The sequence below is a fragment of the Microbispora sp. GKU 823 genome, assembly GCF_002027145.1.
Taxonomy (GTDB): Bacteria; Actinomycetota; Actinomycetes; order Streptosporangiales; family Streptosporangiaceae; genus Microbispora; species Microbispora siamensis.
Genome location: NZ_MWJN01000020.1, coordinates 57,672 through 105,436 on the forward strand (window position 1 = coordinate 57,672; position 47,765 = coordinate 105,436).

A 47,765-nucleotide genomic window follows, 5' to 3' on the forward strand; every position below is an offset into this window, starting at 1 on the left:
GCTTATCAGCACCATCGCGCCATCGGTGTGCCGCCGCAGCGACGCCGCCACGAGTTCACGCATCTGCTGGGCCAGCAGGACGTCCAGTCCGCTGGTCGGCTCGTCCAGCACCAGAAGCCGCGGCACGCCCGCGAGGGCGGCGGCGAGGGCCACCCGCTGCGCCTGCCCGCCGGAGACCTGATGGGGACGGCGCCGCAGGAACGCCCGGTCGGTCGGCAGCCGCACCGATGCCAGGAGTTCGCGAACCTGCCTGGTGACGTCCGTTGTCCCCGGGGAGCGGACCCGGACCGCCTCCGCCACCTGGGTGCCGATCCGTAGGGCGGGATTGAGCGAGGCTGCCGGGTCCTGCCCCATGTACGACACCACTCTGCCGCGCAACCGGCGCAGCGCCCGCGAGTCGAACGGATCGAGCCCCGCCACCCGCACCGTGCCGGATCGGCGCTCCAGACCCGGCCGGATGCGCCCGAGCAGGCTCAGCGCAAGGCTGCTCTTTCCAGAACCGGACCGCCCCACCACGCCCAAGACCCGTCCGGGAGCCAGGGCGAGCGTCACTTCCCGGAGCACGGGCCGGCCGCCTCCGGCCGGACCGAGTGTCAGTCCCGCCACGTGCACGAGGTCTCCGCTGTTCCCGCTCACGGACGGCCGCATGTTCCCCCTCACGGGCATCCGCCCGATGCGATACCGGCGAACCAGTCGGTGAGCAGGCCGACGCAGACCGACAGCAGCACAAGGAGCAGTGTCGGCGCGAGGAGCGGCGTTACGGACAGGGAGGCGCCGGAGAGGTTCTCGCTGACCATGCGCCCCCAGTTCGCGGCAGGGGCCCCGCGGCCGAGTCCGAGGAAGCCGGCCGTCGCCGTGAGGTGGAGGGCAGCGACCAGGCGCAACGCCGCGTCCGCGAGGGCCGGCCCGGCGATGTTGGGCAGGATGTCGTGGAGCAGCACGGCCCACCTGCCGTCTCCGCGGGCCAGCGTGGTTTCGGCGTAACCGGTGGTCACGATCCGGCGGGTCGCCGCGCCCAGCACCCGAACCGAGAACGGGGCGGTGGCGAGCGCGACGGCGGCCACCACGGTCACGTCGCTGCCCGGGAAGCCGGCGGCGAGCACGAGGATGAGGAGCAACGCGGGAAGCACCGCCAGCACGTCCACGAGCCGCGCCACGGCTTCGCCGGTGCGGCGTGATACGAGCCCGGCCAGCACGCCCGCGGTCATCCCTATGGCTGTCGCCACAACGGTCGCGCCGATCGCGGTGAGGATGAGCGCCCGGCCTCCCCACAGCACGCGGCTAAGCACGTCACGCCCGAGGAAGTCGGTGCCCAGGGGGTGGCCGCCGTCCGGGCCCTGAAAGGGCAGGCCCAGCCGTTCGGCCGGGTCGTACGGCGCGATCAAGGGTCCGAGCAGGGCGATCGCGACCATCATGATCGTCCCCGCCGCGGCGGTTAGCAGCAGGCGACGACGTGTCCGCGCCCGTGGGCCGCCGGCCCGGACCTGCGCCTCCAGAGTGGCCGTCACCGCCGCTCTCCCCGCATCGGATCGAGCAGCCGGAAGCAGACGTCCCCAAGCAGCAGGATCAGCAACATCATCGCGGCCGACGCCATGGCGATGCCCTGCACCATGGGGAGGTCCCGAGCGGCGACGGCCTGTTGGAGCTCCCTGCCGATTCCGGGATAGTCGAAGACCCTCTCCACGACCACGGCGCCGCCCACCAGCGCGCCGACGGTGAGCGTGAGTGCCTGTACGGCGGGGCCGGCCGCGTTGGGCAGGACATGGCGCAGCGCCAGGCGGAGGCCTCGCACCCCGTTGAGCCGGGCCGCCTCCACGTAGGGGGACGCGACGACGTCCGCCACCGACGCGCGAATCAGGCGAGTGGCGGTCGCGGTCACGACTCCGGTAAGAGTGAGGACGGGCAGTACCAGGGTTCGCGGAGCGTCGAAGGGACCGGCGCCGAGCGGCACCAGCGAGACCCGGGGAAGCAGCCCGAGGTGCACCGACAGCACGGTGATCAGCAGGGCCGCCGAAACGAACTCCGGAACCCCCGCCGCCACCTGTGCCGTCGTCGTGACCCACCGGTCGCCGGCGCCGCCCGCCCGCAGCCCGGACCACAGCCCGAGCAGCACCGCGAGCGGCGCGGCGACGACGAGGGTCAGCCCGGCCAGGACCAGGCTGTTGGGGACGCGGGCGGCCAGCACCTCCGTGACCGGCCGGTTCCCGACGAACCCGGTGCCCAGGTCGCCGCGCAGCGCGTGGGACGCCCACTCGGCGTACCTTTCGACCACCGGCCGGTCCAGGCCGAGGCTCGTCCGCACGCGTGCGCGGTCCTCCATGGAGGCGTTGGCGCCCGCGACGGCGCTGACCGCGTCCCCTGGCAGCACGGTCGTGGCGGCGAACACCACACCCGACAGCACCGCGAGGGACGCGGCCGCGATCGCGAGGCGGCGGCCCACGAAGACCGCCCAGCTCACGGCAGAGCCGCCCGGGAAAAGCCGGGGAACTGCTCGAACAGGTCGTCCTGGACGCCGGTCACGCCCTTCGCCTGAGCGTTGACGTAGGGCTTGAAGACCGGCACCACCGTGTTTCCGTCCTCCCACAGCTTCTTCTGCGCCTCGGTTCCGGTCTTCTTCGCCTTCGTCGGGTCGCTCTGCGCGCGGGCCTCGGACACGAGCGCGTCGACGTCCGGTCGCTTCCAGCCGAACGCCGCGGGAGTGCCTCCGGCGGTGGTGATCTGGTAAGTCGAAAGGGCGGGGACCGGCACCTGGTACGACGCCGCCAGCGGCAACCGCGCGTAGGCGGCGAAGTCGGCGAAGAGTTGCCCGGCGGGCAGTTCCTTGAGCGAGGCCTTCACCCCGATCTTCTTGAGATCCTCGACGTAGAGCGTGGCCACCTCCACCATGCCGGGGGTCTCCGGTCCGGTGGTCAGCACGACCTCTATTCCTTCGGCACCCGCCTCCTTCAGCAGGGCGCGGGCCCTATCCCGGTCGTAGTCCCGTTGCGGAAGGCCCTCGGCGTAGTCGGGGAACCCCAGCGAGGACAGGTCGTTACCCACGGTCGCGTTGCCGTAGAACACCGTCCGCACCATGGCCTCGCGGTCGACGGCGAGCTTGAACGCCTCACGAACCCGCTTGTCGTCGAACGGCTTGACGTTCATGTTCATCCGGAAGGACAGGCCGACCAGATAAGGGCTCCTGGACGGCACGATGTCGATCGCGCTGTTCGCCGACAGCGTGCGCGCGGTGACGGGGGCCAGATCGTGGACGAAATCCACCTCGCCGCTCGTCAGGGCACCCGCTCGGGCGTCGGAATCGGCGATCGAGCGCAGCTCCAGCCCGTCGAGGATAGGGGCCGGGCCGTAGTAGTCGTCGTTCCGCGTGAATGCGGCGCCCTGCCCGGCCGTGAACTCCGTGAGCTTGAAAGGCCCGCAACTCGGCATTCCGACCGAGAACTGCTTTGTGCCGTCCTTGACCACGAGGAAGTTGCCCTGGCAAAGGATCACGCGTCCGTCCGCGATCGGGCGGGTGGTCGGCAACACCACTTTCAGGTCGCCGTCAGCCTTGGCTTTGGCGAGATCGAAGTTGGCCGCGGCCATCCGGAACACGGGCAGCGTGCTGCCGGCCGCGAGCGTCGCCAGCGAGTACAGGACGTCGGCCGCTGTCAGCATGGAGCCGTCGGTGAACCGCACACCGGGCCGCAGGTGCAGTGTGTAGGTGCTGAGGTCCTGCGACACGTCGATGCCCTGGAGCACCCCGTAGCGCACGCCGTCCTCAGCGGTGGGGTCGAGATTTCCGAGACTGCCGTGCCAGGCGCGGGCGCGCACCAGGTCGAGCGGGGTCGGCCCATTGAAGAAGTCGAGGGTCTCCGACGCGCCGCCGCCGACGAACGCCGCGCGCAACGTGCCACCGGCCCGGCGCGTGCCGGAAGAGGCACCGGCAGTCGGGGCGGCGGCGGGTTCTCTGGAGGTGCAAGCGGAGGTGAGGCCGCCTCCCGCGGCGATGGCCACGGCGGCCAGGGCTCCCTGGCGCATGAAGAGGCGTCGGTTGAGAGGGCTGGACATGGTTCTCCTGTAAGCAGGCGCCCGGCATGGGAGAGCCCGGGCGAAGCGGGGGGCCGCTCATGGAGCGGAAGCTCGGTGGCGTTTCGGTCGATGGGAGCCACCTACGGTGGATCGGGGCCGGCCCGGTGTCAGCGGACCTCGTTGCGGACGGTGACGGCTCCCGAGGGGCACCGGTGTGCCGCTCGCCGTACGGCGTCGGCGAGCGGCGTCGGAGGAGCCTCGTCCAGGAGGACGACGAGACCGGTCTCCGCGTCCTGGTCGAAGACGTCGGGAGCGGCGAGCACGCACTGCCCCGCACCCACACATACCCGCGCGTCCGCCGTCACGGCCACGCCGGGCTGTTCAGGTGCTCTTGTGATGACATACATCCCAAGCTCCGCGGGACCGGTGGGATCGAGCCGAAGGCCGTGTTCGCCGAGTTCCGCCTTGAGCCGGTCTTCGCCGAGCACCCACCAGGCGTACTCGACGGCTGTTTCCTCGGTGAGATGTCCGTCCTGGAAGGTGCGATAGGTCATGTGCCAGGTGATCTGGTCGGGACCTGCGGGCTCGGCACGGCCCCATCCCTCGTAACGGCGTCGTCCGATACGGAGATCGGAGAATCGAGCCTGCGGCACTTGCACCGGCGCGGCCGGTGGTTGGAGGTTCACCACCGCGCGTCCGGCGGGCAGGAGCCGCCGGATGAGCAGGTCCCAGACCACGTGCCGTTCGGCAGGGGTGAAATGTCCGATGACGTTCATCGCGACCACGGCACCCACCTGAGGCGGCAGCTCGGCGTGGAGAAGGCCGTCGGGGAGCACGGTCACCCGGTCACGCAGCTCCGGGCTTTCGTTCACCCTCGCCAGGAGGACCGAACGCAAAGCGGGTGACGGCTCGACGGCGACGACCTCCGCATCGGGCACCGCCTGTGCGATCACCCTGGTGCCGTGCCCGCCTCCGGCTCCGACGTCGACGATCGGGCCGACGCTGCCGTGAAGTGCCTCCACCAGCCCGGGTGCGAGAGCCGACCAGTGCGCCGCGAGCATGATGTCGACGAATTCCGCGGATCGCTCGTATTGATCGGTCATCGGAGTCACCGGGGACGAGACGCGTACGGGAGCAGGGCCATCTCCCGGGCGTTCTTGATGGCCCGGGCGAGTTGCCGCTGCTGTTGCACGGTCACGCCGGTCACGCGGCGGCTGCGGATCTTGCCCCGGTCGGAGATGAACCGGCGCAGCAGGTCGGTGTCCTTGTAGTCGATGTAGGTGACCCCGAGCAGCGGGTTGGTCTTCTTCCGGGGGATACGGCGGGGCTTCACGCGATCTCCTTCATGTCGATGAAGTCGGCGAACGGGTCGGAGTAGGCGGCCCACTCGGCGGAGCCGGGAAGGGCGTCCCGTTCGGTGAGCAGGCAGGAGTCGAGCAGAGCGCAGACGCGCTCGCGGTCGAGATCGGGCCCGGTGAAGACCAGGTGCTGGATGCGATCGCCGGTGACGGGGTTCCAGTCCAGGGCGGCGGCGGCGCGGCGTGCCGGAGAGACCAGGTCCCAGGCGGCCTCGGGCAGCGCGGCCAGCCAGGGTCCGGCGTCCTCGATCGAGACGACGCCTGCCACGGCGTCCCAGGCCAGCATCCGCCCGTGGCGGTTGGCCAGCCAGAACCGGCCACGGGACCGGACGGAGCCGGTCACCAGCTCGTCGACCGCGTCGAACAGGCGTCCGGGGTGCAGCGGGCGCAGCCGGCACCACACGACGGTGGTGATCTCACCGGTCTGCGCGTCCCCGGGCAACTGCGCGGTGGCCGGGTCCACTCGTTCGCCCAGTTCGTGGACGCACAGAGCGGGGCCGGTCACCTCGGGCAGCGACGTGGAGAAGATCGGGGTGTGCGGAGCCAGGTGGCCGAGCACCGCGGAGGTCAACTCCATGTCCTCCTCGTCGCCACCATCGAGAAACAGCCCCGTGGCGTACTCCACCTGCCGGGCCAGCACCTCGGCGAGGTAGCGCTGGTCACCCGCGGCGGCACGCTGCCCGGTCTCGGCCAGGCGCTCGCCGCGGCAGATGTCCACCGGCATCAGCCCGGCGTCGAGCGCGGTCAGCACGCCGGTGAGGGCCAGCAGGTCGGCCGCGTCCTCATGGCCCAGCGCCTCCGCGACGGGACGGGGCTCGACGGAATCCCACAGATCGACGATCAGCAGGGACGCCGTCCTCGCGTGCCGTACGAGCTGTGGGAGCAGGTCCTCGCGGACGGTGCAGGTGACGCAGCCGTGGGCCAGGCGCACCTCGGTCCGGTCGAGGACGCCCGAGCCGTCGCGGATGACGCGCTCGACCCGGTCGGTGACGACTGCGGTCAGATCGTGGTGGATCGCGACGGCTCCTGGGTGGGTGCGTAGCAACCGGTCGACCAGGGCCGCCCGGGCGTCGCCGTACAGGCCTGCCACGAGGACGACGGGCGTGGGCATGTGACCTCCCGAGGATGAAAATGAAAACCGTTGTCGTTATCATTGCACAGCCGCCAACCGAGAAGGACGTGAGGGATGGCCAGAAACGAGCTACGACCGGTGATCAAGCTGCGCTCCAGCGCGGGCACCGGCTACACCTACGTGACCACCAAGAACAGGCGCAACGATCCCGACCGCCTGAAGCTGCGCAAATACGACCCGACCATCCGCCGCCACGTCGAGTTCCGGGAGGAACGATGAAGAAGGGCATCCACCCCGACTACCGGCCGGTCGTCTTCCGCGACCCCGGCGCGGACTTCGCCTTCCTCACCCGATCCACGATCACCAGCGACAAGACCATCGTGTGGGAGGACGGCAACACCTATCCCGTGGTGGACGTCGACGTCTCCTCGGCCAGCCACCCCTTCTACACCGGCCGCAACCGGGTCCTGGACACCGCCGGCCGGGTCGAGCGGTTCAACCAGCGCTACGGGAGAAGCTGATGTCCGCGCACTGCCAGCTCACCGGCGTCAAGCCGGTCTTCGGCAACAACGTCTCCCACTCCCACCGCCGCACCCGGCGGCGGTGGGACCCCAACATCCAGCACCGCCGTTACTGGCTGCCGAGCGAGAACCGTTTCGTACGGCTCACGCTCAGCGCCCGCGCGATCAGGACCATCGACAAGATCGGCATCGAGAACGCCGTCGCGCGGATCCGTGCCAGGGGAGAGAAGGTCTGATGGCCAAGAAGAGCAAGATCGCAGCCAACGAGCGCAGGAAGGCGACCGTCGCCCGCCACGCCGAGCGCCGCGCGGAACTGAAGGAGATCATCCGCACCGGCACGCTCCGGCAACGGGCCGAGGCCGTACGGCTGCTGAGCCGCCAGCCGCGCGACGCCAGCGCCACCCGGGTGCGCAACCGCGACTCGGTCGACGGCCGCCCCCGCGGCCACCTGCGCACCTTCGGTCTGTCCCGCATCCGATTCCGGGAGATGGCGCACCGGGGCGAACTGCCCGGCGTCAGGAAGGCGAGCTGGTAGCCGTGGCCGTACCCAAGCGCAGGACCTCCCGCAGCAACACCCGGCACCGCCGCTCCCAGTGGAAGGCACAGCGCCCCGACCTCGTCCCGATCACCCTGAACGGGCGGGAACTGCTGGTGCCCCGCCGCCTCGTCCGCGCCTACCAACGCGGTCTGATCGACCCGCCGGCGTGACACGTCCGCCGCCACCGCCAGTTCGATTCCCATAATCGGCAGCGGTGGCGGCACCACCCGGCCGCACTGTCACGCCCTGCCCCGGAAGGCGGGTCTCACTGAGGGCCACCAATCGCGAAGCCCCATCACGTGGCCGGGGGCCGCAGGCCGAGCCACTGCTCGGCGTCCCAGGCCTGGAACCGCTCGACCTCGGTGAACCCCAGCTTTGCCGCGAGGCGCATCGAGCCGACGTTGGCGCTCTGGGTGGTGAGCACCACCGGCTCGCCGGGAAGGGCGTCGTCGAACCAGTCGAGTGCCGCCGCGCACGCCTCGGCGGCGTACCCTTGCCCCCAGGCCTTCGGCAGGAACAGGTAACCGAGATCGACCTTCCCCATGGCAGCCGGGCGACGGTGCCCGGTTGCTCTCCTGAGCAGGATCTGGCCGATCATCGCCCCGTCGAGCTCGACGACGAAACTCCCTGGCCATCGCTCGGGCACCTCGGGCATCTCACGCTCAAGCTCGTCACGCGGGCGAGGACCGCCGAGGTAGGTGTGCACCTCTGGCGAGGCGAGCAGCTCGATGAATGTTGTACGGTCCCGCGCCTCGGGCTCACGGAGCACGAGCCGCTCGGTCCGGATCAGCTCAGGCGGCCAAGCCACAAGTCCCAGATCTGACATGCGCGCAAGCTAACAACCCTGTAGGACGACGTTCAACGTGGGCATCAACGCGGTGCTCACCGGCCGAGCCATGAGCGTGGCTGGGTGAACAATCCCGCGCCGTTCCCAACCTCCCGTCTATCCGGCGAGCGCCATGTGCGCCCCGAACACCCGGCCGTGGTAGGTCGGCGGTTGCCCGCCGGCCACCTTGGTGTGCACCACATTGCCCAGGAGCACGACGTGGTCACCGCCGTCGACATGCCGCTCCACTTCGCAGACCAGGAAGCCCACCGCGCCGGGCAGCAGTGGCGCCCCCATCGCCTCCGCCCATCTCGAGGTCGCCGCCGGCGACTCGTCGGCGGCCAGGAGGACATGATCGTCGACATCGCTCTCGACCTGCTCAACGCCTGAATCCAGCGGGAGTCCCTCCTCCCGCTGGTCCGGATGTCCCCGGTCATTGGGCGGGGGCTTGGCTGAGTTCGATGAGGCGCAGGACCGCGTCCCGGGTCTGGCAGAAGACCGCGATGGTCTCTTCGGCGGCTGCGGCGATGGCCTCCTCGCCGGGCGCATCGGACCGTTCGAGCAGCAGGGCCACGGTGTCGGCGAGAACCTCGTACGGATCGTCGACGGCGATGGGAGCGGTCTCCGGCTCGGACACGGCCGTGAAGAATCCGCTCAGTACGGCGTGCAGCGCGTAGGCCTGGGCGGCGAGGGAACGGTCGTGGCGGATCAGACGGTGGCGGTGCAGGATCGGCATGACCGCGGTGCACATGGCGGCGGGCTGGGTGCGGGCGTACAGCTCGCGATCCCCAGGTTCCGGGCTGAGCAGCCGTAGCAGCTCCGGGTCGCCGCCCCGCAGCCGCCGCGCCAGGGGCAGCTTCTGCGCGGTGCCTACCAACGCCGGCGCCAGATGGCGGGGCAGCACGGTGGCGGGGTCGGCCGTGAGGCGGCCGATGACCTCCTCCACCAGGGTCAGCAGTTCGCGAGCGAACAGCCCGCGCAGGAGGTCTTCCTTGCTCGGCCAGTACAGATAGACCGTCCCCTTGCCGACACCGGCCGCCCGGCTGATCTCGGACACGGTGACCTTGCCCACGCCGTGGTCGAGCACCAGCTCGCGCGCGCTGCTGAGGATGCGCGCGGCTTTACGCGAGTGGAGCTCAACCAACTGACTCACGGGGCGGATCGTCCTTTCCGATCAGGCGGGCGGCGACGTCGGCGCTCTTGGCCTGCATGTCCTTGGCCATTATCCTGCCCATCGCTTTCCCGATGCCCGGGGCGGGCATCAGGCGCAGCATCCCGGTGCGCAGGATCCGCCCCTTGCGGCGACGCCGTCTGCTCACGTGAGCCAGGTCGGCGCCGGACCACCATGGATCGTCACCGTCACGCTCGCGTCGGTCCGCGCGTACCGGCGTGGACGACCAGCGCGAGCGTGCCGACGACGACGATGCCGACGGTCAAGGTGATGGCCGTGGCACCGTCACCGGAGATCAGCGGAGGCACCACGGCACCGAGCAGGAACTGCGCGGCTCCCAGGACGACGCCCAGGCTGGAGACCACCAGGAACAACGCGGGCAGCAGGACCGGCAGGCCCCAGCCCGGCCAGGACGGCCGCTCGATGCCGCCCCCGAGGAGGATCCGCGGGCTCAGCCGACGGGTGCCCACGCTGTTGAGCCTGCCTGCCAGGACGATGCCGAGCGAGTTGACCGCGAAGATCACGGAAAAGAGCCGGGTGCTGATCTCGTACTCGTTCTGCAGGACGAACGAGCTGAGCGAGATGTAGATGAACCCGGCCCAGGTCCGGCAGGGCAGGAAGGTACAGGTCCATCGACAGGGGGGTCGAAGGCGGACAGCGCGCCGAGCGCGACCAGGACGCCCGCGTGCCGCCGCTTCGACCTGACCGGGACGGTGTCGGTCGTCATGCGAGGTGGACCCGCACGGCGTCGCCGTCCGCGCTGAGCCATCCCTTGCGGCGGGCGTACTCGACCATGGCGTCCCACCCGGCGGCCCAGCCGGGCGTGGCGGCCGAAGCGCTCGCCAGGCCGCGTAGCGCGGCGAGGTCGAGGTACGCGTGATCGGGACCGTGCAGCCGCCCCAACCCGGCGGCCTGCAGGGCCTGTCCGGCGGCATCCGGCCCGATCTCGCGCAGTTCCAGATGCAGGCGGGTGAAGTCGTCGGCCTCATGCACGGACACGACCTGGTCCGGACCGATGCTGAGATACATGATTTCCTCTCGGGGCGACCGCTCAGCGGAAGGCGGGAATGACTTCCTTGCTGAACAGCTTGACCGACTCCAGCGACACCTCGGGCGGCAGGAGGCCGGCCGAGAAGATGAGGTCGGCGATGCCACGCTCGCCTCGCGCACCGCCTGGAGCTGCTCGACGACGGTCTCCGGGCCGCCCATGGTCGCTGGGCGCACGGGGCCCGCGCCGGGCGGGGGGCCGGCCGCGACCATGTCGTGGGCGGCGTCGTACACCAGCGCGTACGTGCATGGACGACGCGCTCGTGCGATCGCGGGGTCTGTCCATCGAACGGCAGCACGCCGGAGTGGGCAAGGCGCGCATGGCCGGGCCCGGCCGACAGCTGAGCCGGACCCCGCCGCTGCCCACCGCCCCTGTCGGGCCTCCCGGTGCCGGATCCACTGGTCGGAGCGCATCTCACACCCCGGGTTCCGAAAGGAACCATCCAGCTGCTCGACGCCGTCAACAGCCGACTTGTGGCTTGACAGCTGGATCGCCATTCAGGGAAAGGACACCGACACGATGACGCAGCCTGGCGACTACGGCCTGCCCGGGTCGCTGAACCGAGCGCTGAGCGAGGTGGCAGCAGAACGAGCCGCCCAGGATGCGATGTGGGGCCTGCAGGAACACCCCGACGGCACCGGGCCCGCGTACGCGTCCGAGGCCGACCTGGCCAAACAGGCCGTGACCGACGCCGCGGCCGAAGGCCGGCTGACCTGGCGGCACATCCTGTACGAAGAGGTCCTCGAAGCGTTCGCCGAGGACGACGCCGACCGCCTGCGCTGTGAGCTGATCCAGGTCGCCGCGGTCGCGGTCAAGTGGGTCCAGGCCCTCGACAGACGCGCCCAATCACCCGGCAGTTCTCATACCGCACCCATCGGGGAGGTCACATCGCCGCAGCCGGGCACCACGGCGCTCCGTGATGCGACGGAGCCAGACCAGCTTCAACGTGCACGGACGACCCGTCCCTACCTGAAGATCCGCGGGACCGACGGCACCCTCGTCCTGCCCGGCCCCAACTTCCGTCACGGAGTCGTACGATTCCGAACGGTCGGGTTCGGCGCGCAACGCCAGGTCGACGCGGAACGGCAAGCGGCCGCCCTCGGCGGCCACCAGGTAGGGCTCCACCATGTCGGGTTCCACCTAGGCGCGGGTGGGGTCACCGGCCGGCGGCGGCCTCCATGACGGCGGCGGCAAGGCGGGCGTTCTCCCGGGCGCCGCCTCCCCCGCTCGCCCGCCGCCCTCAGCAAGCGGGACGATCTCGAGATTCCGGATGTGAGGGTGGCGCTCACCCAGTTCTACGCGCTGGTGCTCTACCCGCACATCGTGCACAGCGCCTACGGCGACCGCCTCGACGCCGACTTCACCGAACAGCTCATCACCACAGGTGTCGACATGTTCCTGAACCACTATCGGGCCGCACGCACGGAAAACCCCGCACACTCCCGGAATCGGCTAGGGAAGTTGCTCGCAAAGAGCCGGCCACCGGTCACGCACTACCAGCACGCGGCCCTGGCCTGATCCCCCTCATGAGGTGCCGAAAGCGGCCGGTGGGGACGAGATCGCCGTGGTGGCCGGCTTAGAGAGTGGCCGTCACGGGACGGCGTCCGCCAAGGTGGGCGGGAACAGAGGTGAGCGCCGCCACCACGAGCACGGTTGCCAGCACCAGGGCGACCAGCTGCCAGGGTGCGGGAAGCGTGGCCTTGTCGCCGTCGCCGCCGGTGATCGTGTTGATGGCGGCGAACAGCAGGAAACCTCCCGGGAAGACACCCAGGACAGCGCCGAGGAACGCGGGCAGCACCTGCGCGGTCGCCAGGGCGACGGTCACTTCCTGGGGGGTTGCGCCGAGTGCGCGTGCCAGCGCCGACGCGTACCGGTTGTCGAGCGCCGTCGCCCAGGTGATGACGATGGCGTTGACCGCCGCCAGGGAGAGCAGGATGACCGTCCAGACGAGGAGCACGCGCCGCAGCACCGCCACCTGAGCTTCGGTGTATGCGCCGGTGCCTGGCTGCTCGCCGAGTAAGGCGTTGAGCACCAGCAGGACGTAGATCCCGCTGACCGTGACCGCGATGCTGACCACGCCCAGCACCACCCGTCGCGGCCGGCGGGCGGCGACCCGCAGAGCGAGCAGCAGCGGGACGGGTAGTCGCGCCGAGAGAGTGATCAGCCAGCCGGTGCGGCGAGGCGGGCGTGCCGCGTCGCCAGCGCGCTGACGGTGCTGGAGCGGCCGCGCGCACGGCCGGAACAGCGGTCGCCACCACCGCGACGCCGAGTGCCACAGCGGTCACCAGACCGATCGTGGACCAGGTCAACGACGCCGTCCCCGCGCCGCCGACGAGGCCCGCGCTCGACTCGGTGAGCAACGGAGCGGTCAGCGCTCCGATCGTCAGCCCGGCCGCAGCCGCTACGACGGCCACCAGGAGGTACTCCGCGAGTAGCACGGCAGCGACCAGGCCCGGTGTGCCGCCGACTGCTTTCAGCAACCCGATACGCCTGGTCTGATCGGCTATCCGCCCGCCGACCAACACCGAAAGACTGGCCACAGCGAGCAGGCCGAGCAGCCACGCGCCGATCAGCAGCAGGATCTGGGAGTCCCGGGCCAGGTCGGTGGCGTCGGCGAGAATGCTATCCCAGGTCTGCATCGGCATGGCGCCGCCATAATGGCCGCCGTTCCTGTCGACGAATGCCTGGGCTTCGTCCGGGTCGGCCAGCTTCAGGTTCATCACGTAGGACAGAGCGCTTCGGTCCAAGGCGAGGCTCAGCACGTCCGCCTGGGTGAGCCAGGCCAGCCCTGGTTTGTACAGCAACCCCGCCGGCAGATTCCGGTCGTCCGGGATGGCGCCGTTGATGCAGCCGGCGGAGACGATGCAGGACGCTCCGGGATAGGGTGGCATCGCCGCGGTGACCGCGACTCCGACCACCTTGAACGACCTACCGTCCAGGGCGACCGAGTCACCGACGCCGACATCGAGCGAGTCGGCGAAGGCGGCCTCGAGCACCACGCCGCCGTCGCCGACCCAACTGCCCTGCGTCACCTCGGGCTGATCGACCGCTGCGATAGCGGCGTCGCGCCCTTCGACCTGCACATCCGACGTCCGGCCGGACGCCTCGAGCTTCGCCGCCATGACAGGGTACGGTCCGCTGTGCTCAGTGACGCCGGAGGCGATGGCCAGTTTCCCGAGCTCCGCGAGGTCGTCGGCCTGGCCGACGCTGGCCACCACGTCAGGTCCCTTGGTCACCGCCCGGGTGCTCTGATACGGGTCGCTGGCCGCGTCGCGCAGGACGAGCCCGAGCGTCAGCGTCGTGGTGGAGGCCAGGACGGCGATCAGCAGAAGCGCGGCCTCGGTGCGGCGCCGCCGGAGGTCTCGCAGGGCCAGGCGGATAACGAGGACGATGCGGCCCATTCCGGTCAGTCGTCCAGCCCGACGAGCGCGCCGAGCTGCCCGGTGGTGCCGCCGGTCAACCTGGCCTCGTCCACGAACGCGCCGTCGCGCATCGAGAATTTCCGGTCCGCGGTTGCCGCGATCCGCGCGTCGTGGGTGACGATGACCAGCGTCTGCCCGGACTCGTGCAGGTCCTTGAAGAGCTGGAGGACGTCCAAGGTGGCGGCGCTGTCCAGGTTTCCGGTCGGTTCGTCGGCGAGGACGACCAGCGGCTCGTTGCTCAGCGCCCGGGCGACCGCGACCCGCTGCCGCTGGCCGCCCGACAGCGTGGAGGGCAGGAATCGCGCCCGGCCGGAGAGCCCGAGCTGATCCAGCAGCTCCTCCGCGCGCCGCCGGGCGACCCGAGGCGAGCGTCCGGCGAGCAGCGCCGCCAGCTCGACGTTCTCGACGGCCGTGAGCTCCTCCATCAGATGGAAGGACTGGAAGACGTAGCTGACCTCGGTACGCCGCATCCTGGCCAGGGCCTTCTCGCTGATGTTGTCGATGCGCCGGCCGTTCAGCGACACCTCGCCGGCCGAGGGCCGGTCCAGCCCGCCGAGCAGGTGCAGCAGTGTGGACTTACCGCAGCCGCTGGGCCCCATGATCGCCACCGTCTCTCCCGCGCTGACGTCAAGGTCGACGCCGTCGACGGCGTGTACCAATCCTTCCCCTTTGCCATGCTCCTTCCGCAGCCCGCGGGCGCTCAGTACGGGCCGGCATTGCTCACGATTCACTCCTTCCGATAGGTCCAGTTCTGCTCACATGCCGTGCGCTACTACGCCGAGCAGCCGCGTCACCTCGCGAGGCGACCCTCCGCCTGCCGGAGCGTGTTCACCGATGTCAGCGGTGCCGATTGCGGCGGTGGCGCCGTACCGGCGGTGCGGCCCCCGTCTGGGATGGCCGATGGGGACGCCGACTGGGACGTCGTGGCCGACACCAGGAGCCGCGCAGAGGGCTCTGATCATGGCCGCCAGCGTGGCCTGAAGCGGGTTGCACGGTCGTGAACGAATCCGTTAACGCCATTGAAACCCCGGTTCGAGTATGAACGTCGGGTGCGCACTCTGGTGGCCGAAGACGAGCACGAAGCTGGGCGCGCGGATCGCCTGGCTGTCCGGCGGAGGGGCGGCGCCCACCGGGGCGGCGCGCCGCTGGGCGCGCGGATCGCCCGGCTGTCCGAAGGAGGGGCGGCGCCGCCGCGGGTCGTGCCGAACGATCGGCTGCCACAGCTGCCCGAACTGGTGAACAACGTGATCGGCTACCAGTGGCAGGCAACCGTGCTGTCGGTCGGAGCCCTGACACTGGTCTCGTTGGCCGTCGGATGGCTGATCGCCAGGCGGATCTTGCAGCCCCTCCACCGGATCACCGCCACCGCGCAGCGACTATCCCTGTCGACCCTGCACGAACGGATCGCACTCTCCGGGCCAAAGGACGAGCTGAAGGAACTGGCCGACACCTTCGACGCGATGCTCGACCGGCTCGAACGCTCCGTCGAAGGGCAGCAGCGATTCATCGCGAACGCCTCCCACGAGTTGCGGACTCCGCTGGCCGTCCAGCGGGCGGCGATCGAGATCGGGCTTCCCGAGGACGTCGGCGAGATCCGCGACACCCTCCTGCGCCACAACCGCCGCGCGGAGAACCTCATCGACGCCTTGCTGGTCCTGGCCCGGGCGGAACACGGCCTGGACAACAGGAGTCCGGTGGCCTTGGACCAGGTGGTACGGCGCGTCCTGGCGGAAAAAGATGCGGACGGCGTCATCGTGACGGTGCGGGCAGAGCCGTTCGTCGTCGACGGGGACCCTGTCCTGCTGAACCGGCTCGTCACCAACCTCCTCGACAACGCGGTCCGCTACAACCATCCCGGCGGAACCGTTGAGGTAACGCTCTCCCATGGAGCGCTGACGGTCCGTAACACCGGCCCGCACGTGCCCCGGGAACGTTTCGGCGACCTCTTCAAGCCCTTCAGACGGCTCCACACGACCCCCGGACAGGGTGCCGGGCTCGGCTTGTCGATCGTCGCAGCGATCGCGAAGGCCCACGGGGCCGACGTACGAGCGAACCCCAACCCGGGCGGCGGGCTGGAGCTCGTCGTGGTTTTCGCAAGATCGGAGGATGCATCCCCCGCAGGAGGAACAGCCGAGTGATACACGTGACACAGAATCTCCATCACCTGTCACATATGGCGCGGATCGGCTGCGTCTGCCCAGCTCGCCGCTCGCCCCGGCCGGCCGACTCGGTGGTGTCATCTGTCACATCAGCCCTGGAGGTGGTCACGCCGGTGGTCGCCTTAGCAGCGAGTCACACCACTCGGCGGGACATCACCCCCCTTCCTCACGGGCAGGACCTCCAACGACGCCGCGGGCTTCGCGTCATGCTACGGGCCGCATAGTCGCTCCCCCAGCGGGGCTTTCGACACCGGGCTTCCACGCCAGGCGTTTCCCCCTGACGCCGCCCGTCTGCTACCGGGCCTCCTGGCAGCTACCCGGACCGGACTTCCACCGGTAGGCGACGCCGAGCATAAGGATCCGCCGCTATGTCACGGCGTCACCTCCTGTCCTGCTGGGCGCGCATGAAAGCGCGAGGCTAGGGGTCGGATGCCAGGGCGGTCAGAAGGCGTCGACGTACACGTACACCCGGTCGAAGCGGAGAGCGGCCAGGTCGGCGCGGCGAATCACCCAGTGAAAGAGGCCCGCCTCCAGCTCCTCGCAGTCGTCTTCACCGCGCCAGGTGGCCAGCAGCCTCCACTCGTCGCCGTCCGCGACGGGCAGCGGCACTTCGTCCCGGGCGACCTCGACGGGGTCCCAGTTGAAGAGGACCGGCTCACCGCCAAGCTGGAAGCGCCAGTGAGGGCGCCAGCCGACCACGTGCGACCAGGCGGATTCCAACTCGGCGGCCCGCTGCGACTCCTCGTCGTCGTCCTCCTCGCGCCACGGCCACGACCACTGATGGAAGCAGAAGTCCAGCCGCGCCCGGCGGTAGGTGTCCCGACCGCCGTCCGGGTCGACCGGTCGCTCTGCCGACAGCGTCCCTGCCGGTACATACCGCACGGCGTCGGCGACCACCGCCCCACTGCCCGGATCGGGATCGGCGAAGAACAACAGCAGACCCTCGGTAGGCAGCGGCAGATCCGTCGCCCCGGGCGGCAGGGCCGCGCAGTCGACGGCCGCGACGAACGCCGCCACCGGCGCGGAGGCGCCCTCCGGCAGCGGCGGGTTCCCGCCGGTCAGCGCCACCACCGGGCCGGGGCCGTCCTCCGCGAGGTAGACCGCCGGGCGGGCGGTGCGTATGTACGCCTCCACCTCGGCGGCCGGAATCCCCCGTGCGGCGGCCTCCGCACGAAAGCGGGCGGCCCTCGCCGCCGGGGTCTCGTCAACGGTTTCCGTGTCAGTCATGGGACGACCCTATGGCCGTCATTCGGTTCATGTGGGCCATCGCGTTATGCGTGGTTCGACGTCTGATTTTGTCCGCGAGAACGGGAGCCGGATGTCGGTCACTTTCGGCGCCACTTCGCTGGCCTACCAATCCGGGCCAGGGCGTCGTGGTCGACTTCAGCGGCGAGGCGCCCGTGGTCACGGACGGGCCGTACGGCGAGACCAAGGAACTGTTCGAGGGCTTCTTCCTGCTCGACAGCGTCTCGAAACAGGAGCTGGTCGAGTTGCCCAGCCGCCGAGCGCCGGAAGCGGCTGGACCTGTCTCCTACCCAGCTAGCACCCACTACCTGGGTACGCCTCGAACAGGTATCGATATGGGGGTTTTCCCCCTGCCTGCCTAAAGGCAGGCCAAGGCAGTGTGGAAGTGTCTAAAGAACGCATGACAGCCAGGGGGAATCAATCATGTGCCGGCACCCGCAGTGCCCGCCGACGAATGCTCCCGACCGTGACGCGGCCCGCCTGATCGCCTGCCACCTTCGGCAGGGCCGGGGACGGCTGGGCAACGGCGTGGTGCTCTGCGACGGCAGCGGCGAGCGTACGGCCAACGCACACAGCAGCCTCGCCTGCGAGTTTGCGGGGTGTGCACTGTGAACGTGATCTACTCCCCCCTCCGGAACCAGCCGATGCCGGCCGCGCACCACTGCGAGGCGACCAACGGCCCGCGGCGCCGCCCTTCTTCCTTCCGTCACCGCTGGCAAACGCTGCGACGGCGGGTCGAGGACTTGGCGATCCAGCTCGCGGACGGCCCCGACGTCGAGGTGACGTCCTGGCGGTTGCCCGCGCAGGCCACCTCATGCGGCCGGGCCCGCCACCTGATCCGAAAGCGACTGAGCGCGTGGGGCATGCACTACCTGTCCGACGAGGCGGAGCTCCTGGTGAGCGAGCTGGTCACGAACGTGCTGCGCCACACCTGCTGCGACGACCTCACCATCCGGCTGTCGACGGTGAATGGGCTGCTGCGCTGTGAGGTCGAGGACTGCAACGGGGCGATCCCCAAGATGCGCTGGCCCGCCCCGGACGACGAGAGCGGCCGGGGATTGCACGTGCTGGACTCGCTGGCCTGTTGCTGGGGCACCGATCGCACCCGTAGCGGCAAGATCATGTGGTTCGAGCTGCCGTCCTACGCCCGCCGTTGACGGCCGCCTCTCTCCCGGCGAGGGGGCAGGAGCAGGCCGCCGTGATCAGCGGAGCGCGATGCGCCGACCGCAGCCCTGCCACCGGGGCTTGAGCGAGTGCCCCGTGACTGATGCAGGTCGTGCCTGACATGATCGGGAAGGATGAGATGAGCAGGCTGCATATCGCCGTCCACCGCGATCCGCCCCACGCGGTGCTTGCCCTCGACGGGGAGCTCGACATGGCCACCGCCGCACACCTGAACGACGCGTTCATGACGCAGTACGAGGCGGGCCAGCGGAAGGTGATCCTGGATGTGGGCGCGTTGACCTTCTGCGACTCCTATGGCTTGCGGCTGCTGCTGCGGTTGCAGGACCGGTGCGTCGCCGGCGGCGGTCGCCTGGTGCTGGCCGATGTGCGCGGGATGCTGGCCCGGGTGCTGAGCCTGACCGGGCTTGAACGCGCCTTTGCCCAGTCCGACACCGTGGAGCACGCCACGACGCAGTTGTGACCCCCGTTTCCTGTCCAGGCTGGCCGCGCAGGCGGGCGGTGCCGGCGGCCTGCGTGGGGTGCCTTAATCCGGAGATGGGCCAGTACGTGGGCGGGCGGCGGGCGGCGGGTAGAGGCCGAGCTGCGCGAGCAGCTCCAGCTGGTCGAAGTAGGACTGAAAGCTGATCACGAGCCCGTCCTCCACCGTGACGATCTCGCAGGTGCGCAGGTGGACGCGACGCCCCGTCGCCTGGGCCTGCTCACCGTTCGGCAGCAGCAGCGGACCCCTGTGCGTGCAGGTCAGCGTCACCTCGTTGATCGCGTAGTCGCCGACGTCGATCTGGAGCCAGGTCGAGCGGTGAGAATCCGGGAAGGCGGCGAAGAAGTCCTCCAGATACGACGCGACCTCCGCACGCCCGTCCGCCGTGCCCCACGGGCCCACGAGCGCGCACCGCGAATGGAACAGCCGCACCGCGCCTTCGACGTCATGGGCGTCGAAAGCACCGTGCCAGCTGGTCCATGATCTCCCGTGCCCGTGTCACCGCACCCGTCACCCCTGTCCGGTCACTTCCCAGCCTAGGCGGGCGGCGTTCGAGGGGCTTACACACCCACTGGTCTCCTCCCGAAAGCTGGTCGGCACCCCCACCTCCGCCAGCTGGCGCCGGCACTCGTCGTCACCATCCCTCCACCGCCGCCCCGGGGCCTCTACACCGGCACCGTCACCCACTCCGGCGCCTGGGCGACGTTCGCCCACCAGACCGATGGGTAGTTGGGGGCCACGTTCCTGCCCTGTCCCCGCAGGCGTGAGGGAGTTCCGCATGCCAGTCGATCCCGAGCCGGTCCTCACCGTCGCCGTCGGCCAGGGCGCCGGCGTCATCGTGGTACGAGTCGCCGGTCAGCTCACGGCCGTGTCGGTTGCGTTGCTGCGTACCCGGCTGGGGGGCGTCTGGCAGCTACCGCGCGTCTCGGTTGTCGTCGTGGACCTGGCTGAGGTCGTCTTTTGCGATTCGGCCGGGCTGAGCGGTCTGGTGGATGCCTGCCGGGACAGCCGCGCGAGGGATATCCGGTTGATGCTGGCCGGCGCCGGGACACATCTGATCCAGGTGCTGGAGCTGACCGGGTTGGACAGCCTCTTCGATATTCACCCGCAGGTGGCCGCTGCACTGGACGTGGCCGCCCAGTAGCGTCGGCCAGGGCGAGGTCACCGGGCCGCCTCACCGGCCGCCGTGGTGGTTGGCCGGAGGCGCGCAGGTCGCGGGCGAGGCCGACGGCCCGCTCGAGTTCGGGCCGCCTGGTGGCGCGGGTGGAGATCTTCTCGGCAAAGATCCGGGTGACGCTCGCCGCGGCCAGGGCGTTCGCACCGATCGGGTTCGCCCTGGATGGCCCAGGCCAGGGGCAGCCGACGAATCGAGGTTAGTAGGCGAGTTCTCCGATGCCGCCATCGACGCGCAGGACGGTGCCGGCGGTGTAGGCGGACTCGTCAGAGGCGAGGTAGACAGCTGCCTTCGCCAGCTCGGTGGCGGTGCCGATGCGATGCAGGGGCACGGTCTGCCGGAGTTCGTCGTAGATGGCGGCCTGTCGCTCGGGGCCAAGCGACTTGAACGTGTCCGTAAGGGTCGGCCCCGGGCTCAGCCCGTTGACCCGGATACCCCGGTCCTTCAGCTCATAGGTCAGCCCGCGGGAAAAGGACAGCAGGCCTGCCTTGGCGGCACCGTAGACCGCCGCGTTCTCATGCCCGATGAAAGCAGAGACAGAGCCGACGAGGATGACCGAAGCTTGCCGTGACAAGAGCGGCAGCAAGGCCTTGATCAGGAAGAACGGTCCCTTGAGATTGGTGGCGACGAGCCTGTCGAACGCCTCCTCGGTCCATTCCTCGATCGGGAGATGGGTGACGTCGGCGGCGTTGCTCATCACGATGTCGAGCTTCGGCCACTCCTCCTGCAGCCGCGCCGCGAGCGCCGCCTGGCCGGGCACGTCGCCGGCGTCGCTGACGATGGGCAGCAGCGGGCCGTCCAGCTGCCGGGCGGCCTCCTGCAGCCGTTCCCGCGAGCGGCCGGTGATCGCGACAGCCGCTCCCTCGGCGAGGAACTCGCGGGCGGTCTCCAGCCCGATGCCGCCCGTCCCGCCTGTGATCAGTGCGTGCTTTCCCTCAAGACGACCCATTGAACTCATCTTCCTCACTCGCGCCAAAGGCGCGTGATTCTGGTAACGGTGGTTCTGGCAACGATGACGGGCCATCCCCGTCATCACGGGGCACCCGCCAGAGGCCGGCGGCTTCCTCGCTGCGGACCTGGCCCTGGCCGGCGCGTTCGGGGTCAGATGGCGGTCCGGCCTCCGTCGGCGGCCACGACGGCACCGGTTACGTAACTTGCCCGGTCGCCGGCGATGAAGGCGATGACCTGGGCGACCTCGGCGGGGTCGGCGGCGCGCTTGAGCGCGGTCGTCAGTCCCATGCCGCCGAGGTCCGGGCCCATGGCCGCCACCACCTTGGAGGTGGTCATCGGGCCCGGCGACACGGCGTTGACGCGCACGTTCGAGGCGGCGAACTCGGCCGCCCAGGTGCGGGTCAGGGACTCAAGCGCCGCCTTGGTGGCACCGTAGACCGCCATAGGCGGCATGCCCAGGCCGGCCGCGGTGGAGCTGACGTTGACGATGCTGCCGCCCCCGCGGGCGGCCATCTTCGGTGCGAGCCGGGCGACCAGGACGAACGGCGCGCGCACGTTGACCGCGAAGGCGGCGTCGTAGGCGGCGATGTCCTGGTCGGCGGTCGCGCTGAAGGGGACGACGCCCGCGTTGTTGACGAGGATGTCCACCGTCCCGGCGTCCTCGGCCAGCCGCTGCACGGCCTGCGGGTCGGCCAGGTCGGCGGGAATGAAACGCACGGTGCCGGCGGAGCCGGCCGCGCTCCCCCGCACGTCGTCCACGACCTGGGCGCCGCGGCCCGGGTCGGTGCCGGTGATGATCACGTTGGCCCCGCCGGCGGCGAGGATCCTCGCTGTCGCGTGCCCGAGCCCGCCGATGGCGCCCGATCCGGTGATCAGCGCCGTCTTTCCCTCGAAGTCCATGTGGTCCTGCCTCTCGTCCGCTGGCACGCTCGCGCGCCACCGACTTCTGTGTGATCGTTCAATAAGTCGGTCAGCCCTCACCGTACGGCTTTTTGTGCGAGCGGTCAAAAAGTCCTAACCTGGGGACGTGGCACGGACAGGACGCCCCCGCGCATTCGACAAAGACCAGGCCCTGGAGCGCGCGCTCCTGCTGTTCTGGTCCCGGGGCTACGGAGCGACCTCCGTTCAGGACCTCGTCGACGCGCTGGCCCTGGAGCGGGGCAGCCTGTACGGCGCTTTCGGCGACAAGCGGCAGTTCTACCTGGCGGCGGTCCAGCTGTACTGGGACACCTACGAGCGCCAGCTGATCACGGCGCTGGAGGCCGGGCCGGTGCTGCCGGCGCTGCGCGAGGTGCTCGCCAACCCGGCCCGGGCACAGGAGTACGCCTCCGACGTCGGCAGCCCGCAAGGGTGCATGATCGGCAACACCACCGCCGAACTCGTTCCGCAGGATGCCGAGGCCCACGAAATCGTCGCCCGCTCGCACGCCCGCTTCACCCAGATCGTCGCCGACGCCCTGCGGCGCGCGCAAGCCAGCGGCGAGGTCACCCAGGCCGCCACCCCCGAGGCCCAGGCGCAACTCCTGCTGTTCACCGTCCAGGGCCTTTCCCTGGTCTCCCGCACAGGACTCGACACGGCCGCCGCGCTCGCCGCCGTCGATGCCCTGATCGACGCCCTTCGCGCTTGAACACCGTGCAATCCCGGCGAGGTTGACCCCTGATCCACCGGCTTGATGTCTGGGGACAGTTTCTAGGGGAACGGAGAAGGGCCTTATGACCTGCGATGATGGGGTTTCTCTAGAGCCACCATCAGGCACGATCCGCCAGGCACTTCCAAGATGGAACCTTCCCATGCCGTGGCGGCGGTCTCGTCCGCATTCGACAACCGGAACCTGATCGCGCACGGCGGCCGCGAGTCGGTGGCGTGGTTGGCCGAGCGGTGCGGTCTGCCTGTGCTGGTCGGGGAGTGCGTCCGTCTGCCGGTCTCGAAGGACGGCCCGGGCGCCTTCCCCGCGGCGAAGGTGATGTCGCTGGTGGGCGGCATGGTCGCGGGCGCCGACAGCATCGATGACATGCACCGGCCACGGCACGGTGTGATGGGCAGCCTGTTCTCCGCGGCGGCTCGCTGATCAGCGGGAACCTCATTAGCGCCGGATGGCGTTCGAGTACCCCCGACACCACCGACCCGCCACCACGACGAAGGCCCGACTCGATGCGCGGCCATCGTCACCTCCGGAGCCCACCTCATCACGGCCCTCTGCTCCCGACGGTGCCCCTGGCCGTGACGTAGCAGTCGGCGTGGTGGGTCGCCCACGCTGAGCGGCAGGTGGACCGCGTTCAGGGCGGGGAGGTGAGCGCGTCCTTCAACGCCGCTCGCGCGCCGCGCAGGGCATGACGAAGCTGGTCCGGTGTACGGCGGATCTGGGCCAGCAGGAGGCCGCCCTGGATTGCGGCCATGGTGAGGTCGGCCAGCTCCGTCACGTCCACGTCCGGGCGCAACTCGCCCGACTCCTGCATCCGGCGCAGGCCCGCGATGAGGGGGGCCTCCCAGCGCGCGAAGGCGTCCACGAACGCCTGCCGGGTGAGGTCGTCCTGGCCGCTGAGCTGGCTGGCCAACGAACCGATCGCGCAGCCGCCCACCGCGTCCTGCCGCGTCCCGTTGGCCACGATCGCGTCGAACCAGCGGTCGATGCCAGCCAGCGAGTCGACCTTCAGGAGCAGCGGTTCCTGCGCGGCCAACACCCTGTCCACGGTGGCATGAACCACGGAGCGGATGAGATCGTCTCGGTCCTCGAAGTAGTGGTAGAGCTGGCTACGGCCGACCCCCGCGGCGCGTTCGACATCGTCAAGCGTCACCGCCGCGACGCCGTGCCGCTGGATGAGGTCTGCTGCCGAATCGAGGATGCGCTCTCGGGTCGCGCGGCCCCGCGCGGTGGTCGGCGTGTGTCCCATGGAGCCTCCTCCGGTGTCTGTATCTCATAGTACAGACGTCCTGTACTCGACGATACAGTTTGTGGTAGACCTGTCTGTACTGGGCGATACAGTCTTCGGCGGAGAGGTGACGATCGAAGCGTGTCCGCCATCCCACCCATCCAGCTCCCTGTGCTGGACGCCCGACCACCGCCCACATCCCTGAGTCGGCGTTCCGCCGACGCGATCGCGCTTGCGCAGCACGCCGAGCGCCGGGACCCTCCCCATCCCGCACAACCGAAAGGAAAACCATGTCCCTCCACCGACCCACCGGGCTCCGGGGGGCGCGCCGCCACGTTCGGCCTCACCGTCCTGCTCACCGCGGGTACCGCGGCCCCGGCGGCCCTCGCGACCCCGGCCCCGACCGCGGCCTTGGCCACCACTGCGACGCACCCCGGCCACGCTGCCGGCACCCGCCTGGGCGACGTGCGCGTCCTCGCCCACTTCGACCGGGCCGCGGGCCAGGCCGCCGAGAGCATCGCCCTGGAGCCCGGCGGCGGCGCGATCATCGGCATGATCCCAGGGCGCCAGGTGGTGCGGGTCGCGCAGGACGGGGCCGTCCAGGTGCTCGTCACCATGCCGCTACCTCCGGGTGGCGGCGGCACCACTCCAGTCATCGGGGACCCCGTGGTCACCGGGGTCGCCCGGTCGGACAGCGGCGCCGTGTACTTCCTCTACTCCTCCGGCCAGGGCGGGCTGACCGGGATCTGGCAGGTCCGTCGCTCCGGTGAACCCCGGCTCGTCGTGCCGCTGCCTGCCGACACCATGCCGAACGCACTGGTCATCGACGGCAAGCGGGACCGCTTCCTGGTCACCGACTCCGCCGGCGGGCGCATCTGGCAGGCCCCGCTGCGCGGCGGCGAGGCCTCCGTGTGGTCGGCGGACCCAGTCCTGGCGCCCGGCGCCTTTTTCGGCGCCAACGGCATGAAGATCCACGACGGCGCCGTGTGGGCGAGCAACTCCGACCACGGCACCATCGTGCGCATCCCGCTGACCAAGAGCGGCGGCTCCGGCCGCGCCGAGGTCCGGGCCACGGGGCTGGAGGGCATCGACGACTTCGACTTCACCGGTCAGGGCACCGAGATCCTCGCCGCGATCAACCAGAGCAGCAAGCTCGTACGGGTGGACGCGGACGGCACCCACGAAACCCTGCTGGACGCCCAGGACGGCATGCAGGGGACCACGGCCGTCGCCATCCAAGGAAATCGGGCCTATGTGACCAACGGCGCCAACCTAGTCGGGAACGACTCGAACCTGCTGCTCGCGAAGCTGCAGCGGCGCTGACGGCGGCTGCCGTCACCGCGGCCGCCGTCGCGCTCCGCCGGCCAGCGGGCCGGACATCGGCTCTCCGGCCGCTCCCGGCCCGCGTCGGCACGCGCTCCGGCCTACTCGTCGTCGGTGAGCGCGCGATGCCGGCGCTTCGCTCCCGAACGTGGCCCCAGCCCCAAAACGGCCAGCCTGCGCCTCCACGAGAAGGCCGGCTTCCGCGTCGTCGGCATTCGCCACCACATCGGCCACCACCACGACCACTGGCGCGACGTCATCCTCCTCGAACGCCGCAGCGCCGTCACAGGCCTGTGGCCACCGATTGTGCTGCCGAATCCTTATAGGGATCAAGGCGGCGCCATAGCTCGGCCCGTCGCCCGCCCGCCGTCCGGGCGTGCGGCCTGGGGGGCGGTCCCGGCCGGCAGAGGCTCGGGCCGCCCGCCGCACACCGGACCGCGCCGTACCCGCTCTCAGCGCCACACCGCCGCCGCTGTTAGAGCCTGTCTGACAAATGATCTCGGCTGGTGCGGTTGCATGATCGTTCGTGGTGAGACGTGGCGAGCTCGGCCGGCCGCCTGCCTTCGGCCCCCAGATCCACGCCCAGCGCCACGCCGTGGAGTGCGGCATCAACCGGCTCTCTTGTAGGCCACGTTGCCCCTTCCTGCCGTCGCAGACTTTGATCGTCGAGCGATCCGCCGGAACGCTCGCGCGGCCGTCGCCGTAAGCATCGCTCCAGCCTGAAGCGCCGGCCCAGGCCGATCGGACCGTCCCTAAAACCAGCGCCCCGGCCAGCAGCGCGACGGAGCGCCCGACAGATATGGACAATCTTCGCGATAAGCCGCAAAAAGCGTAATTCATAGCGGCATTTTCTATTCGCTTGACTTTTCGTTGCTTGACAGAAATCCTGCAAGGCTCCGTATTTTCCTGCGCCGGAGGGAGATCTGTTTTCATGATGGACGACCATGCCGGGACGCCGTTCGCGTCTGTGCGGCGGCCGCGGCCTCTGCCGGTGCTCGTCCTCGCGGATGTCAGCGGGAGCATGGCCGAACACGCGAAGATGGAGTCGCTGAACCTGGCGATGGGCAGCATGATCCGCGCCTTCGCCGAGGAGCGGTCGCCGCGAGGCGAGATCACCGTAGGAGTGATCACGTTCGGCGGGCAGGGTGCGGCGCTCCACCAGCGGCCCGTGCCCGCGGCCTCGCTCGACTGGACGAACATGAACGCGGTGGGCGGCCCGAGCGGCACGCCGATGGGCGAGGCGTTCGAGCTGGCGCGGCAGGTGCTGGAGGACGAGGAGCTGACCCCCGCCCGTTCCTACAGCTCGACCCTGGTGCTGATCTCCGACGGCAGGCCGACGACCCGATGGCAGCCGCAGCTGGAGGGCCTGCTGGCCTGCCCGGCGGGCAAGAAGGCCCTGCGGCTCGCGGTCGCGATCGGGCCGGAGGTCGGCTCCACGGCGTACCGGGTCCTGGAGGCGTTCGTCGCCGACCCGATGTATCCGGTGATACGGGCGGAGGAGGCCGACCGGGTGCCGGAGATCTTCAGGTACATCACGCGGAGCATGAGCATCCGCGTCAGCAGCGCCAGGCCCGACGACGTGTCCGTGTTCGACCCCGACGAGCTGGCCGACCTGAGCGACTGACCGCCTACGAGTGAGGAGTGACGTGCGCGTACCACCGCCCGGCAGACGGGTGAGGCGCTCGCACCGGCCCGGCGACATCGTGCGCGACGACCGCGGCGAGGCTCTGGAGCTGTGCGAGGAGATCGGCAGCGGCGGCCAGGGCACGGTCTGGTCCCTGAAGGGAGGGCAGGCGGCGGTCAAGTTCGTCGAGTCCGGCGCGGGCGACGACCTCCGGCTCAGGATCGCCGCCGTCCGGCGGTTCGACCTGAGCGGGGTCCCCATCGCGCGGCCGCTGTCGCTTCTCGTCGGCGACGACATCGGCTACACGATGGAGCTGCTGGCCGAGATGACCGGCATCGGCACCCTGATCGCGGTCCCCCACGAGAGGCAGGCGGAGTGGTTCCACGCCACGGGCGGGTTGCGCCGGAGGTTGCGGCTGCTCGCCCGGGCCGCCGAGGCGCTCGATCGGATCCACAGCAAGGGGCTGGCCTACGGTGACGTCTCGCCCGGCAACGTCCTGGTGTCGGCGCGCAGCGAGAACGACCAGGTCTGGCTGATCGACCCCGACAACCTCTCGGTGCAGGCCCGGCTGCCGGACGCCGCGTACGTCACCGAGGACTACGCGGCTCCGGAGCTGCTCACCGGCCAGGCGGGGCCGGACAGCCTCACGGATGTCTTCGCCTTCGCCGTCCTGGCCTTCCACACGCTGGCGCTGACCCATCCCTTCATCGGCGACATGGTCGACCGCGATGCCGGCCTGGAGGTCGACGCGTTCCGGGGCAGACTTCCCTGGATCGACCACCAGACAGACGACCGCAACCGCAGCAGCCAGGGCCTGAGCAGGCAGATCGCCCTGACCAAGGGCCTGCGGCGGCTGGCCGCCCAGACGTTCGAGGAGGGACTGCACCGGCCCGAGCGGCGGCCGTCGATGCGGGACTGGCACGACAAGCTCGATCAGGCGGCCCTCCTCATGATCGCCTGCCCGGGCTGCGGCGGGACCTACCACGCTGCGATGACCGGGTGTCCCTGGTGCCGCCGGGAGAGCCGCCCGCCGGTCCTCCGGTGCGACCTGCACGGGTACCTCCCCGCGGGAAAGGCGCCCGAGATCCCGGACGAGGCCGAGACCGAACGGCTTCGGTCGATCATCCTCGCTTCCGGGCAGCCCCAGACCGTACGGGCCCGTACCGGCCTGCTCTGTCTCGATCGCGGGCCGTCCGGCATCGCGACCGACCCCGGCGAGCCGCTGGTGGACCTGAACTGGGACGGCGGCCGCCGGGTGCTGATCCACCGCGTGGGACGGCACCCCGTGTGGATGGTCAACCGCCGTGCCCGCAGCGATGTGCCGCTGGATCCCGGCGACATCTGGCCGCTGAACCTGAACGACACCGCCGATTGGACCGTCCACTTCGGCCCGCCGGCGGAGCCGCACCGCCTCCTGCGGATCCTGCTGCCCCGGACGGAGGCATGATGAGGTCCCTCGTCGAGGTGCTGCCCGGCCCGGCGACGTTCGCCCGGGTGCGGCTGCCGGCCGGGCTGCGTCCCGACGGTCTGCGCGGCAGGGAGATCGCGCTGGAACGACTGGGCTCCGTCCTCATGGCGACGTACCCGCTGGCTGACGGCTCCGTCCGAGAGCACCCCGTGACCTGCCCGACCCGGCAGGACGAGGACGCGCTGCGTGCCGTGGTGACCGAGGGCGGGCACGTCGTCGCCGTCGTGGACGACGTGGACCCGCGCGGCCGGCTGCGCCTGCGCGTTCACGAGATCGCCGGCCGCTACGCGTGGGGTGAGCTGAGAATCGGGGCGGACGAGGCCGCGCTGGACTCCGCCAGGCGCATCGCGGGCTCCGAGCAGGTGCGCGAGCGGGGCGGAGCGCTGAGCTGGCTCCAGCGCCGCCTGCTGCATCCCGTGGAGCCCGGCCCGGCAGCCGTGGACGGCGAACCCGCCACCCGCCGTCTGATCGCGCTGGTGGCGCCCGGGCAGGACATGACCGCTCCGGTCTCCTGCCGGCTCATCGGCGACGGCATCGTGGCCACACTCCGGCAGGAGCAGGGCGAGTGGCGGCTGCGCGGTGTCCACAGGGAGGTCCACGCGGCCCGCGACCACGAACGGGTCGCGCTCGTCCACGGACGGATCGACATCGTCAGCGCGACGGTCAAGGCAGGGCTCAGGCGCGGGATGCGCGAGGAGCTGGCGCGGCTGGCCGGTGACGAGGGCGAGCAGACGTTCATGGGCCTGTGGCGCCGCTATCACGAGATGGAGAACAGGTACGCGCTGCGCCGCTTGTGCGAGTTCGGCTACCTGAAGTACGCGGGCTGGTCCTACCTCGGCGACTCCGAGGACGTCGTACGGTTCGGCGTCGCGGGCGGCCATGACGAGCTCCTGGCCCGGCTGCGCGAGGACGTCGTCGCGGGCGACGAGGTGGAGCTGGAGTGCACCGTTCAGCTGCCCGAACTGCTCGGCGGCGCCGCCCGTCTCGACCACGATCAGAGCGCCGGCCTGCTCGATCTGGAACCGGTCCGGGGCAACCTCATCGGCGCGGTCGTCCACGTCGACGTGGAGGCACGGCTGCTGGACCTGCGCATGATCCGGCGCAGGGGGGACGACGAGGGCCCGGTCAGGCCGGAGAAGGAGGGATTCCCTGCACGCCGCGGTCCGGGGCGACCGGCGCCGGCTCGACCGGCGCGACCGGGCGCTGAAACGGCTGCTGAGCGGCCGCGTCCCGCTGCCGCAACTGCTCGCGCTGCTCCAGGGCGTCCCCGAGCGGGGCAGGCCGCGGCGGCATCTGAAGGCGATGTCCGCGGGCGCGGCGAAGTGCTTCGCCTCGGGCGAGCCGAACGCCGAGCAGCGCATGGCGTTGGAGGCCGCGCTGAACACTCCCGACGTCGCGGTCATCCAGGGCCCGCCCGGCACCGGCAAGACCCAGCTCATCGCCGCCATCCAGGTGCGGCTGGCCGAGGAGGGCCTCGGCCACGCCACCGTCAGCCGCAGCATGCTGCTGACCAGCTACCAGCACGCGGCGGTCGACAACATGATCGAGCGGTCGAAGGTCTGGGACCTGCCGTCCATAAAGATCGATTCGCAGGGACGCGGCTCCACGGCGCACATCGAGAACTGGCGCCTGGCCACCGTCCGCGCGTTGCGCGAACAGGTGGGCGCCACCCCGGACGGCCGTCGGTCGATGGCGATGCGCGAGGTGGCGAGGCAGACGGCCGAATACTGCCTGGCCCCGGTCCCCGTCGACGAGCTGGTACGCCGCCTGGAACGCGTCGCCGTACAGATCGCCGGGCTGGCGTCGGACGAGCTGGCCGACCGGCTGGAACGACTCGTCACCGACTTGCGGGTGTCGGAACACATGGCGGGATTCCAGGCCGACCACCGGCGCGAGAGCACGCTGCGGGCGGTCCGCGGCATCCGCTGCGAGCAGGTGTCCTTCGGCGACGACGGCCCGCTCATGGCCGCCGCCGCGATCGAGCAGCTGTCCCGCTCGCCCGTCGCCGACGCCAGGCACATCGAGGTGCTGAACCGGGCCGCCGACTGGGCGGGCGAAGGGCCGTTCCCGGCCCTGGCCGAGCTGTCGGCCGTACGCGACGAGCTGCTGGACCGGCTCACCGACCGCGCCGACCGGCTGTTCCGACCGGCGGCCAGGGAGGACGTCGTGAACCTGCTCAACGAGATCGTGGACGACCTCGACAAGGGGCGTCGTACGGGGGCGGAGGGCGTGCACACCGCCCTGCTGGAGTACCTGGAGGAGCTGGAAGGCGATCCGGAGGCCGTGCTGGCCACCCTCCGCCTCTACACCACCTCGCTGGGCACGACCTGCCAGCAGGCCGACTCCCCGGCGGTGCAGGACGCCAAGGACGGCGAGCGGCTGTTCGACACCGTCATCGTGGACGAGGCGGCCCGTGCCAACCCACTGGACCTGCTGATCCCGCTCACCCTGGCCGCCGACCGGGTGATCCTGGTGGGCGACCAGAACCAGCTGCCGCACATGCTGGAGCCGGACGTGGAGAACGAGCTGCGCTCCGACGCCGGCAACGAGCTGGCGAGGCTGCACGAGAGCCTCTTCGGGCGGATGTTCGACATGCTGCACGGCGGAGACCACACCCCCGGCACACGGCGGGCGGTGCGGCTGCGGCGGCAGTACCGGATGCACCCGGTGCTCGGGGATTTCGTCGGGCACGCCTTCTACGGCGACAACCTGGAGTCCCCGCGCCCGGCCGAGGCTTTCGCACACGGCCTGGACCGGTATCAGGGCCGCCCGGCCGCCTGGCTGCGGGTGCCGCACCAGGCCGGCGGCGAGCACGGCGGGCAGAGCAAGTCGCGCACGGCCGAGGCCGAGGCCGTCGTGCGGGAGCTGCGGCGACATGTCTTCGACCGGCCGGACCTCACCTTCGGCGTCATCGCCTTCTACAGCGCCCAGGTCCGGCTGATCTGGGAGAAGCTGGTCGAAGAGGGGCTGGCCGAGCGCTCCGGCTCGGGGTTCCAGCCGGTCGAGCGGCTGCGGCGGGACGGCGAGGGGCGGGAACGCGACCGTCTCCAGGTCGGCAGCGTGGACGCCTTCCAGGGCAAGGAGTTCGACGTCGTGTTGCTGTCGACCACCCGGTCGAGCAGGCCGCCCGCGCTGGATCCGGCCCAGGCCCGGCCGGAGCACCCCAAGCACGCCAAGTACGAGCAGTGGGCCCGCCGCGCGTACGGGCACCTCATGCTGGCCAACCGGCTGTGCGTGGCCATGAGCAGGCAGCAGCGGCTGCTGGTGGTCGTCGGAGACGACGCGATGTTCACCTCGCCCCTGGCACCCGAGGCCGTCGGTCCGCTGAAGGACTTCCACGCGCTCTGCCGGTCGCGGCACGGGATCGTGCTGGCTCCGCACGCGGAAGGCGAGCGGTGAGCGCGGAGATCCGGTTCCAGATCCGTCGTGGCGTCCTCCGCCTGCGGCAGCCGCCCGACTCCGGAGACCTGCTCTTCCTGTGCTGGCCCGTGCTGGTCTACCGGGTCACCGCGCCCGTGGTGCGCGTGCGCCACCTCGACATCATCGAGAAGGTCGTACTCGCCCTCTGCCAGGCGGGGATCAGGCAGCACGACGAGATCGCCGCGCACATCCACCAGAGCCCGGAGCTCTGCGCGCACGTGCTGCGGCAGCTGCGCGACAGCGGGCAGATCGACCGGTACGGCGTGCCGACCGAGGCGGGCACGCGCACTCTGGCCACCAGCCGGCTCGGCGAGGAGCCGGAACTCGTCGTCACCCACGTCTTCCAGGACCCGTGGACCGAACGGCTGTGGCCGCGGGCCGCCGCGGACCTGCGCTTCCACCGGGTGCACGGTGTCAGGGACACCACCGCCGAACTGCGGCTCAACACCGCCGGCTCACCCCGGCCGATCTCCGCCCACGTGGTGACCGCCGAGCCGCGGCGGGCCCGCACTCCCACCGCCCAGGAGATCATCGACGCCGTCGCGGGGCAGCGGAAGGCCGAGCTGGCCCGGCGGGTCGACCGGCTCACCGACGAGCGCGGCGGCCGCAACCCGTCCGCGTACCTGGCGGAGGAGGATCTGGGGGCGCTGGCCGGCGAGATCAGGCTGCCGCACGAGGCCGTCGTGCAACGGGTGCTCCGAATCGGCGAGCCCACGCCCGAATACCTCCTGCTCTGGGTGACCGGGAACGACGAGGTGGGCGGGGGTCCCCGGGCGTGCGACCCGTTCGGGCTCGACCCGGACCCGACGGCGCAGGCCCTGCTGACCGAGCGCGTACGGGCCGATCCGGCGCTGGCCGCAGCGGTGGCCGGCGCGTCCGACGCGGCCGCGGCACGGGACGCCGAGAACTACCGGGCCGCCGAGCAGGCGGTCAGGCGCAACGCCGAGCCCCGGCTGGTGCGCCGGCTCGGGCCCGAGCTGCGGCGCCGGCCGGAGGCGCTGAAGCTGCTGCTGGGAATGGAGGAGGCGGCCGCTCGCGGCGGCGAGTCGGGCGTGGAGACGGTGGCGCGCGAGGCATACCGGCTCTACGAGTACCTGTTCCGTCGCCTGGCGGCCGAGTTCCCGCCGCCCGACCGCCCGAGCTGGGCGGTGGGCGAGCGGACCGTCTCCACGGGAGTCGTACGAGCGGCGCTGCGGGCGGCGGCCAGGGACGTCGGGCTGGACGGTCTGCCCGGCGTCTACCTCGGCAGGCAGGTCGGCGACATCGCCGCCCACGGTTCCGCCGGGCGGTTGACCCCGCCGGAGCGGGGCTACGTCAACGAGCTGACCCCCTTCATCCTGATCGCCGCCGCCGACTCCAACAGCCCGCACCGCTCCAGGCACCCGCTGCGCGACCTCGCACGCGCCCGGCCGAAGGTCCTCACCCACCTGGACGAGCTGCGCCTGCTGCGCAACCGCGGGACCCACGCCACCCGGGACGCCACGGTCGAGGACGACATCGACTGGTGCCGCGAGCTGGCGATGGACGCCGCCCGTCTCGTCGTCTCGATGCCCCCGCCCTCCCCCGAAAGGAACTGACGGATCGATGTCGAAGCGCAACAGGCGTCACAGTGCCGGCGCCGCCCCCGAGAGGGCGGCCACGCCGGCCAAGGGCGCCGACGAGCTCGTGACGGCGGCGGAAGAGCTGGATACGGGCGACGAGCCGATTTCGGATTCCGACGTGACCGGCGAGGTGGACGCCGATCGGCTGCGGCGCGCCCTCGCTCGGGCGGAGGCCGCCCGCAGGCACGCCGACCAGCGGGCCGCCGTGCTCGACAAGAAGACCGAGGAGCTGGAGAAGGCCACCGCCACGCTGGCGCAGGAGCGGGCCGAGCTGCGGGAGCGTACGGAGGCGGCCGATGAGCTGGACAAGCGGCTGGCCGAGCGCCAGGCGCACCTGCTCGCTCTGGAGGAGGAGGCCAAGCGCGACTTCGCCGGCTACCGGCAGCGGCAGCTCGGCCTGCTCCGCGAGGAGCTGGACGAACGCCGCAAGGAGTTCGACGAGCGGCTGCGCGCGATGGAGACCGAGCACGATGCCCGGTACGCGCAGCGCGAGAAGGCGTTGCTCGACAGGGCCGCCGAGCTGGACCGCCGGGAAGCGCGCATGGATGCCAAGGAACTCGAGCAGCGGCGGCTCGACCGCCGCCTGAACGCCCGGCAGGAGCATCTGGATCAGGAGGTGGACGACCGGATGAGGGACCGGCTGGTCCAGCTGGAGAGGGAGCTGGAGCTGGCCCGTCACCACGCACGCAACCACCAGCGGCAGTCGGAGGCCATGCGGGAGCTGGCCGAGCGCCGGGCCGCCGAGCTGGCCCGGCACGAGGCCGCGTCCGTGGAGCTGGGGCGGTCCGTCCCGGAGGCGGCCGCCGAGCTGCGCCGGCTGCGGGCCGAGAACCGGGAGCTGCGGGCCGCCGCGTCGGCCCACCCCGTCGCGTCGGAGGAACGCCTGGCCGAGCTGGAGGCGCGCTGCCACGATCTGCGGATCGAGCGTGAAGAGTGGCTACGCGAGAACGCCGAGCTGCGCCGGCACGTCGCCGCGGCGGCGATCTCCACCACCGAACGGCAGAACGCCGCGATGATCAACGATGCCCTGAGGCGGCAGAACGAGGCGCTGGCCAAGGAGCTCGACCACCAGTCCGCGCTGCTCAAGCAGATGCAGAACCTGACCAAGGACAGCCCGCCCTTCCCCGCCTGCTCCGCGATGGACGACGACCCCGACTACCGGCTGCGCCCGCAACTGGACGACGAGCCGGTACGGCTGCGCGACTTCGTGGCCAGAGTGCGCGGCCGTATGGCCCTGGACCTGGGCCTGTACTACTCCGAGAGCGATCTGCGCTGCTTCGTCGCCGGGCTGGCGGCCAGCAGGCTGCACCTGCTGCAGGGCATCAGCGGCATCGGCAAGACCCGGCTGCCAGAGGCGTTCGCGCAGATCATCGGCGCCGGGCGGGAGACGGTCGCGGTGGCCGCCGAATGGCGCAGCCCGCAGGACCTGCTGGGTTACTACAACGCGTTCGAGCGGAAGTTCTACGAGTCGGAGTTCACGCAGAGCCTGTACAGGGCGCAACTGCCGCTGTTCAGGGAGAAGCCCTTCTTCGTGGTACTCGACGAGATGAACCTGTCGCACCCCGAGCAGTACTTCAGCGATCTGCTGTCGGCGCTGGAGCGCAAGGAGGGCGACCCCGCCGAGCGGCCGGTCATCCCGCTGATGACCGCCCCCGTCTCCCCCGCGCCCGCGTTGTTGCACGGCGGCCGCGCGCTGGAACTGCCCGGCAACGTCTGGTTCGTGGGCACCGCCAACCACGACGAGACCACGCTCAGGTTCGCGGACAAGACCTACGACCGCGCCCACGTGCTGGAGCTGCCGTCCAAGCCGAGGCGCTTCGAACCGGGCGAGAGCCGGCCTTTCGCATCGGTCTCTTTGAAGGCGCTGCTGGACGCCTTCACCGCCGCCGAGCGCAAGCACGCCGGTACGGCCGACGAGGTGCTGACCTTCTTCGACGACAGGCTGGGCGCGGAGTTGCGCGACCGCTTCGGGGTGTCCTGGGGCAGCCGGCTCGAACGTCAGGCCAGGAGCTTCGTCCCGGTCATGGTCGCGGCGGGCGGCGGCGTGTCGGAGGCGGCCGACCACCTGCTGGCCACCAAGGTGCTGCGCAAGCTCTCCGGCCGCGTCGAGATCCTGGCGGGCGACCTGCGGGAGCTGCGCGACGACATCACGCGCCAGTGGGGCGAGGCCTTCCCCGGCACCACCCCGGTCAAATCCCTGCGGCTTCTGGACCAGGAGATGCGTTCGATGGGGCAGTTGTGAGCGGCCGCGACGTGCTGTGGGACAGGCTCGCCGGCGGACTCGTGCCGGCGCCCGAGGGGACCGTCCTGCTGGGCCGCTACCAGATTCCCCCCGGAGAGCACGGCTTCGCCCTCGGCGGTGCGACCCTGGCTCCCCGGGCGTACCTCGCCGTGGGCGACGAACACTGGACCCTGCGGCGCGGCGGCGAGCGCTGGCGGGGCGACTTCGGCGGCGCTCCCACGCCGGAGCCCATCGTGATGGAGAGCATCGCGTTCGTGGCGGCGAAGGCGGCGGAGGCGCGCGACGCGCCGCTGAGCACGTGGACGGCCATTCCTCCCCTGGTCAGCGGCGTGACGGACCGGCTGGCCCGGTATCCGCTCGAGAACCAGCTCCGGGTGCGGTTCGGCCATCTCAAGGCGGCGTGCCACGAGCCGCACGCCCGGCTGCGTACCGAGCACGTCCTGACCCCGGTCAGCAAGGCACGGCGGATAACCTGGCGCACCGTGGTCCATCTGGCCGCGCACAGCGAGACCTGGGCCGCGCGCAGGATGCACGGGGTCGAGCCCGCCCGCCTGCTGACGCCCGTCCAGGTGGCCGACCACGACCTGTACGAGAACCGGGTGGTGGCCACCCTGCTCGACCGCCTCTGGCGGCACGTGCAGGTCAGGCTGGCCGAGATCGACAAGATCGACCTCATGGTCCGGCAGGGCAGGGACATGGTCCAGCAGGCGGAGGCCCGCCTGGACTGGCGGGAGAAGCACCGTCTGTACGCCTTCATCGCCGAGTTGCTCATGACCGAGGACCTGAACGGCCGAATCGAGCAGCGACGCAAGGAGCTCACGGCGCTGCGCGACGGGCTGGCCCTGCTGCTGACCTCTCGCCTGCGCGCGGGTGTGCGCGGCCCCTACACGGGTCCTCCCCGGCTGCGCCCGACCAACCTCTTCGACAACGACGTCCGCTACCGCAACTGCCGTCAGCTGTGGAACGCCGAGGTGGCGGCCCGCCGGGGCGCCGAGAAGCCCGCCGACCCCGTCCAGGCGCTGGCGGGCTGGTGCCGCGACTTCGCGGACTACTCGCTCGTGCTGGTGCTCAGGGCGCTGGAACAGGTCGCGCTCGCTCCCCCCGACGCGCCCGGACCGGCCGCCGGCGAGCCCGGCCCCGCCTACACGTACCGCGGCCGTCAGGTCCGGCTCGACCGCGAGCTCGACGACACCTTCTCCCTGCTGCTCGACGGCGAGCCCGTCCTGCGGATCGTGCCCGTCCCGCACGCGCTGACCGCCACGGGCGATCTGCCCGCCCTGGACCGGCACCTGGACGCCTTGAGAACGCCCTCCGCCGGCCCGGCGGCCGTGCTGTATCCGGGAGAGGGACCGGAACGCGCCGCGCTGCCGCTGGATCGCCGTCTCGCCGTCCACAGCTCGTGGGGAACGGACGGCCTGCCCAGGATGGTCCCGGTGAGCCCGACCGATCTCGGCAGCACGGCGAGGATCGCGCGGACGCTGCGGAGCGCGCTGGACGCCCGGATCATGCTGGACTACCCGGTATCGGTGCCGTGCCGGCTGTCGGGCGCCGAGGCCCTGGCCGCCCGGTTCGACTGGCTCGTCTGGAACGCCGGTCAGCTGACGGTGATCCGCCCGCCCGCACCGTACGAGCTCGGGCGACTCGACAGCGCGCTGGCCGGGCTCCGCGTCCGCGCGGACGCCGCCCGCCGCCAGGGTGACAACACCGAGGAACTGAACCGCCTGCGCGCGGACCTGCATGAAGCCGCGGATCGGGTGACGCGGCTCACCCACTGCCCCGTCTGCCCTCGCCCCGCCGCCCCGGCCGTGTTCGTCCCACGCGACCACGGCACCTACCGCTGCCAGTGTCAGGGCTGCTCCACCGCCTGGGAGACCCGCCGTTGCCCGCGATGCGAACGGAACCATCCGGTGCTGACCGTGCAGGGGCTGGCCGATCAGCGAGGTGGCGAAGGCGACCGGCTGGACGAGACGTTCTCGCAGGAGTTGCTCGCCGTACCCTGCTGGCGCAGGCCCCGCAGTTACATCTGCACATTCTGCGGACACTGCCCGGAGCCCGCGCGGGAGTCCTGCGCCCGCTGCTCCGCGGACAGTTCGCGCTGTGGCGGCAGCCGTGCGCCAGGCCTGGGAATGGGCGGCTCCCATTAAGGGGTAGCCGACAAGTCCGATACCCAGGGTGGGGCAGGGAACTCGTCGTCATGCGAAGGGCCCGTCACTATCTCTGCTGCGGAGTCAGGACGCGTCGGGTCCGGTCCCCGATCCAGGCCGCTTCGAGGATCGCGGTCAGGCTGGCGGTGTCGGCCGGGCCTGGATGGTTCTGGATCAAGCGGGTGACGCCACTGGCCATCTCCGCGAAGCGCGGGAGGTCGGCGCGTGCCACGCCGATGTCCGCCAATGTGGGAGGGATGCCGATGTCGGCAAGGAGCCCGTCGAGCCAGGTGAGGAACACATCTGCGGCCTCGGCGTCCGAGGCGTCGGTCACGTCGAGCCCGCACACCCCGGCGAGGACGGCCAACCGGTCGCTGATGGAATCCTTGGCCGCGTCCAGCGCGTAGGGCAGCAGCAGTCCGACGCCCAGGCCGTGCGGTGTGTGGGTGGCTGCGCCGATGGGGTACTGGAGGGCGTGCGGAGCCGCGGTGCCCGCGTGGGCAAATGCGAGCCCGGCCAGCATCGACCCATAGGACATGTCCGCGCGCGCGTCCTTGTCGCCTCCGTCCTTGACGGCACGGGGTAAGCTGCGGGCGATCCGCTCCGCGGCCAGGAGCGCGTAGTGATCGGTGATCGGGTTGCGGCCGAGGAAGACCTGCTCCACCGGGTCGCGCGGTCCGTGGGCCCGGGGTCGCGCGGTGTAGCTCTCCACCGCGTGACAGAACGCGTCGATGCCGGAGTGGGCAGTGACGGTCGCGGGGCAGGTGTAGGTGAGCTCGGGGTCGACGATGGCGAAGTCGGGCACGATGTGGACGCTGGAGACCCCCACCTTCAGCTCGCGGTCCGGGTCGGTCAACACCGAGACGGGCGTGAGCTCGGAGCCGGTGCCTGACGTCGTCGGGACCGCGACGAGAGGAATCGTCGGCCCCGGCACCTTCGACTCGCCGTAGAAGTCGCGCGGCGTCCCACCGTGGCGCCGGATGACGCCGACGATTTTGGCGAGGTCGATCACCGTGCCACCCCCGATGGCGAGGATCACGTCGGCGTCCACCTCTGCGGCGACCGAGACGGCCAGGGCGACATCGGCGAGTGGCACGTCCGGAGTCGCGTCGGCAAACACCCCGACGACTGCGACCTTCTCCCGCACGGCGGCCACGATCTCGGCCACGCCCGGCTGCCCCAGAAGAACCCGGTCGGTCACGATGAGGACTCGCGAGCCACACTCGGCCACCACTCGTGGGATGTTCTGCGCGACCCCTTCACCCACGATCAGCTGGCGTGGTCCACGGACGGTCTCAAGCATGTCAGTGCCTCTCTGGAACGTCGGCGGTGATGTGCTGGGCGGACGCGCCGAAAGGGCTGATCGCCCCATCCACCGCCGCGGCCGCGTCTGTGGCGCGCACACCGGCGGAGTCGACGGCGTCCCCGGGTGCCGGCGGATTCGTGCCGACCATGGCCCGGGTCCCGCCCCACGGGTGGAGGCCGGTCAGGTCATGTGTGCACAGGGCGCGGTGATCCTCGGCGGGCACCCGGAGCAGCAGGCCAGTCACGGTAGGTCGATCGCCGCGTAGGTGACGTCGAGGTACTCGAGGACGCCCTCGTGCGACCCCTCCTTGCCGATCCCGGACTGCTTCACGCCTCCGAACGGAGCTGACGGGTCCGAGATCAGACCACGGTTGATGCCGACCATCCCCGTCTCCAGCCCCTCGGCGAACCGGAGCGCCCGCTGGAGGTCACGGGTGAAGACGTATCCGGCCAGGCCGTGCTCGGTGTCGTTGGCCTTCGTGATCACCTCGTCGTCGGACGTGAACGAGATGATCGGCGCCACCGGGCCGAAGATCTCCTCCTGCAGTATCCGCGCGTCGTCGGGCACGTCGACGAGGACCGTGGGCGGGTAGAAGTGGCCCGGCCCATCCGGACGCTCGCCGCCCACCAGGACACGGGCACCGCGATCGACCGCGTCGGCGACGAGCTCGTCGATCTTGGTGACCGAGGCCTCGTCGATCAACGCCCCGACGTCCACGCCGTCGTCGAGACCATGGCCCACCGAGAGCGCGCCCATCCGCTTGGCGAAGCGCGCCGTGAACTCCTCGCGCACCGGCTCCTCGACGTAGATTCGGTTGGCCGCGATGCAGGACTCCCCGATGTTGCGCATCTTGGCCACCATGGCACCGTCGAGCGCGACGTCCAGGTCCGCGTCGGCACACACGATCAAGGCCGCGTTGCCGCCCAGTTCCATGGAGGTGCGCAGCACGTTGTCCGCCGCCTGTCGTAGCAGCACGCGCCCGACCTCGGTCGACCCGGTGAACGACAGCTTGCGGGTCCGGCGGTCGGCCAGCAGTGCCGAGACCACCTCGCCGGAACGCTTGGTTGTCACGACGTTGACGACGCCCGCGGGAACGCCGACCTCCTCCATGATGCGGGCCAGGAAGAGCATGGTGAGTGGCGTCTGGGCGGCCGGCTTGGTGATCGTCGTGCAGCCCGCCGCCAGCGCAGGAGCGATCTTGCGGGCACCCATGGCCAGCGGAAAGTTCCAGGGCGTCACGAAGACGCACGGTCCGACCGGCTTCGGCACGGTGAGCACGCGATATCCACCAGCGGGAGCGGTGTTGTAGCGCCCTTCGACGCGCACCGCCTCCTCGGCGAACCAACGGAAGAACTCGGCGCCGTAGGCCACCTCTCCCCGAGCCTCGGCGAGCGGCTTGCCCATCTCGAGCGTTATCAGCCGGGCGACCTCCTCGGATCGCTCGGTCAGTGCCCGGTACGTCGCGGTCAACAACTCTGACCGTTTTCGCGGCGGGGTCGCCGCCCACTCCGCCATCGCCGTGCTCGCCGCGTCCAGAGCGGCGAGCCCGTCGACGACGTCGGCGTCCGCCACCTCGGCGATGGTCTTGCCGGTGGCCGGGTCCTCGACGGCAAAGGTGGCTCCGCCAGCGGCGTCGCGCCAGGCGTCGCCGATCCGGAGCCGCCGGTGCTCGGGGGCCAGGACGTTCATCGGGTCACTCATAGCGTCGCCTCCTGTGATGTTCTTGGTGATGTCCGGCGTGACCTCGGCGATCGCGCCACGCGCGTTGACGAACGGGTCACACGACCTCGTCGGGGCCGAGGTCGCCGAGCGGGCGAACGTGGCCTTGGCCCTGGCCGCAGGGCGACGCCCCGCGACACCGATCGCCTTCTCGGGCCATGGCTGCTTCGGCGTCGTCAGGCCGTGCTAACCCGTGATGCCGATGCTCGATCGCCACGTGCGGGCGCATGGCGACGTCGCCGCCCTGTGTTGTTACCTCCCGGGCGGTTACCTCCCGGCCTCGGACAGCGCCAGCCCGGTGCCCGCATCGAACAGGTGCGCACGGTCCAGGTCGACCGTCACCTGCAGCCGCTCGCCCGGCGTACCGATGAAGGTGGGTCGTGCCTTGACCTTGAAGATCTCCGTCCCCACTCGGACGTCGACCACCGTCCGGTCACCGAGCGGCTCAAGGCCGTAGAGCTCACCCGGCAACGACGCGTCCCCACGCCGCTCGACGGACAGGTCCTCCGCGCGGAGGCCCAGCAGCAGCGGACGACCGTCCTCAGCCGTGGTCCAGCGGGGCCGCGGCAGCGTCCAGCCTGCCGCCCCGACCAGACGATCTCCCTCGGCGTGGCAGGCGAGCAGGCCGATCCGCGGGCTTCCGACGAATCCCGCGACCCACTGGTTGGCCGGACGCTCGTACACCTCGGCCGGCGTGCCGACCTGTTGCACTTTCCCCTCCTTGAGGACCGCGACCTGGTCGGCCATGGACAGGGCCTCGACCTGATCGTTGGTCACGTAGACGAAGGTCGCTCCGAGGCTCCGGTGGATGCGGGTGAGTTCGGTGCGCATCTCGACGCGGAGCTTGAGGTCGAGGTTCGTCAGCGGCTCGTCCATGAGAAACGCGCGCGGGCGACGGACCAGCGCCCGGGCCAGGGCGACACGCTGCATCTCACCGCCCGACATCTGCGCCGGACGACGCTGCAGCAGACGTTCGATGTGCAGCAGGCTCGACATCCGCTCGACGGCAGCGGCGATCTCGCTCGAAGAACAGCGGCGTGCCCGAAGCGGCGATGCGATGTTCTCGTACGCCGTGAGTTTCGGGTAGAGGGCGTAGCTCTGGAAGACCATGGCCAGGTCGCGTGCGGCCGGGGGGTCAGCGGTCGCGTCTCTCCCGTCCAGGTGCACCGACCCGGCGTCGAGCTTCTCAAGGCCGGCGATCGCTCGCAGGGTCGTCGTCTTGCCTGCCCCTGAGGGGCCGAGCACGACGAAGAACGAGCCGTCCGGCACGTCCAGCGTCACCCCGTCCAGGGCCTGGACCTTACCGAAGGACTTGCGCAGCCCCTGCACTGCCAGGGTTCCCATCAGGCCACCAGCTCTTCCGTGCTCACGTCGTAGACCGGCGGGGGTCCGCCGGTGTGCCGCAGCCCGACCGGTGCGTCAGCGGCGAAACGGACAGTCGGCGGCATCCGAACCCGTACGTCGCGCTGGCCGCCGTGGTCAACCACGTAGATGATCTCGTCGCCCAGCCACTCCGCCGAGACCACGCGGGCCGGGACCGAACCTTCCGCCCCTGGTTCTGTGACTTCCAGCGCCTCCGGCCGGACGCCCGCGACCAGGCGACGGTCGCGCGGCAGGCCCGACGGTGGCGTGAGGTCCAGTCCGCCCTGACCGCGCAGCTTCCCGTCGGCCACCTCCACCTCGATCAGGTTCATCGGCGGGGAGCCGATGAACGCGGCGCAGAAAAGACTCGCCGGACGGTCGTAGACTTCCAGCGGCGTGCCGATCTGCTCGACGCGGCCCTTGTTGAGGATGGCGATTCTGTGACCGAGCGACATCGCCTCGACCTGGTCGTGGGTGACGTAGACCATCGTCGCCCCCAGCTCCCCCTGCAGGTGCTTGATCTCCGTGCGCATGTCCTCCCTCAGCTCCGCGTCCAGATTGGTGAGGGGTTCGTCCATGAGGAATGCGCGCGGTCGCCGCACCAGGGCGCGGGCGAGCGCGACGCGCTGCTGCTCCCCGCCGGACAGCCGGTGCGGTCGCCGGTCCAGGAGCGGGGTGAGCCGCATCAGCCGGGCGGCCTCGTCGACCCGCTCGCGCACCTCCGCCTTGGGCAGTCCCTCGGCCCGCAGTGGGAACGCCAGGTTGTCGCGGGTTCTGAGATGCGGGTAGAGAGCGTAGAACTGGAACACCATGGCGATGTCGCGCTCGGCCGGCGGCAGGTCGTTGACCAGCGTGTCGCCGATGCGGATGTCGCCCGTCGTCTGCCTCTCCAGACCGGCTATGGCCCGCAGCGTGGTCGTCTTGCCGCAACCCGAAGGGCCGAGCATCACGAACAGCTCGCCGTCGCCGATGGACAGGTCCACGTGCTCAACGGCGACCGTCCCGTCCGGGTAGCGCTTGTGCAGGGCGGTCACCTCGATGCCCGCCATCAGCGTCGCACCGCCCCGAGCGTCACACCGGCGACGAGGTGCTTGCGCACCAGGTAGGCGAAGACGAGCACCGGTAGGGCGAACACCACGGAGGCGGCGGCCACGAGACCCCAGTCCACGGTGGTTCCACCGATGAGGCCGGCGATGGCGGGTGGGGCCGTCCGCACGCTGTCGCTGGAGGTGAGGAAGATGGCGAACACGAACTCGTTCCACGAGAAGATGAGAGCGAAGACCGCCGTCGCGGCGATGCCCGGCAGGAGCAGGGGAAGGGTGAATCGCCAGAACGCCTGCAAGCGGGTGTAGCCGTCGAGCATGGCGGCATCCTCGTACTCCGCGGGCACCTCGTCGACGAACCCCTTCATCATCCAGATCGTGAACGGGACGTTGAACGCGGCGTAGATGAGGATCAGGCCGAGCTTGCTGTCGATGAGCCCGACTTGGCGGTACATGAGGAAGATCGGGATCACGACCACCACGGGTGGCATGAAGCGGGTGGACAAGATGAAGAACAGTTGGTCCTTCTTGGCCTTCACGCTGAAGCGTGAGTAGGCCCAGGCCGCAGGGACCCCCAGCACGGTGGCCAGCGCCGTGGAGACCCCGGCGACCACGACGGAGTTGAGGAACGCGACGGACAGGGCCGAGCGACCGCTGCCGGAGGCGGCGAACACGTCCTTGAAATGGTCCAGAGTGACCTTGAAGTCGAAGAACTTGGCCGGGATGGCGTAGACGTCCCGGTTCTCCTTGATGGACGTCTCGATCATCCACAGCGCCGGAAAGAGCATCACGACGGCCAGCACGGTCAGCAGCGCGACCTCCAGCACGGAGCGGCCACGGCCGCCGAAGCGACGTGCGGGGGGCGTGTGATGCCGGCCAGGACCTGTGGACACGGCCTCGTCGACGGAGACGGCCATCAGTCCTCCTTGAGCTTGTTCAAGTAGCGCAGGTAGAGCTGCGTCAGGACGATGACGACGAGGACCATGAGGATCCCGTACGCCGAGGCGGTTCCGGTGTTGAAGCCCAGGAACCCGACCTTGTAGACGTGGAACGACAACGTCTCGGTGGAGACCCCCGGACCTCCGTTGGTGAGGATGTAGACGAGGTCGAACAGCCGGAAGGCCTCGATGGCCCTGAACAACACGGCGATGAGGAGCAGCGGCCACACCAGCGGAAGAGTGATGGTGCGGAACTTGAACCACTCGGACGCCCGATCGATCGAGGCGGCCTCGTACAAGTACTTGGGAACCGCGGTAAGGCCCGCGAGGGCGATGAGCATGATGAACGGCGTCCATTGCCAGGTGTCGACCACGATCAGGGAAATCAGGGCCGTTCGCTGCCGGGTGAGCCACTCCACCTGCCCGAGGCCGAGCGAGCCGAGCATGCTGTTGATCACCCCGAACTGCGCGTCGAGCATGAATCGCCAGAACAGCCCGACCACGACCGGCGACAGCATCATCGGAACCAGGAACAGAGTGGTCAGCAGTCCTCGCCCGCGCGTGCGCCGTGAGATCAGGTAGGCGATGGCGAAACCGAGCACGGTCTGCAGGGTGACCGCGCCGACGACGTAGATCAACGTCGTCAGGGCCCTCAGGTGGACCTGCGCCGAAGCCAGGATGGCGGTGTAGTTCTCGAACCAGACGAAATGGGCCGGCCCCCGCGGGTGGCCGAGTAGTCGGTGAAAGACAGGTACAACGCCCACAGCAACGGGAAAACCGACATCGCGAGCAACAGCAGCAGCGCGGGCGAGATGAACGCCACGGCGAGCGTGCGGTCGCTCAAGCGGCGGGACCGACCCGGTGCAGGCGGCGTCGCGGACGCCACCTGCCCGGGGTGGTCGGTCGTCAGAGGGACGGCGTCACTCACAGTCCGCCGCCGCCCTTGCGGTTGCCGGAGTCGAGCACGCTCTGCTGCTGCTTGGCGATCTCGTCGAGCGCGTCCTTCGGCTTCTTCGCGCCGTTGAGAGCCGCGTTCACGTTGGTGTTCTCAATGTCGACGAGGCGCGCGTACTCGGGCACGTTCCACATGTCCCGCATCCGCGGAACCGAGTCGGCGTACACCTTGTTGAACGGCCCGGCATTGAGGAACTCGGGCGACTCCAGGGCGTCCGTACGCGATGGCACGCCACCGGCCGCGGCCCACTTCTTCTGGATGTCAGCCTGCTCGAACCACTTCATGAAGTTCAGGGCCTCCGCCTGGTTCGCCTTTGGGGAGTAGGCCGACACGTGCATCCCCATGCCGCCGAGAGGCACCAGGTTCGTCTTCTGGCTGGGCAGGGGGGCAAAACCCAGCTTGTCGAGAATCTGCTCCCGCGTGGTGCCGAGCGTCGACTGCTTCGGGTCGAGCAGGCCGCCGCTCGCGGCGATCCAGTTGAACGCGATGCATGCCTTGCCCTGGGCGACCGCCGCGTTCACCTCGTCGATGAACCAGTTGCCGGAGCCCTTGGCGGTAAGCGGCTTCATCTTGTTGACCAGGACGTCCATCGCCTCCTGGCCCGCAGCGTCGTTGAGGACGCCGTCGATCTTGCGCGTCTTGGCGTCCCAGAGGTTGCCGCCGTAGACGCCGTTGACCGTGTTGTAGGTTACGGCCGCGGCGTCGGAGCCGTTGGCCTGGTGGAAAGCCAGCCCGCTGACGCCGGGGTGGTCCGCCTGGCACTTCTCGGCGACTGAGATCATCTCGTCCCACGTCTGCGGTGGCTTGTCGCCGATCAGGTCCTTGCGGTAGATCATCGTCCAGGTGTCGCCGAGCAGCGGCAGTCCGTACATGCTGGCGTTTTCGTCGCGCTTGCCGGTCTCCGCCTGGGGGTACTGGCCGTAGGCCGCCAGGAGGTACGGGTTGTAGGCCTTGACGTCGATGTTCTTCTTGACGAAGTCGGTGATGTCGAGGATGTTGCCGTTCGTCACGGCCTCGCCGATGTGTTGCGAGTCCAGGATCGGGATGTCGAAGTCGGTCTTGTGCGCCGCGAACTGGGTGAACATCGCGTCGTGCCAGTTCGCGTTCGGCACGGTGTTGACCTTGATGGTCACGTTCGGCCGCTCCTTGGTGTACTCCGCGTTCGCGAAGGCTTCCAGCGCGTGGGCGGGGGGCCAGTCGAACCAGATGAACTTGAGGGTCAGCGGGTCCTTGGTGAGCTCCGGGATGGTCGCCGGCGCCTTGGGGGCGCTCGCCTGCGCGCCGTCGTCCTGGCCGCAAGCCGCCATGGTCGTGGCCGCCAACATGGCCGCCGTCGCCAGCCGCACCGTTCGACGGGGAACGGACAGTCGTCCTATTCGCTGTGGATACCGCATCTTCTTGCCTGCTTTCCGGATGGGGACCTCTGGAGCCTTGCTGCGCGCTGCGCCGAGCAGTTTCTGGGGGGGTGTTCAGGCGTGTTGCCGGCTGTCGCAGGGGCTGGCCCGCAGACCGGCGTCACGAGTGCGTCGCGACGTAATGGAGCTTCAAGCAGTCGAGAAGTCCTTTTGGTCCTTATCGGCCCGGTGGCGAATCGAGTAGGACGTCGAGCATGCTCATAGGAGCTCCAACTGATCGAAGCGGAGCGATGGCGGGGGGTTCCGCGATGGGTGAAGGATGGCCGGCATCCGCCACCTTTCCTATACGATCCGAGTGGGGGCGTCAACATCCCGCAGCGCTGCGACCGAAGTCAACAGGTTCCGGAAAACGTAAGAAAGGACCTCTTGTCACGATGGACGACGAAGTGATGATCGCGCGGCGCCCTGGGGCCATGACGGGCGGAACGCCGCCGGGAAGATCTCGCGGCCGGCTCGCCGACGAGGTGTACGACACGCTGCTCGGACAGCTGATGTCGCTACGGATCGAGCCTGGCTCCCGCGTCACGATCGACGCCCTGGCGCGAGAGCTGGGGGTCTCGCAGACGCCGATCCGAGACGCTCTCAACCGGATGGAGGCCGAGGGCCTGGTCGTGCGTGTGCCCCATGCCGGCTATCGCATTCCCCCCCAGATCACCCGTCAGCGATTCGAGGACATGCTTGAGCTCCGCCTCCTCCTCGAACCGGCAGCGGCGCGCAGATCCGCCGAACGCGCATCCCCGAAGCAGGTGGCCGGTCTACGACGACTGCTGGAGGAGATGGCGGAACTGGAGGGAGGCAACGGGATCATGGCCTATGGCGCCTTCGGGCTACGCGACGCCGCTTTTCACGATCTCGTCGCCCTGAGCGCGGAGAACCAGGTCATCCGCGAAGCGCTCGCTCGCCTGCACACGCATGTGCACCTGTTCCGGCTTCTCCACGACACCCAGGTCACTCACCTGGCCATGGCCGAGCACGAAGAAGTCGTGGCCGCGATCGCCGCGCGTGACCCCGACGCCGCCGCCTACGCCATGCGCCGGCACATCCTGCTGTCCGGCGAACGGTTCCGGCGATTGTTCGACGAGGTCAAGGACGCGGACGAATGACGGTAAAGGCTTGACGGGCGGGCCGGGCCGAGGAATGCTAACCGCAATCGGATCGGATCCGATCGGATCCACCTCACCC

The 47,765-nt window shown here is 70.3% G+C and carries 51 protein-coding genes and 5 pseudogenes (1 of these 56 only partly in view); 25 read left to right on the forward strand and 31 right to left on the reverse strand.

Annotated features, from left to right (window positions below; genetic code table 11):
• The 7 genes from B1L11_RS13335 to B1L11_RS13365 form a co-directional block, all read right to left on the reverse strand.
• Nucleotides 1-636 carry the beginning of an ABC transporter ATP-binding protein gene (locus B1L11_RS13335; protein WP_218671082.1) on the reverse strand. It extends 942 nt beyond the left edge of the window, so 636 of the gene's 1,578 nt are visible here — the first part of the coding sequence; the start codon lies at nt 634-636; its stop codon lies off the left edge, out of view.
• 20 nt (nt 637-656) lie between these two features.
• The gene (locus tag B1L11_RS13340; RefSeq protein WP_218671083.1) at nt 657-1,508 is read right to left on the reverse strand and encodes an ABC transporter permease; all 852 of its coding nucleotides are present in this window, start codon (nt 1,506-1,508) and stop codon (nt 657-659) included.
• Nucleotides 1,505-2,458: an ABC transporter permease gene (locus B1L11_RS13345; protein WP_079314762.1), complete on the reverse strand. Its 954-nt coding sequence runs from the start codon at nt 2,456-2,458 to the stop codon at nt 1,505-1,507. Before B1L11_RS13345 ends, B1L11_RS13340 begins: the two co-directional genes overlap by 4 nt.
• Nucleotides 2,455-4,044 (reverse strand): ABC transporter substrate-binding protein, encoded by a 1,590-nt coding sequence (locus B1L11_RS13350; RefSeq protein ID WP_079314763.1) that lies wholly within the window; start codon nt 4,042-4,044, stop codon nt 2,455-2,457. Before B1L11_RS13350 ends, B1L11_RS13345 begins: the two co-directional genes overlap by 4 nt.
• Before the next feature lie 128 nt (nt 4,045-4,172).
• The gene (locus B1L11_RS53940) at nt 4,173-5,108 is read right to left on the reverse strand and encodes a (4Fe-4S)-binding protein (RefSeq protein ID WP_079314814.1); all 936 of its coding nucleotides are present in this window, start codon (nt 5,106-5,108) and stop codon (nt 4,173-4,175) included.
• Nucleotides 5,109-5,113: 5 nt separating this feature from the next.
• The gene (gene rpsR, locus B1L11_RS13360) at nt 5,114-5,338 is read right to left on the reverse strand and encodes a 30S ribosomal protein S18 (RefSeq protein ID WP_079314764.1); all 225 of its coding nucleotides are present in this window, start codon (nt 5,336-5,338) and stop codon (nt 5,114-5,116) included.
• Nucleotides 5,335-6,474, reverse strand: coding sequence for a GTP-binding protein (locus B1L11_RS13365; protein WP_079314765.1), 1,140 nt, complete (start codon nt 6,472-6,474; stop codon nt 5,335-5,337). Before B1L11_RS13365 ends, rpsR begins: the two co-directional genes overlap by 4 nt.
• Nucleotides 6,475-6,549: 75 nt before the next feature.
• On the opposite strand from B1L11_RS13365, the gene rpmG reads away from it, so the two are divergent.
• From rpmG to rpmF, 5 genes are read left to right on the forward strand one after another with little or no spacing between them, the layout of a single operon-like run.
• Entirely contained in the window at nt 6,550-6,714 is a 165-nt protein-coding gene (rpmG, locus tag B1L11_RS13370) for a 50S ribosomal protein L33 (RefSeq protein ID WP_079314766.1), read from the forward strand.
• Entirely contained in the window at nt 6,711-6,956 is a 246-nt protein-coding gene (locus tag B1L11_RS13375) for a type B 50S ribosomal protein L31 (protein WP_079314767.1), read from the forward strand. The genes rpmG and B1L11_RS13375 overlap by 4 nt, the downstream gene beginning before the upstream one ends.
• Nucleotides 6,956-7,192, forward strand: a complete 237-nt coding sequence (gene rpmB / locus B1L11_RS13380) for a 50S ribosomal protein L28 (RefSeq protein WP_079314768.1) — start codon at nt 6,956-6,958, stop codon at nt 7,190-7,192. Before B1L11_RS13375 ends, rpmB begins: the two co-directional genes overlap by 1 nt.
• Entirely contained in the window at nt 7,192-7,491 is a 300-nt protein-coding gene (gene rpsN / locus B1L11_RS13385; protein WP_079314769.1) for a 30S ribosomal protein S14, read from the forward strand. The genes rpmB and rpsN overlap by 1 nt, the downstream gene beginning before the upstream one ends.
• 2 nt (nt 7,492-7,493) lie before the next feature.
• Nucleotides 7,494-7,664 carry a 50S ribosomal protein L32 gene (gene rpmF, locus B1L11_RS13390; protein ID WP_079314770.1) on the forward strand — a complete coding sequence of 57 codons (171 nt, stop codon included), beginning with the start codon at nt 7,494-7,496 and terminating at the stop codon, nt 7,662-7,664.
• Between the two features lie 125 nt (nt 7,665-7,789).
• Here the strand turns inward: rpmF and B1L11_RS13395 are convergent, their stop codons facing one another.
• Together B1L11_RS13395 and B1L11_RS54765 are read right to left on the reverse strand one after the other, a co-directional pair.
• A complete protein-coding gene (locus B1L11_RS13395) occupies nt 7,790-8,320 on the reverse strand; it encodes a GNAT family N-acetyltransferase (protein WP_079314771.1) in 531 nt (176 codons plus the stop codon).
• A 117-nt stretch (nt 8,321-8,437) separates the two neighbouring features.
• Nucleotides 8,438-8,665 carry a flavin reductase family protein gene (locus B1L11_RS54765; RefSeq protein WP_372974670.1) on the reverse strand — a complete coding sequence of 76 codons (228 nt, stop codon included), beginning with the start codon at nt 8,663-8,665 and terminating at the stop codon, nt 8,438-8,440.
• On the opposite strand from B1L11_RS54765, the pseudogene B1L11_RS54770 reads away from it, so the two are divergent.
• A pseudogene (locus B1L11_RS54770) lies at nt 8,642-8,710 on the forward strand (hypothetical protein); the annotation flags it as partial. The gene B1L11_RS54765 and the pseudogene B1L11_RS54770 overlap by 24 nt on opposite strands.
• Before the next feature lie 43 nt (nt 8,711-8,753).
• Here the strand turns inward: B1L11_RS54770 and B1L11_RS13405 are convergent.
• The 4 genes from B1L11_RS13405 to B1L11_RS13415 form a co-directional block, all read right to left on the reverse strand.
• Complete coding sequence (locus tag B1L11_RS13405; protein WP_179155123.1) at nt 8,754-9,473, reverse strand: TetR/AcrR family transcriptional regulator; 720 nt, start codon at nt 9,471-9,473, stop codon at nt 8,754-8,756.
• Entirely contained in the window at nt 9,457-9,639 is a 183-nt protein-coding gene (locus B1L11_RS45160; protein ID WP_143737233.1) for a hypothetical protein, read from the reverse strand. Before B1L11_RS45160 ends, B1L11_RS13405 begins: the two co-directional genes overlap by 17 nt.
• 40 nt (nt 9,640-9,679) lie before the next feature.
• Nucleotides 9,680-10,015: a hypothetical protein gene (locus tag B1L11_RS13410; RefSeq protein WP_079314774.1), complete on the reverse strand. Its 336-nt coding sequence runs from the start codon at nt 10,013-10,015 to the stop codon at nt 9,680-9,682.
• A 199-nt stretch (nt 10,016-10,214) separates the two neighbouring features.
• Entirely contained in the window at nt 10,215-10,520 is a 306-nt protein-coding gene (locus tag B1L11_RS13415) for a hypothetical protein (RefSeq protein ID WP_079314775.1), read from the reverse strand.
• A 538-nt stretch (nt 10,521-11,058) separates the two neighbouring features.
• On the opposite strand from B1L11_RS13415, the gene B1L11_RS48200 reads away from it, so the two are divergent.
• Nucleotides 11,059-11,721 (forward strand): hypothetical protein, encoded by a 663-nt coding sequence (locus B1L11_RS48200; protein ID WP_218671084.1) that lies wholly within the window; start codon nt 11,059-11,061, stop codon nt 11,719-11,721.
• A gap of 63 nt (nt 11,722-11,784) precedes the next feature.
• Nucleotides 11,785-12,057 (forward strand): annotated as a pseudogene (locus tag B1L11_RS13425) (hypothetical protein); the annotation flags it as partial.
• 58 nt (nt 12,058-12,115) lie between these two features.
• Here B1L11_RS13425 and B1L11_RS50640 read toward each other — a convergent pair.
• The 3 genes and pseudogenes from B1L11_RS50640 to B1L11_RS13440 all read right to left on the reverse strand — a co-directional run bounded on the left by B1L11_RS50640 (nt 12,116) and on the right by B1L11_RS13440 (nt 14,620).
• Nucleotides 12,116-12,616, reverse strand: coding sequence for an FtsX-like permease family protein (locus B1L11_RS50640; protein WP_256862509.1), 501 nt, complete (start codon nt 12,614-12,616; stop codon nt 12,116-12,118).
• 205 nt (nt 12,617-12,821) lie between these two features.
• Nucleotides 12,822-13,940 (reverse strand): annotated as a pseudogene (locus tag B1L11_RS53945) (ABC transporter permease); the annotation flags it as partial.
• A gap of 5 nt (nt 13,941-13,945) precedes the next feature.
• On the reverse strand, nt 13,946-14,620 hold the full coding sequence (locus tag B1L11_RS13440) for an ABC transporter ATP-binding protein (protein WP_256862506.1): 675 nt from the start codon (nt 14,618-14,620) through the stop codon (nt 13,946-13,948).
• Nucleotides 14,621-15,010: 390 nt separating this feature from the next.
• Here B1L11_RS13440 and B1L11_RS13445 point away from each other — a divergent pair, with 390 nt between their 5' ends.
• Nucleotides 15,011-16,099, forward strand: a complete 1,089-nt coding sequence (locus B1L11_RS13445; RefSeq protein WP_079314779.1) for a HAMP domain-containing sensor histidine kinase — start codon at nt 15,011-15,013, stop codon at nt 16,097-16,099.
• Between the two features lie 462 nt (nt 16,100-16,561).
• Here B1L11_RS13445 and B1L11_RS13450 read toward each other — a convergent pair whose 3' ends face one another.
• Entirely contained in the window at nt 16,562-17,347 is a 786-nt protein-coding gene (locus tag B1L11_RS13450) for a DUF1963 domain-containing protein (protein ID WP_079314780.1), read from the reverse strand.
• Nucleotides 17,348-17,484: 137 nt separating this feature from the next.
• Between B1L11_RS13450 and B1L11_RS50650 the strand changes: the two are divergent.
• From B1L11_RS50650 to B1L11_RS13470, 4 genes and pseudogenes are all read left to right on the forward strand, one after another.
• A pseudogene (locus B1L11_RS50650) lies at nt 17,485-17,727 on the forward strand (YciI family protein); the annotation flags it as partial.
• A gap of 61 nt (nt 17,728-17,788) precedes the next feature.
• Nucleotides 17,789-17,977, forward strand: coding sequence for a DUF5999 family protein (locus B1L11_RS50655; RefSeq protein ID WP_079314781.1), 189 nt, complete (start codon nt 17,789-17,791; stop codon nt 17,975-17,977).
• A 2-nt stretch (nt 17,978-17,979) separates the two neighbouring features.
• Nucleotides 17,980-18,522, forward strand: coding sequence for an ATP-binding protein (locus tag B1L11_RS13465; protein WP_143737236.1), 543 nt, complete (start codon nt 17,980-17,982; stop codon nt 18,520-18,522).
• Between the two features lie 146 nt (nt 18,523-18,668).
• Nucleotides 18,669-19,010: an STAS domain-containing protein gene (locus B1L11_RS13470; protein WP_179155124.1), complete on the forward strand. Its 342-nt coding sequence runs from the start codon at nt 18,669-18,671 to the stop codon at nt 19,008-19,010.
• A gap of 63 nt (nt 19,011-19,073) precedes the next feature.
• Here B1L11_RS13470 and B1L11_RS13475 read toward each other — a convergent pair.
• Nucleotides 19,074-19,487: pseudogene (locus B1L11_RS13475) on the reverse strand (ester cyclase); the annotation flags it as partial.
• 319 nt (nt 19,488-19,806) lie between these two features.
• On the opposite strand from B1L11_RS13475, the gene B1L11_RS13480 reads away from it, so the two are divergent.
• On the forward strand, nt 19,807-20,172 hold the full coding sequence (locus B1L11_RS13480; RefSeq protein ID WP_179155125.1) for an STAS domain-containing protein: 366 nt from the start codon (nt 19,807-19,809) through the stop codon (nt 20,170-20,172).
• Nucleotides 20,173-20,401: 229 nt separating this feature from the next.
• Here B1L11_RS13480 and B1L11_RS13485 read toward each other — a convergent pair whose 3' ends face one another.
• Nucleotides 20,402-21,151, reverse strand: a complete 750-nt coding sequence (locus B1L11_RS13485) for an SDR family oxidoreductase (RefSeq protein ID WP_079314786.1) — start codon at nt 21,149-21,151, stop codon at nt 20,402-20,404.
• Nucleotides 21,152-21,303: 152 nt separating this feature from the next.
• The gene (locus B1L11_RS13490) at nt 21,304-22,053 is read right to left on the reverse strand and encodes an SDR family NAD(P)-dependent oxidoreductase (protein WP_079314787.1); all 750 of its coding nucleotides are present in this window, start codon (nt 22,051-22,053) and stop codon (nt 21,304-21,306) included.
• Between the two features lie 127 nt (nt 22,054-22,180).
• On the opposite strand from B1L11_RS13490, the gene B1L11_RS13495 reads away from it, so the two are divergent.
• Both B1L11_RS13495 and B1L11_RS13500 read left to right on the forward strand, forming a co-directional pair.
• Entirely contained in the window at nt 22,181-22,780 is a 600-nt protein-coding gene (locus B1L11_RS13495) for a TetR/AcrR family transcriptional regulator (protein WP_079314788.1), read from the forward strand.
• 168 nt (nt 22,781-22,948) lie between these two features.
• Complete coding sequence (locus B1L11_RS13500) at nt 22,949-23,221, forward strand: hypothetical protein (RefSeq protein ID WP_079314789.1); 273 nt, start codon at nt 22,949-22,951, stop codon at nt 23,219-23,221.
• A gap of 208 nt (nt 23,222-23,429) precedes the next feature.
• On the opposite strand, the gene B1L11_RS13505 is transcribed toward B1L11_RS13500, so the two are convergent.
• The gene (locus tag B1L11_RS13505) at nt 23,430-24,044 is read right to left on the reverse strand and encodes a TetR/AcrR family transcriptional regulator (RefSeq protein WP_079314790.1); all 615 of its coding nucleotides are present in this window, start codon (nt 24,042-24,044) and stop codon (nt 23,430-23,432) included.
• 390 nt (nt 24,045-24,434) lie between these two features.
• On the opposite strand from B1L11_RS13505, the gene B1L11_RS13510 reads away from it, so the two are divergent.
• The 3 genes from B1L11_RS13510 (at nt 24,435) to B1L11_RS13525 (ending at nt 28,417) form a co-directional block, all read left to right on the forward strand.
• Complete coding sequence (locus tag B1L11_RS13510; RefSeq protein ID WP_079314791.1) at nt 24,435-25,346, forward strand: hypothetical protein; 912 nt, start codon at nt 24,435-24,437, stop codon at nt 25,344-25,346.
• 931 nt (nt 25,347-26,277) lie between these two features.
• Nucleotides 26,278-26,970, forward strand: coding sequence for a VWA domain-containing protein (locus B1L11_RS13520; protein WP_079314793.1), 693 nt, complete (start codon nt 26,278-26,280; stop codon nt 26,968-26,970).
• A 22-nt stretch (nt 26,971-26,992) separates the two neighbouring features.
• The gene (locus tag B1L11_RS13525) at nt 26,993-28,417 is read left to right on the forward strand and encodes a hypothetical protein (RefSeq protein WP_143737237.1); all 1,425 of its coding nucleotides are present in this window, start codon (nt 26,993-26,995) and stop codon (nt 28,415-28,417) included.
• A gap of 304 nt (nt 28,418-28,721) precedes the next feature.
• Here the strand turns inward: B1L11_RS13525 and B1L11_RS45180 are convergent, their stop codons facing one another.
• Together B1L11_RS45180 and B1L11_RS46780 are read right to left on the reverse strand one after the other, a co-directional pair.
• On the reverse strand, nt 28,722-29,087 hold the full coding sequence (locus B1L11_RS45180) for a hypothetical protein (RefSeq protein ID WP_143737238.1): 366 nt from the start codon (nt 29,085-29,087) through the stop codon (nt 28,722-28,724).
• A 476-nt stretch (nt 29,088-29,563) separates the two neighbouring features.
• Complete coding sequence (locus B1L11_RS46780; protein WP_179155127.1) at nt 29,564-29,731, reverse strand: hypothetical protein; 168 nt, start codon at nt 29,729-29,731, stop codon at nt 29,564-29,566.
• A 9-nt stretch (nt 29,732-29,740) separates the two neighbouring features.
• On the opposite strand from B1L11_RS46780, the gene B1L11_RS13530 reads away from it, so the two are divergent.
• The 4 genes from B1L11_RS13530 to B1L11_RS13545 are packed head-to-tail and all read left to right on the forward strand — an operon-like array spanning nt 29,741 to nt 37,845.
• Complete coding sequence (locus B1L11_RS13530) at nt 29,741-31,837, forward strand: DEAD/DEAH box helicase (protein WP_079314795.1); 2,097 nt, start codon at nt 29,741-29,743, stop codon at nt 31,835-31,837.
• Nucleotides 31,834-33,435, forward strand: a complete 1,602-nt coding sequence (locus tag B1L11_RS13535) for a hypothetical protein (RefSeq protein WP_079314796.1) — start codon at nt 31,834-31,836, stop codon at nt 33,433-33,435. The genes B1L11_RS13530 and B1L11_RS13535 overlap by 4 nt, the downstream gene beginning before the upstream one ends.
• 7 nt (nt 33,436-33,442) lie before the next feature.
• Nucleotides 33,443-35,701: an AAA family ATPase gene (locus B1L11_RS13540; protein WP_079314797.1), complete on the forward strand. Its 2,259-nt coding sequence runs from the start codon at nt 33,443-33,445 to the stop codon at nt 35,699-35,701.
• Entirely contained in the window at nt 35,698-37,845 is a 2,148-nt protein-coding gene (locus B1L11_RS13545) for a DUF2357 domain-containing protein (RefSeq protein WP_079314798.1), read from the forward strand. The genes B1L11_RS13540 and B1L11_RS13545 overlap by 4 nt, the downstream gene beginning before the upstream one ends.
• 67 nt (nt 37,846-37,912) lie before the next feature.
• Here the strand turns inward: B1L11_RS13545 and B1L11_RS13550 are convergent, their stop codons facing one another.
• The 3 genes from B1L11_RS13550 to B1L11_RS13560 are packed head-to-tail and all read right to left on the reverse strand — an operon-like array spanning nt 37,913 to nt 40,852.
• Nucleotides 37,913-39,148, reverse strand: a complete 1,236-nt coding sequence (locus tag B1L11_RS13550; protein WP_079314799.1) for an iron-containing alcohol dehydrogenase — start codon at nt 39,146-39,148, stop codon at nt 37,913-37,915.
• A 1-nt stretch (nt 39,149) separates the two neighbouring features.
• Nucleotides 39,150-39,395: a hypothetical protein gene (locus tag B1L11_RS13555; protein ID WP_079314800.1), complete on the reverse strand. Its 246-nt coding sequence runs from the start codon at nt 39,393-39,395 to the stop codon at nt 39,150-39,152.
• Entirely contained in the window at nt 39,392-40,852 is a 1,461-nt protein-coding gene (locus tag B1L11_RS13560) for an NAD-dependent succinate-semialdehyde dehydrogenase (RefSeq protein ID WP_079314801.1), read from the reverse strand. The genes B1L11_RS13555 and B1L11_RS13560 overlap by 4 nt, the downstream gene beginning before the upstream one ends.
• Before the next feature lie 13 nt (nt 40,853-40,865).
• On the opposite strand from B1L11_RS13560, the gene B1L11_RS13565 reads away from it, so the two are divergent.
• Nucleotides 40,866-41,060, forward strand: coding sequence for a hypothetical protein (locus B1L11_RS13565; protein WP_079314802.1), 195 nt, complete (start codon nt 40,866-40,868; stop codon nt 41,058-41,060).
• A gap of 77 nt (nt 41,061-41,137) precedes the next feature.
• On the opposite strand, the gene B1L11_RS13570 is transcribed toward B1L11_RS13565, so the two are convergent.
• The 5 genes from B1L11_RS13570 to B1L11_RS13590 form a co-directional block, all read right to left on the reverse strand.
• Complete coding sequence (locus tag B1L11_RS13570; RefSeq protein ID WP_079314803.1) at nt 41,138-42,214, reverse strand: ABC transporter ATP-binding protein; 1,077 nt, start codon at nt 42,212-42,214, stop codon at nt 41,138-41,140.
• Nucleotides 42,214-43,281, reverse strand: coding sequence for an ABC transporter ATP-binding protein (locus B1L11_RS13575; protein WP_079314804.1), 1,068 nt, complete (start codon nt 43,279-43,281; stop codon nt 42,214-42,216). The genes B1L11_RS13570 and B1L11_RS13575 overlap by 1 nt, the downstream gene beginning before the upstream one ends.
• Nucleotides 43,281-44,192 (reverse strand): carbohydrate ABC transporter permease, encoded by a 912-nt coding sequence (locus B1L11_RS13580; protein WP_079314805.1) that lies wholly within the window; start codon nt 44,190-44,192, stop codon nt 43,281-43,283. Before B1L11_RS13580 ends, B1L11_RS13575 begins: the two co-directional genes overlap by 1 nt.
• Nucleotides 44,192-44,977 carry a carbohydrate ABC transporter permease gene (locus B1L11_RS13585; RefSeq protein WP_218671086.1) on the reverse strand — a complete coding sequence of 262 codons (786 nt, stop codon included), beginning with the start codon at nt 44,975-44,977 and terminating at the stop codon, nt 44,192-44,194. The genes B1L11_RS13580 and B1L11_RS13585 overlap by 1 nt, the downstream gene beginning before the upstream one ends.
• 160 nt (nt 44,978-45,137) lie before the next feature.
• Nucleotides 45,138-46,514, reverse strand: a complete 1,377-nt coding sequence (locus tag B1L11_RS13590) for an extracellular solute-binding protein (RefSeq protein ID WP_218671087.1) — start codon at nt 46,512-46,514, stop codon at nt 45,138-45,140.
• 443 nt (nt 46,515-46,957) lie between these two features.
• Between B1L11_RS13590 and B1L11_RS13595 the strand changes: the two genes are divergently transcribed.
• Nucleotides 46,958-47,686: a GntR family transcriptional regulator gene (locus B1L11_RS13595; protein ID WP_079314807.1), complete on the forward strand. Its 729-nt coding sequence runs from the start codon at nt 46,958-46,960 to the stop codon at nt 47,684-47,686.
• The last annotated feature ends 79 nt before the right edge of the window (nt 47,687-47,765 follow it).

Excerpts from the sequence above, each read along its gene's own strand:
- B1L11_RS53940 (WP_079314814.1), bottom strand. The coding sequence starts at position 5,108 with ATGACCGATCAATACGAGCGATCCGCGGAATTCGTCGACATCATGCTC.
- B1L11_RS13490 (WP_079314787.1), bottom strand. The coding sequence starts at position 22,053 with ATGGACTTCGAGGGAAAGACGGCGCTGATCACCGGATCGGGCGCCATC.
- rpmB (WP_079314768.1), top strand. The coding sequence starts at position 6,956 with ATGTCCGCGCACTGCCAGCTCACCGGCGTCAAGCCGGTCTTCGGCAAC.
- B1L11_RS13595 (WP_079314807.1), top strand. The coding sequence starts at position 46,958 with ATGGACGACGAAGTGATGATCGCGCGGCGCCCTGGGGCCATGACGGGC.
- B1L11_RS45180 (WP_143737238.1), bottom strand. The coding sequence starts at position 29,087 with ATGTCGATCCGTCCGTGGACGAGCGCGACCCGTTCGTGGTCGCGGGCC.
- B1L11_RS46780 (WP_179155127.1), bottom strand. The coding sequence starts at position 29,731 with ATGCCGCCGCGGCCTGCCCCGCTCGGGGACGCCCTGGAGCAGCGCGAG.
- B1L11_RS48200 (WP_218671084.1), top strand. The coding sequence starts at position 11,059 with ATGACGCAGCCTGGCGACTACGGCCTGCCCGGGTCGCTGAACCGAGCG.
- B1L11_RS13560 (WP_079314801.1), bottom strand. The coding sequence starts at position 40,852 with ATGAGTGACCCGATGAACGTCCTGGCCCCCGAGCACCGGCGGCTCCGG.
- B1L11_RS13365 (WP_079314765.1), bottom strand. The coding sequence starts at position 6,474 with ATGCCCACGCCCGTCGTCCTCGTGGCAGGCCTGTACGGCGACGCCCGG.
- B1L11_RS13395 (WP_079314771.1), bottom strand. The coding sequence starts at position 8,320 with ATGTCAGATCTGGGACTTGTGGCTTGGCCGCCTGAGCTGATCCGGACC.
- B1L11_RS13520 (WP_079314793.1), top strand. The coding sequence starts at position 26,278 with ATGATGGACGACCATGCCGGGACGCCGTTCGCGTCTGTGCGGCGGCCG.
- B1L11_RS13375 (WP_079314767.1), top strand. The coding sequence starts at position 6,711 with ATGAAGAAGGGCATCCACCCCGACTACCGGCCGGTCGTCTTCCGCGAC.
- B1L11_RS13570 (WP_079314803.1), bottom strand. The coding sequence starts at position 42,214 with ATGGGAACCCTGGCAGTGCAGGGGCTGCGCAAGTCCTTCGGTAAGGTC.
- B1L11_RS13415 (WP_079314775.1), bottom strand. The coding sequence starts at position 10,520 with ATGTATCTCAGCATCGGTCCGGACCAGGTCGTGTCCGTGCATGAGGCC.
- B1L11_RS13575 (WP_079314804.1), bottom strand. The coding sequence starts at position 43,281 with ATGGCGGGCATCGAGGTGACCGCCCTGCACAAGCGCTACCCGGACGGG.
- B1L11_RS13480 (WP_179155125.1), top strand. The coding sequence starts at position 19,807 with ATGCCAGTCGATCCCGAGCCGGTCCTCACCGTCGCCGTCGGCCAGGGC.
- B1L11_RS13505 (WP_079314790.1), bottom strand. The coding sequence starts at position 24,044 with ATGGGACACACGCCGACCACCGCGCGGGGCCGCGCGACCCGAGAGCGC.
- B1L11_RS13540 (WP_079314797.1), top strand. The coding sequence starts at position 33,443 with ATGTCGAAGCGCAACAGGCGTCACAGTGCCGGCGCCGCCCCCGAGAGG.
- B1L11_RS13485 (WP_079314786.1), bottom strand. The coding sequence starts at position 21,151 with ATGGGTCGTCTTGAGGGAAAGCACGCACTGATCACAGGCGGGACGGGC.
- B1L11_RS13580 (WP_079314805.1), bottom strand. The coding sequence starts at position 44,192 with ATGGCCGTCTCCGTCGACGAGGCCGTGTCCACAGGTCCTGGCCGGCAT.
- rpmG (WP_079314766.1), top strand. The coding sequence starts at position 6,550 with ATGGCCAGAAACGAGCTACGACCGGTGATCAAGCTGCGCTCCAGCGCG.
- B1L11_RS13350 (WP_079314763.1), bottom strand. The coding sequence starts at position 4,044 with ATGTCCAGCCCTCTCAACCGACGCCTCTTCATGCGCCAGGGAGCCCTG.
- B1L11_RS13550 (WP_079314799.1), bottom strand. The coding sequence starts at position 39,148 with ATGCTTGAGACCGTCCGTGGACCACGCCAGCTGATCGTGGGTGAAGGG.
- rpsN (WP_079314769.1), top strand. The coding sequence starts at position 7,192 with ATGGCCAAGAAGAGCAAGATCGCAGCCAACGAGCGCAGGAAGGCGACC.
- B1L11_RS13450 (WP_079314780.1), bottom strand. The coding sequence starts at position 17,347 with ATGACTGACACGGAAACCGTTGACGAGACCCCGGCGGCGAGGGCCGCC.
- B1L11_RS50655 (WP_079314781.1), top strand. The coding sequence starts at position 17,789 with ATGTGCCGGCACCCGCAGTGCCCGCCGACGAATGCTCCCGACCGTGAC.
- B1L11_RS13470 (WP_179155124.1), top strand. The coding sequence starts at position 18,669 with ATGAGCAGGCTGCATATCGCCGTCCACCGCGATCCGCCCCACGCGGTG.
- B1L11_RS13530 (WP_079314795.1), top strand. The coding sequence starts at position 29,741 with ATGTCCGCGGGCGCGGCGAAGTGCTTCGCCTCGGGCGAGCCGAACGCC.